The organism is Kitasatospora sp. A2-31, assembly GCF_022288725.1.
GTDB lineage: Bacteria > Actinomycetota > Actinomycetes > Streptomycetales > Streptomycetaceae > Kitasatospora.
In genome coordinates this window covers 229,015-285,536 of sequence record NZ_JAKNTA010000011.1, presented here as the reverse complement: position 1 = coordinate 285,536, position 56,522 = coordinate 229,015, and the positions used below count along the sequence as shown (strand labels likewise).

44 protein-coding genes, 11 pseudogenes and 2 riboswitches (2 of these 57 only partly in view) are annotated in these 56,522 nt (G+C 74.4%); of the genes and pseudogenes, 24 read left to right on the top strand and 31 right to left on the bottom strand.

The window, feature by feature from the left end:
* A protein-coding gene (locus tag MCM47_RS28610; protein WP_374209220.1) for a vancomycin high temperature exclusion protein crosses the window boundary here: on the top strand, positions 1–422 show its 3' portion. The gene continues 292 nt to the left of window position 1, outside the view; 422 of the gene's 714 nt are visible here — the last part of the coding sequence; its start codon lies beyond the left edge, outside the window; the stop codon is at positions 420–422.
* A 109-nt stretch (positions 423–531) separates the two neighbouring features.
* Complete coding sequence (locus MCM47_RS28605; protein ID WP_238864568.1) at positions 532–2,049, top strand: DNA polymerase IV; 1,518 nt, start codon at positions 532–534, stop codon at positions 2,047–2,049.
* Positions 2,050–2,283: 234 nt separating this feature from the next.
* Here MCM47_RS28605 and MCM47_RS28600 read toward each other — a convergent pair whose 3' ends face one another.
* Positions 2,284–3,774 (bottom strand): MFS transporter, encoded by a 1,491-nt coding sequence (locus tag MCM47_RS28600; protein ID WP_238864567.1) that lies wholly within the window; start codon positions 3,772–3,774, stop codon positions 2,284–2,286.
* Between the two features lie 151 nt (positions 3,775–3,925).
* Positions 3,926–5,041, bottom strand: coding sequence for a PRC and DUF2382 domain-containing protein (locus MCM47_RS28595; RefSeq protein WP_238864566.1), 1,116 nt, complete (start codon positions 5,039–5,041; stop codon positions 3,926–3,928).
* Positions 5,042–5,267: 226 nt separating this feature from the next.
* A riboswitch (glycine riboswitch) is annotated at positions 5,268–5,371 on the top strand.
* Positions 5,372–5,609: 238 nt separating this feature from the next.
* Here MCM47_RS28595 and gcvP point away from each other — a divergent pair.
* Positions 5,610–8,510 carry an aminomethyl-transferring glycine dehydrogenase gene (gene gcvP, locus MCM47_RS28590; RefSeq protein WP_238864565.1) on the top strand — a complete coding sequence of 967 codons (2,901 nt, stop codon included), beginning with the start codon at positions 5,610–5,612 and terminating at the stop codon, positions 8,508–8,510.
* A gap of 111 nt (positions 8,511–8,621) precedes the next feature.
* Here gcvP and MCM47_RS28585 read toward each other — a convergent pair whose 3' ends face one another.
* Both MCM47_RS28585 and MCM47_RS28580 read right to left on the bottom strand, forming a co-directional pair.
* Positions 8,622–8,813 carry a DUF5999 family protein gene (locus tag MCM47_RS28585; RefSeq protein ID WP_238864564.1) on the bottom strand — a complete coding sequence of 64 codons (192 nt, stop codon included), beginning with the start codon at positions 8,811–8,813 and terminating at the stop codon, positions 8,622–8,624.
* A 423-nt stretch (positions 8,814–9,236) separates the two neighbouring features.
* Complete coding sequence (locus tag MCM47_RS28580) at positions 9,237–9,809, bottom strand: hypothetical protein (RefSeq protein ID WP_238864563.1); 573 nt, start codon at positions 9,807–9,809, stop codon at positions 9,237–9,239.
* 364 nt (positions 9,810–10,173) lie between these two features.
* Here MCM47_RS28580 and MCM47_RS28575 point away from each other — a divergent pair, with 364 nt between their 5' ends.
* Positions 10,174–11,679, top strand: a complete 1,506-nt coding sequence (locus MCM47_RS28575; RefSeq protein WP_238864562.1) for a glutamate--cysteine ligase — start codon at positions 10,174–10,176, stop codon at positions 11,677–11,679.
* A 137-nt stretch (positions 11,680–11,816) separates the two neighbouring features.
* Positions 11,817–12,083: pseudogene (locus MCM47_RS28570) on the top strand (CPBP family intramembrane glutamate endopeptidase); the annotation flags it as partial.
* 34 nt (positions 12,084–12,117) lie between these two features.
* On the opposite strand, the gene MCM47_RS28565 reads toward MCM47_RS28570, so the two are convergent.
* From MCM47_RS28565 to MCM47_RS28540, 6 genes are all read right to left on the bottom strand, one after another.
* Positions 12,118–12,279 carry a hypothetical protein gene (locus tag MCM47_RS28565; protein ID WP_238864561.1) on the bottom strand — a complete coding sequence of 54 codons (162 nt, stop codon included), beginning with the start codon at positions 12,277–12,279 and terminating at the stop codon, positions 12,118–12,120.
* A gap of 41 nt (positions 12,280–12,320) precedes the next feature.
* Positions 12,321–13,421, bottom strand: coding sequence for an MFS transporter (locus MCM47_RS28560; RefSeq protein WP_238864560.1), 1,101 nt, complete (start codon positions 13,419–13,421; stop codon positions 12,321–12,323).
* Between the two features lie 382 nt (positions 13,422–13,803).
* Positions 13,804–14,400 carry a dienelactone hydrolase family protein gene (locus MCM47_RS28555; protein WP_238864559.1) on the bottom strand — a complete coding sequence of 199 codons (597 nt, stop codon included), beginning with the start codon at positions 14,398–14,400 and terminating at the stop codon, positions 13,804–13,806.
* 253 nt (positions 14,401–14,653) lie between these two features.
* Positions 14,654–16,066, bottom strand: a complete 1,413-nt coding sequence (locus MCM47_RS28550; protein ID WP_238864558.1) for a sugar porter family MFS transporter — start codon at positions 16,064–16,066, stop codon at positions 14,654–14,656.
* 116 nt (positions 16,067–16,182) lie between these two features.
* Complete coding sequence (locus MCM47_RS28545) at positions 16,183–16,839, bottom strand: FMN-binding negative transcriptional regulator (protein WP_238864557.1); 657 nt, start codon at positions 16,837–16,839, stop codon at positions 16,183–16,185.
* A 12-nt stretch (positions 16,840–16,851) separates the two neighbouring features.
* Positions 16,852–17,514 (bottom strand): pyridoxamine 5'-phosphate oxidase family protein, encoded by a 663-nt coding sequence (locus MCM47_RS28540; protein WP_238864556.1) that lies wholly within the window; start codon positions 17,512–17,514, stop codon positions 16,852–16,854.
* Positions 17,515–17,548: 34 nt separating this feature from the next.
* On the opposite strand from MCM47_RS28540, the gene MCM47_RS28535 reads away from it, so the two are divergent.
* Positions 17,549–18,886 carry an aminotransferase class I/II-fold pyridoxal phosphate-dependent enzyme gene (locus MCM47_RS28535; RefSeq protein WP_238864555.1) on the top strand — a complete coding sequence of 446 codons (1,338 nt, stop codon included), beginning with the start codon at positions 17,549–17,551 and terminating at the stop codon, positions 18,884–18,886.
* 156 nt (positions 18,887–19,042) lie between these two features.
* Complete coding sequence (locus MCM47_RS28530) at positions 19,043–19,720, top strand: hypothetical protein (protein ID WP_238864554.1); 678 nt, start codon at positions 19,043–19,045, stop codon at positions 19,718–19,720.
* On the opposite strand, the pseudogene MCM47_RS28525 reads toward MCM47_RS28530, so the two are convergent.
* Positions 19,647–20,158, bottom strand: a pseudogene (locus MCM47_RS28525) (FAD-dependent oxidoreductase); the annotation flags it as partial. The gene MCM47_RS28530 and the pseudogene MCM47_RS28525 overlap by 74 nt on opposite strands.
* A gap of 17 nt (positions 20,159–20,175) precedes the next feature.
* Here MCM47_RS28525 and MCM47_RS28520 point away from each other — a divergent pair.
* The 3 genes and pseudogenes from MCM47_RS28520 to purB form a co-directional block, all read left to right on the top strand.
* A pseudogene (locus MCM47_RS28520) lies at positions 20,176–20,436 on the top strand (DUF3037 domain-containing protein); the annotation flags it as partial.
* A 133-nt stretch (positions 20,437–20,569) separates the two neighbouring features.
* Entirely contained in the window at positions 20,570–21,025 is a 456-nt protein-coding gene (locus tag MCM47_RS28515) for a MarR family winged helix-turn-helix transcriptional regulator (protein ID WP_238864553.1), read from the top strand.
* Positions 21,026–21,234: 209 nt separating this feature from the next.
* A pseudogene (gene purB, locus MCM47_RS28510) lies at positions 21,235–22,702 on the top strand (adenylosuccinate lyase).
* Between the two features lie 102 nt (positions 22,703–22,804).
* Here the strand turns inward: purB and MCM47_RS28505 are convergent.
* Positions 22,805–24,310 carry an MFS transporter gene (locus MCM47_RS28505; protein ID WP_238864552.1) on the bottom strand — a complete coding sequence of 502 codons (1,506 nt, stop codon included), beginning with the start codon at positions 24,308–24,310 and terminating at the stop codon, positions 22,805–22,807.
* A gap of 310 nt (positions 24,311–24,620) precedes the next feature.
* Positions 24,621–24,778, top strand: a riboswitch (cyclic di-AMP (ydaO/yuaA leader).
* Between the two features lie 5 nt (positions 24,779–24,783).
* Between MCM47_RS28505 and MCM47_RS41950 the strand changes: the two genes are divergently transcribed.
* Complete coding sequence (locus MCM47_RS41950) at positions 24,784–25,818, top strand: LysM peptidoglycan-binding domain-containing M23 family metallopeptidase (RefSeq protein ID WP_255752900.1); 1,035 nt, start codon at positions 24,784–24,786, stop codon at positions 25,816–25,818.
* Between the two features lie 276 nt (positions 25,819–26,094).
* On the opposite strand, the gene MCM47_RS28490 is transcribed toward MCM47_RS41950, so the two are convergent.
* From MCM47_RS28490 to MCM47_RS28475, 4 genes are all read right to left on the bottom strand, one after another.
* The gene (locus tag MCM47_RS28490; RefSeq protein WP_238864551.1) at positions 26,095–26,814 is read right to left on the bottom strand and encodes a DUF2470 domain-containing protein; all 720 of its coding nucleotides are present in this window, start codon (positions 26,812–26,814) and stop codon (positions 26,095–26,097) included.
* 167 nt (positions 26,815–26,981) lie between these two features.
* Positions 26,982–27,395: a RidA family protein gene (locus MCM47_RS28485; RefSeq protein WP_238864550.1), complete on the bottom strand. Its 414-nt coding sequence runs from the start codon at positions 27,393–27,395 to the stop codon at positions 26,982–26,984.
* A gap of 82 nt (positions 27,396–27,477) precedes the next feature.
* Positions 27,478–28,230 carry an IclR family transcriptional regulator gene (locus tag MCM47_RS28480; protein WP_238864549.1) on the bottom strand — a complete coding sequence of 251 codons (753 nt, stop codon included), beginning with the start codon at positions 28,228–28,230 and terminating at the stop codon, positions 27,478–27,480.
* Positions 28,227–29,366 (bottom strand): sugar kinase, encoded by a 1,140-nt coding sequence (locus MCM47_RS28475; protein WP_238864548.1) that lies wholly within the window; start codon positions 29,364–29,366, stop codon positions 28,227–28,229. The genes MCM47_RS28480 and MCM47_RS28475 overlap by 4 nt, the downstream gene beginning before the upstream one ends.
* A gap of 456 nt (positions 29,367–29,822) precedes the next feature.
* On the opposite strand from MCM47_RS28475, the gene MCM47_RS28470 reads away from it, so the two are divergent.
* The 4 genes and pseudogenes from MCM47_RS28470 to MCM47_RS28455 form a co-directional block, all read left to right on the top strand.
* Positions 29,823–31,433 carry an amidohydrolase family protein gene (locus MCM47_RS28470; RefSeq protein ID WP_238864547.1) on the top strand — a complete coding sequence of 537 codons (1,611 nt, stop codon included), beginning with the start codon at positions 29,823–29,825 and terminating at the stop codon, positions 31,431–31,433.
* Between the two features lie 15 nt (positions 31,434–31,448).
* Entirely contained in the window at positions 31,449–32,075 is a 627-nt protein-coding gene (locus MCM47_RS28465; RefSeq protein ID WP_238864546.1) for a bifunctional 4-hydroxy-2-oxoglutarate aldolase/2-dehydro-3-deoxy-phosphogluconate aldolase, read from the top strand.
* A gap of 153 nt (positions 32,076–32,228) precedes the next feature.
* A complete protein-coding gene (locus MCM47_RS28460) occupies positions 32,229–33,809 on the top strand; it encodes an alpha-amylase family glycosyl hydrolase (protein WP_238864545.1) in 1,581 nt (526 codons plus the stop codon).
* A gap of 215 nt (positions 33,810–34,024) precedes the next feature.
* Positions 34,025–34,858 (top strand): annotated as a pseudogene (locus tag MCM47_RS28455) (hypothetical protein); the annotation flags it as partial.
* A gap of 24 nt (positions 34,859–34,882) precedes the next feature.
* On the opposite strand, the pseudogene MCM47_RS28450 reads toward MCM47_RS28455, so the two are convergent.
* Positions 34,883–35,368: pseudogene (locus tag MCM47_RS28450) on the bottom strand (CoA transferase); the annotation flags it as partial.
* On the opposite strand from MCM47_RS28450, the gene MCM47_RS28445 reads away from it, so the two are divergent.
* On the top strand, positions 35,352–35,744 hold the full coding sequence (locus tag MCM47_RS28445) for a hypothetical protein (protein WP_238864544.1): 393 nt from the start codon (positions 35,352–35,354) through the stop codon (positions 35,742–35,744). The pseudogene MCM47_RS28450 and the gene MCM47_RS28445 sit on opposite strands and share 17 nt — an antisense overlap.
* A gap of 147 nt (positions 35,745–35,891) precedes the next feature.
* Here MCM47_RS28445 and MCM47_RS28440 read toward each other — a convergent pair whose 3' ends face one another.
* Both MCM47_RS28440 and MCM47_RS28435 read right to left on the bottom strand, forming a co-directional pair.
* Entirely contained in the window at positions 35,892–36,554 is a 663-nt protein-coding gene (locus MCM47_RS28440) for an IucA/IucC family C-terminal-domain containing protein (protein WP_238864543.1), read from the bottom strand.
* A 362-nt stretch (positions 36,555–36,916) separates the two neighbouring features.
* Positions 36,917–37,396, bottom strand: coding sequence for a helix-hairpin-helix domain-containing protein (locus tag MCM47_RS28435; protein ID WP_308222487.1), 480 nt, complete (start codon positions 37,394–37,396; stop codon positions 36,917–36,919).
* A 386-nt stretch (positions 37,397–37,782) separates the two neighbouring features.
* Between MCM47_RS28435 and MCM47_RS28430 the strand changes: the two are divergent.
* From MCM47_RS28430 to MCM47_RS28420, 3 genes and pseudogenes are all read left to right on the top strand, one after another.
* Positions 37,783–39,021: pseudogene (locus MCM47_RS28430) on the top strand (MFS transporter); the annotation flags it as partial.
* A gap of 262 nt (positions 39,022–39,283) precedes the next feature.
* Positions 39,284–39,835 carry an NUDIX hydrolase gene (locus tag MCM47_RS28425; protein WP_308222486.1) on the top strand — a complete coding sequence of 184 codons (552 nt, stop codon included), beginning with the start codon at positions 39,284–39,286 and terminating at the stop codon, positions 39,833–39,835.
* A complete protein-coding gene (locus MCM47_RS28420) occupies positions 39,829–40,347 on the top strand; it encodes a GNAT family N-acetyltransferase (RefSeq protein WP_238864542.1) in 519 nt (172 codons plus the stop codon). The genes MCM47_RS28425 and MCM47_RS28420 overlap by 7 nt, the downstream gene beginning before the upstream one ends.
* A 764-nt stretch (positions 40,348–41,111) precedes the next feature.
* On the opposite strand, the gene MCM47_RS28410 is transcribed toward MCM47_RS28420, so the two are convergent.
* The 3 genes and pseudogenes from MCM47_RS28410 to MCM47_RS28405 form a co-directional block, all read right to left on the bottom strand.
* Entirely contained in the window at positions 41,112–41,537 is a 426-nt protein-coding gene (locus tag MCM47_RS28410) for a DUF6629 family protein (RefSeq protein ID WP_238864541.1), read from the bottom strand.
* A gap of 97 nt (positions 41,538–41,634) precedes the next feature.
* Positions 41,635–41,865 (bottom strand): annotated as a pseudogene (locus MCM47_RS43455) (DUF6629 family protein); the annotation flags it as partial.
* Positions 41,866–42,250: 385 nt separating this feature from the next.
* Positions 42,251–43,102 (bottom strand): annotated as a pseudogene (locus MCM47_RS28405) (DMT family transporter); the annotation flags it as partial.
* 306 nt (positions 43,103–43,408) lie between these two features.
* On the opposite strand from MCM47_RS28405, the gene MCM47_RS28400 reads away from it, so the two are divergent.
* Positions 43,409–43,672 (top strand): dsRBD fold-containing protein, encoded by a 264-nt coding sequence (locus MCM47_RS28400; RefSeq protein WP_238864540.1) that lies wholly within the window; start codon positions 43,409–43,411, stop codon positions 43,670–43,672.
* A gap of 158 nt (positions 43,673–43,830) precedes the next feature.
* Here MCM47_RS28400 and MCM47_RS28395 read toward each other — a convergent pair whose 3' ends face one another.
* Positions 43,831–44,304: a carboxymuconolactone decarboxylase family protein gene (locus tag MCM47_RS28395; protein ID WP_238864539.1), complete on the bottom strand. Its 474-nt coding sequence runs from the start codon at positions 44,302–44,304 to the stop codon at positions 43,831–43,833.
* A gap of 145 nt (positions 44,305–44,449) precedes the next feature.
* Entirely contained in the window at positions 44,450–45,385 is a 936-nt protein-coding gene (locus MCM47_RS28390; RefSeq protein ID WP_238864538.1) for an alpha/beta fold hydrolase, read from the bottom strand.
* 203 nt (positions 45,386–45,588) lie between these two features.
* Between MCM47_RS28390 and MCM47_RS28385 the strand changes: the two genes are divergently transcribed.
* Positions 45,589–46,023 carry a MarR family transcriptional regulator gene (locus MCM47_RS28385; RefSeq protein ID WP_238864591.1) on the top strand — a complete coding sequence of 145 codons (435 nt, stop codon included), beginning with the start codon at positions 45,589–45,591 and terminating at the stop codon, positions 46,021–46,023.
* 66 nt (positions 46,024–46,089) lie between these two features.
* Here the strand turns inward: MCM47_RS28385 and MCM47_RS28380 are convergent, their stop codons facing one another.
* Positions 46,090–47,166: an AEC family transporter gene (locus MCM47_RS28380; protein ID WP_238864537.1), complete on the bottom strand. Its 1,077-nt coding sequence runs from the start codon at positions 47,164–47,166 to the stop codon at positions 46,090–46,092.
* 200 nt (positions 47,167–47,366) lie between these two features.
* Between MCM47_RS28380 and MCM47_RS28375 the strand changes: the two genes are divergently transcribed.
* Positions 47,367–47,816 carry an HD domain-containing protein gene (locus MCM47_RS28375; protein ID WP_238864536.1) on the top strand — a complete coding sequence of 150 codons (450 nt, stop codon included), beginning with the start codon at positions 47,367–47,369 and terminating at the stop codon, positions 47,814–47,816.
* Positions 47,817–48,061: 245 nt separating this feature from the next.
* Here the strand turns inward: MCM47_RS28375 and MCM47_RS28370 are convergent, their stop codons facing one another.
* From MCM47_RS28370 to MCM47_RS44115, 6 genes and pseudogenes are all read right to left on the bottom strand, one after another.
* Positions 48,062–48,436: a transglycosylase SLT domain-containing protein gene (locus tag MCM47_RS28370; RefSeq protein ID WP_238864535.1), complete on the bottom strand. Its 375-nt coding sequence runs from the start codon at positions 48,434–48,436 to the stop codon at positions 48,062–48,064.
* A gap of 647 nt (positions 48,437–49,083) precedes the next feature.
* Complete coding sequence (locus tag MCM47_RS42685; RefSeq protein WP_305068031.1) at positions 49,084–50,385, bottom strand: carboxyl transferase domain-containing protein; 1,302 nt, start codon at positions 50,383–50,385, stop codon at positions 49,084–49,086.
* 414 nt (positions 50,386–50,799) lie between these two features.
* Positions 50,800–51,204, bottom strand: coding sequence for a CbiX/SirB N-terminal domain-containing protein (locus MCM47_RS28355; RefSeq protein ID WP_238864534.1), 405 nt, complete (start codon positions 51,202–51,204; stop codon positions 50,800–50,802).
* Positions 51,205–51,376: 172 nt separating this feature from the next.
* A pseudogene (locus MCM47_RS28350) lies at positions 51,377–51,706 on the bottom strand (sirohydrochlorin chelatase); the annotation flags it as partial.
* Between the two features lie 62 nt (positions 51,707–51,768).
* A complete protein-coding gene (locus tag MCM47_RS44120; RefSeq protein WP_374209219.1) occupies positions 51,769–52,302 on the bottom strand; it encodes a winged helix-turn-helix domain-containing protein in 534 nt (177 codons plus the stop codon).
* Positions 52,303–52,309: 7 nt separating this feature from the next.
* Positions 52,310–52,942 (bottom strand): annotated as a pseudogene (locus MCM47_RS44115) (uroporphyrinogen-III synthase); the annotation flags it as partial.
* 192 nt (positions 52,943–53,134) lie between these two features.
* Here MCM47_RS44115 and MCM47_RS28340 point away from each other — a divergent pair.
* Both MCM47_RS28340 and MCM47_RS28335 read left to right on the top strand, forming a co-directional pair.
* Positions 53,135–55,369, top strand: coding sequence for a molybdopterin oxidoreductase family protein (locus MCM47_RS28340; protein WP_238864533.1), 2,235 nt, complete (start codon positions 53,135–53,137; stop codon positions 55,367–55,369).
* Positions 55,366–56,522, top strand: the 5' portion of a protein-coding gene (locus MCM47_RS28335) for an FAD-dependent oxidoreductase (protein WP_308222484.1). The gene runs 52 nt beyond the window's last position; 1,157 of the gene's 1,209 nt are visible here — the first part of the coding sequence; it begins with the start codon at positions 55,366–55,368; its stop codon lies off the right edge, out of view. Before MCM47_RS28340 ends, MCM47_RS28335 begins: the two co-directional genes overlap by 4 nt.

Here is a 56,522-nt window from a genome sequence, read left to right as displayed (position 1 = left end):
TCCTGGTCACCGGTGACAACGGGCGCGACAGCTACGACGAGACCGATGCGATGCGGGCCTACCTGATCGAGCACGGCGTGCCGCAGATCCGGGTGGTGGGTGACTACGCGGGCTTCGACACCTGGGACTCCTGCACCCGGGCGCACCGGATCTTCGGCGTGGACCGGGCGGTCCTGGTGAGCCAGGACTTCCACGTCCGCCGGGCGCTGGCGCTCTGCGAGGCGGCCGGCATCGACTCGTACGCGGTGGGCGTGCCCGAGTGGCGCGACGCCACCTGGCTCTACGGCGGGGCGCGCGAGATCCCCGGCGCGGGCAAGGCGGCGCTGAACGTGCTGATGCGGCCGGATCCGGTCTTCCTCGGGCCCAAGGAGGAGGGCATCCCCCGCGCGCTGGCCGACGCGGCCGCCTCGGCCCGGCCGTAGCGCCCACTGCCCGGTCGGCTCGGGCGGTGGGCGCCGGCGGTGGGCGCGGCGCAGCGACCGCGGGCCGCGGTTCGCACGGACTGTCGGACCCGTGCGGCATGATCGGCAGGTGCGGTCGCTGCCGAGCATCATCCACCTCGACATGGACGCCTTCTTCGCGGCGGTGGAGCAGGCGGCCAAGCCGAGCCTGCGCGGGAAGCCGGTGATCGTCGGCGGTCTGGGCGGGCGCGGGGTCGTCTCGACGGCCTCGTACGAGGCGCGGCGGTTCGGGGTGCACTCGGCGATGCCGATGGCGCAGGCGCGCCGGCTCTGCCCGAACGCGGCCTTCCTGGCCGGGCGGTTCGAGGCCTACCGGCAGGTCAGCGAGATCGTGATGGGCCTGCTGCGGGAGCTGTCACCGCTGGTCCAGCCGCTCAGCCTGGACGAGGCCTTCGTCGACCTCGAGGCGGGCCCGTACGGGCCGGTGCTGGCGGAGGCGGACCTCGCGACGGCGGAGCGGCTGGTGGTGGCCCTCGCGGAGGACCTGCGGGCCGACATCGAGCGGCGCACCGGGCTGACCGCCTCGGTCGGGGCCGCCGGGTCCAAGCTGATGGCCAAGATCGCCTCCGAGCAGGCCAAGCCGGACGGGCTGGTGCTGATCGAGCCGGGTGAGGAGCGGGCGGTCCTCGGGCCGATGCCGGTGCGGGCCCTGCCGGGCATCGGCCCGGCCACCGAGCAGGTGCTGCGCCGTGCGGGGCTGAACACGGTGGCCGACCTCGCGGAGGCGGGGGAGGCCGAGCTGGTGCAGCTGCTCGGGCGGTCGCACGGCGTCGGCGTCCACCAGATGTCGATAGGGCTGGACGACCGGCCCGTGGTGGCCGACCAGGACGCGAAGTCGGTCTCGGTGGAGGACACCTTCGAGGTGGACCTCGCCGACCGTGAGCGGGTGCTGCGCGAGGTGGACGTGCTGGCCGCGCGGTGCGTGCGGCGGCTGCGGGCGGCCGGCCGGTCGGGGCGGACGGTGGTGCTGAAGGTCCGGCGCTTCGACTTCTCCACGCTGACCCGTTCGGAGACGCTGCGCGGTCCGACGGACGACGAGGCGGTGATCACGGAGACCGCGCGCCGGCTGGCCTCCCAGGTGGACATCACGGGCGGGGTGCGGCTGCTCGGCGTCGGGGTCTCCCAGCTGGCCGACTACACCCAGGAGGACCTCTTCGCCCAGGCGGAGCGGGAGGAAGCGGCGGCCGAGCAGCACCCGGCGCCGACCGGGGAGGACCACGGGCCGGTGGAGGAGGAGGCCGTGGTGCGGCACTGGTTGCCCGGGCAGGACGTGCACCACGACGAGTTCGGCCCCGGCTGGGTGCAGGGCAGCGGCGTCGGGCGGGTGACGGTGCGGTTCGAGACGCCGTGGAGCGGGCCCGGGCGGGTGCGGACCTTCGCGGTGGACGATCCGGCGCTGGAGCCGGCCCGGCCGCTGCCCCTGCGCCGGGACGCGGGCCGGGGCGAGCACGGGGACGCCTGGGCGGGTGACGGCGGCGCGGGTGACGCCCCGGCCGGTGACGCCCGGGCCGGTGACGGTGGGGCGGGTGACGCCCGGGCCGGTGACGGTGGGCCCGAGGACGGTGGGGCCGCCGAGCCCGGGGAGTAGTCCGGGCGAGCGGGATCCGCCGGTGCGGATCCGGCCGGGCAGGACCCGGCCGGACAGGACCCCGCCGGGCAGGATCCGGCAGGGGAGGGCTGAGGACACGAAGCGGCCCCACCCGGCAGGGGGGCCGGGTGGGGCCGTTTGCAGTGCCGGCCTCGGCGGTCGTGATGCCCTCGTCGACCGCTCGGGGACCGGTTCCCCCGCGCCCTGTCCCTGAGCGCGGGGGTGGACGCCTCGTCAGGCGTCGGTCTTGGCCAGCGCGGGGCTGGAACCGAGGTCCGCCGTCTTGTGGGCGGCGGTGACGGTGGCGCCGGGCTTGATCGTGCGGATCATGAACGGCACGGCGCCGGCGACCACGCAGACCGCGGCGGCGACCCAGAACGCGTGCTTGTAGGCGTCCAGGGTGGGCAGCGTGACGGGGATCGGGAGCTTCAGGGTGTCACCGGTCAGGATGGCGGCCATGACCGCGGTGCCGATCGCGCCGCCGACCGTGCGGAGCACGGCGTTCATGCCGTTGGCGATGCCGCTCTGCTCGACGGGCACCGCGCCGTTGATGTAGGCCGGCATGGCGGAGAAGGCGAGGCCGATACCCAGGCCGAAGATCGCCGACGCGGTGTAGATGTCGCCCTCGTGACTGTGCCGCAGGGCCAGGTAGGCCATGGCGACGGCGCCGAGCACGCCACCGAGGACCAGCGGAAGGCGCGGGCCGCGACGGGCGATCAGCAGGGCGCCCAGCGGGGCGGCGACCATCGAGCCGATCGCGGACGGCAGCAGCATCACACCGGCGTGCAGCACGGTGGCGGTGAAGCCGTAGTGGGTGAGCTTCTCCGGGGTCTGGGCGAAGTTGCTGATCACCATGAACGAGCCGTACATGCCGAAGCCGATCAGCAGGCCGGCGAGGTTGGTGAAGGCGACGGCCGGGCGGGACATCATCTTCATGTCCACCAGGGGGTGCTTCACCTTGACCTCGATGACGCCCCAGACGAGGGCCACCACGGCGGCGACGGCGAACAGGCCGAGCGTGCGGGTGGAGGTCCAGCCCCAGTTGTTGCCCTGGCTGACCGCGACCAGCAGGGCGGAGAGCCAGCCGGCCAGGGTGATCGCGCCGAGCGGGTCGGCGCCGCCGTCCTTGTCGGTGACCGGGTCGGTGGGCACCCGCAGGGCGACCAGGGCGACCGCGATCAGGCCGAAGACCAGGCCCATCCAGAAGATGGACTTGTAGCTCCAGTGCTCCAGCAGGAGACCGGTGGCGACCAGGCCGAGGCCGCTGCCGACGCCCATCGAGGCGCTGATGGCGGCGACGCCGCCGGTGACCTTCTGCTTCGGCAGCTCGTCGCGGACGATGCTGATGGCCAGCGGGAGCACGCCACCGCCGGCGCCCTGGAGGACGCGGGCGACGACCAGCCAGGTGAAGGAGTGGGTGCTGACGGCCAGCGCGGAGCCGGCCACGAGGCCGGTCAGCGAGATCAGCAGCATCGGCTTGCGGCCGCGCAGATCGCCGAACCGGCCCAGCAGGGGGGTGAGCACGGCGGCGGAGAGCAGGTTGGCCGTCATCAGCCAGGTGATGCTGGAGCCGGAGACGCTGAGCTCCTTGGCCAGCGAGGGCAGGATCGGGACGACCGCGGTCTGCACCACGCTGAACGACAGCATCGCCAGAATCAGGGCCGGCAGGACCCGGGCGCTGCTCTGCTTCTCGGCCGCGGTGGTGGGCTGGGGTGCCTCACTCACGGTTGCTTCCTCCCGTACATAGTGAATGAACTGAAGCAACCATGCCGCGAGATACTTCATTGTGTCAAATATCGATCGGTGAAGCTTTGGCAAAGCCGAAGGACCCCGGGGCGGGCCCGGGGTCCTTCGGGCGGGGAGGGGAGGAGAGAGGTCAGGCGAGCGGCCTGAGGGGGGCCGGGTGGGAGGGTGCGTCGGCAGACGAGGGGCCCGAGCGGTCGGCGGCGGGGACGGTGTCGTCGTGCACCTCGACCTGCTCGCGGCGCAGCTCGTCCCGGACCACCTCCTCGGCGGTGTACCGCTCGACCACCAGGCGCACCCGCTCGACCGGGGCCAGGTACTTGCGGACCACCGGCCGCTCCTCGCGGAGGGTCACCTCCTCCACCGCCTCGGCGAGCTCCTTGTCGCTGAGCGCGGCCCGCTCCGCGTCGCCGACCGGCATCCGCTCGACCCGGACCCGCTCGCGCACCACCGGGACCCGGCGCTCCACCGGTTCGCTGGTGACGTACTTGCGCAGCTTCGCGGTGCCGAGCACGTGCCACTCGGTGGTGATGTCCAGCCGCTCCTCGCGGCAGGTGATCTCCAACGGGGCGGCGGGGGCCGTCGTGTCCGGGGTCGTCGTCGCCGCGGCGGGCACCGCCGGGGCGGTCGGGACCGAGACCTGCGGACGCGGCTCGGGTGCCGCCGGTGTCGTCGGTGCCGCCGTGGAGGAGGCCGGTGCGGTGCTGTCGAGGGTGCGCACGTGGGCCTCCGTGACGGGTTGGGACGGCTTGCCGAGGTCGGCCGCCGGGGTGGTGTGGTGGGCGGGGGCGGCCGTGTCGTCGGGGTGGAAGGCGGCCGGCTTGGCGGCGGCCGCGGCGGTGCCGGCGGCCGCGGCCGGGCCGGCGGGCACGGTGCCGAAGTCCAGGTCGGCGGGCTGCGAGCCGGAGCCCGTCCCGTTCGGGGCGCCGCCGTCAACCGCGGTGTCCAGCCCGTAGTAGCGGTAGAGCTGGAGCTCCTGGGCGGGGGACAGGTGCTGGCCCACGCCGAAGTCCGGTGACTCCTTCACCAGCGACTTGTCGTACGGCACCCTCAGTTCGTCGCCGGAGAACTCGCTCGTGGTCAGGGGGACGAAGGCGTCCCGGCCGAAGATGCCGGTCCGGACGGCGGCCCACTCGGGCTGTCCGGTGGCGTCGTCCAGGTACACCTCGTCGACCGTGCCGATCTTGTCTCCGTTGCGGTCGACCGCCTTGTGGCCGATGAGGTCCCGGGGGTCGATATCGGTCTGCACTCTTTCCTCCAGTGCGCTGCGCCTGCGGAACCCCCGCAGGCCGGCGGCCGGCCCGCCCGTCCGACACCGCCACTTCACACCAAAAGCCATGAACCGGACGCCCGCGAGCGGGAAGCCGCCGGACGGGCCCCGCACTGCTCCGTACGGGCCATCCGTGCGGCGGGGCCGAGTGACCTGACGCACCCGTGATCGAGCCGCCTCCCGCTGGTACCCTGGGCGCGACCGCCGAGCCCGCTCGGGAGAGTCCCCGACGTCGGAAAACGCTGGTCGGGGCGCCGAAGGAGCAACTCCTCCCCGGAATCTCTCAGGCATCCGTACCGTGTGGGATAGGTCACTCTGGAAAGCAGGGCAGGACCGCCGGCGAGGGAGCCGACGGCGACCACCCTCACCGACGGTGCAAGCCGACGGGTCGCCCCCGCGCCCCGTGCGGGCGAAGCTCTCAGGTCCCGATGACAGAGGGGGAGGCCTGTCGGGTTCGCCCGTCGGGCCGAACCGCTGTTGTCCGCAGCGGCGAAGCCGCCCGGCGTTGCGTACCCCCGCCGGTCCGTGACCAGGAGGCCTCGACCACATGAACGCCCAGCCGAACGCGGGACGCCCCACCGGCGCCTCGACCCTCACCGAACTTGAGCTGGCCAGCCCCTTCGAGAACCGCCACATCGGCCCCGACGCCGCCGCGCAGGAGAAGATGCTGGCGCAGGTCGGCTACGGCTCGCTGGACGAGCTCGCCACCGCCGCCGTGCCCGAGGCGATCCGCTCCATCACCGGGCTGGACCTGCCCGCCGGCCGCAGCGAGGCCCAGGTCCTGGCCGAGCTGCGCCAGCTGGCCGGCCGCAACCGGGTGCTCCAGCCGATGATCGGTCTGGGGTACTACGGCACCTTCACCCCGCCGGTGATCCTGCGCAACGTCCTCGAGAACCCGGCCTGGTACACCGCGTACACGCCGTACCAGCCGGAGATCTCGCAGGGCCGCCTGGAGGCGCTCCTCAACTTCCAGACCCTGGTCTCCGACCTGACCGGCCTGCCCACCTCCGGCTCCTCGCTGCTGGACGAGGGCACCGCGGCCGCCGAGGCGATGGCCCTGGCCCGCCGCGTCACCAAGGTCAAGGGCGGCGTCTTCCTGGTCGACGCCGAGACCCTGCCGCAGACCATCGCGGTGATAAACACCCGCGCCGTGCCGACCGGTGTCGAGGTCGTCGTCGCCGACCTCTCCGAGGGCATCCCGGCCGAGGTCGCCGAGCGCGGCGTCTTCGGCGTGCTGCTGCAGTACCCGGGCGCCACCGGTGTGGTCCGCGACCTCACCGCCGTCATCGAGCAGGCGCACGGCCTCGGCGCGATCGTCGCCGTCGCCGCCGACCTGCTCGCGCTGACGCTGCTGAAGTCCCCGGGCGCCCTGGGTGCCGACATCGCCTGCGGCACCTCGCAGCGCTTCGGTGTGCCGATGGGCTTCGGCGGCCCGCACGCCGGCTACCTCTCGGTGCGCGCCGAGTACGCCCGCTCGCTGCCGGGCCGCCTGGTCGGCGTGTCGGTCGACGCCGACGGCAACCGCGCCTACCGCCTGGCGCTGCAGACCCGTGAGCAGCACATCCGTCGGGAGAAGGCCACCAGCAACATCTGCACCGCCCAGGTGCTGCTGGCCGTGATGGCCTCGATGTACGCGGTCTACCACGGCCCGGACGGCCTCGCCGACATCGCCCGCCGCACCCACCGCTACGCCGCCGCCCTCGCCGAGGGCCTGCGGGCCGGCGGCGTCGAGCTGCTGCACGGCGAGTTCTTCGACACCGTGACCGCGGTCGTCCCCGGCCGCGCCGCCGAGATCGCCGCCGCCGCGCGCGCCAACGGCATCAACGTGTACCAGGACGGCGAGGACCGGATCTCGGTCTCCACCGACGAGACCACCACCCGCGAGCACCTGGCGGGCGTCTGGGCCGCGTTCGGCGTCGAGGGCGTGGAGGTCGCGGAGGGCGCCGACGCGCTGCCGACCGCGCTGCTGCGCGAGGACGAGTACCTGACGCACCCGGTCTTCCACAGCCACCGCTCCGAGACCGCCATGCTGCGCTACCTGCGCCGCCTGTCGGACCGCGACTACGCGCTGGACCGCGGCATGATCCCGCTGGGCTCCTGCACCATGAAGCTCAACGCGACCACCGAGATGGAGCCGGTGACCTGGCCGGAGTTCGGCCAGCTGCACCCGTTCGCGCCGATCGACCAGGCGCAGGGCTTCCTGACCCTGATCCGCCAGCTGGAGCAGCAGCTGGTCGAGGTGACCGGCTACGACGCCGTCTCGATCCAGCCGAACGCCGGCTCCCAGGGCGAGCTGGCCGGCCTGCTGGCCGTCCGCGCCTACCACCACGCCAACGGGGACACCCAGCGCGACGTCTGCCTGATCCCGTCCTCCGCGCACGGCACCAACGCCGCCTCCGCGGTGATGGCGGGCATGCGCGTGGTCGTGGTCAAGACCCTGGTCGACGGCGACGTCGACGTCGAGGACCTCAAGGCCAAGATCGAGCAGCACCGGGACAGCCTCTCGGTCCTGATGGTCACCTACCCGTCCACCCATGGCGTGTACGAGACCCAGATCACCGAGATCTGCGGCCTGGTGCACGAGGCCGGCGGCCAGGTGTACGTCGACGGCGCCAACCTCAACGCCCTGGTCGGCCTGGCCAAGCCGGGCAAGTTCGGCGCGGACGTCTCGCACCTGAACCTGCACAAGACCTTCTGCATCCCGCACGGCGGCGGCGGCCCGGGCGTCGGCCCCGTCGCGGTGCGCGCGCACCTCGCGCCGTACCTGCCCAACCACCCGCTGCAGGAGGAGGCCGGCCCGGCCACCGGCGTCGGCCCGATCTCGGCCGCGCCGTGGGGCTCGGCGGCGATCCTGCCGATCTCCTGGGCGTACGTCCGGCTGATGGGCGGCGAGGGCCTCAAGCGCGCCACCCAGGTGGCGGTGCTGAACGCCAACTACATCGCCAAGCGCCTGGCCCCGCACTTCCCGGTGCTCTACACCGGCCCCGGCGGCCTGGTCGCGCACGAGTGCATCATCGACCTGCGCCCGCTCACCAAGGAGACCGGCGTGACGGTGGACGACATCGCCAAGCGCCTGATCGACTACGGCTTCCACGCGCCGACGATGTCGTTCCCGGTGGCCGGCACCCTGATGATCGAGCCGACCGAGTCCGAGGACCTGCACGAGATCGACCGGTTCTGCGACGCGATGATCGAGATCCGCGCCGAGATCGACAAGGTCGGCTCGGGCGAGTGGGCGGCGGACGACAACCCGCTGCGCAACGCCCCGCACACCGCCGCCGCGCTGGCCGGCGACTGGGCGCACGGCTACGGCCGCCAGGAGGCCGTCTTCCCGGCGGGGGTGAACCCGGCGGACAAGTACTGGCCGCCGGTCAGCCGGATCGACGGCGCGTACGGCGACCGCAACCTGGTCTGCTCCTGCCCGCCGCTGGACGAGTACGGCGTCTGACGCAGGACGGCGTCCGGTCCCGGACGGAAGACGGCAGGGCCCCGGCGGAACCATCCGCCGGGGCCCAGCCCGTTGCTCCGTTCGTGTGGCGGCTGCCCCCGCCGACGGCGGTCAGACCGCGTGGGCGACGGGGCGGCGCGGGGCGATCACCCGGCCGTCGGGCAGCAGTTCTCCCGTGTCCTCGAACATCAGGACGCCGTTGCAGAGCAGGCTCCAGCCCTGCTCCGGGTGGCAGGCCACCGGCACGGCCGCCTCGCGGTCCTCGGACTCGGCCGTCGGGCACTCAGGACGGTGCTGGCACATACGCGTACCCTCGCTTCGCTCTGCGATCCTCCCCGTGATGCGGCGCCCTCGGGTGGCCGTCGGGAGCCGCCGCGGTAGTCGGATCCTGTCCGGCGCCGGAGCAGGTGTGGACCGGCGCTCAAGTGGGTAGGACAGGTGGTCCTTCCACGCTGGTTCCCAGTGTCGGCATCCCGGGACGCTCGCGCAGCAATTCGGTGACATGGGCCACAACCGGCAGGCAGAGATCACCCGTTCAGGTGGCTTCAGGCGGAAATCGCGCCTGGACGGGCCATCCGGCGGCTGGCCCGGGAGGGCCATGCCCGATGGCCCGTCCGGGTGAGGCGGGCGATGTGGGTGGCGGGGGTGGCGGGGAGGGGGGGGGGGGTGGGGGGCGCCGGGGGGGGGGGGACGCCCGGGTGGGCCCGGCGGTGGCGGGGTGCCGGCTCAGGGGGAGCCGAGCAGCAGCGGCCGGCCGAGCGGCGCCCGGGCCAGCACCGGGAGCAGGTCGCCGGCCGGGTAGGCGCGGTGTGCGGTGACCCCGAGCGGGGCCGGTGCGAGCGGGATCAGCAGGTCCCCCTCCGGCCCGCCGTCAGGGGCGTGCAGCCACAGTGCCGTCGCGTACTGCCCCGGGAAGGTCAGCAGCCGGGGCTGCCGGCGGGCCCGGGAGGTCTGGGCGAGCTGCCAGGCCTGGCGCAGCGCCCGCACCGTGGAGTCCAGGTACGGGCCGGCGGTGAAGTGGGAGAAGGTGTGGCCCTCGACGCCCTGCACCACCTCGGCCGCGGCGGCCACCTCCGCCCCGTCCTTGATCAGGAAACGCCAGCCCGTGCGCCGTGCGGCGGCGAGCTCGGGGCGCGGCCCGTCCAGGACGTGGACCGCGAGCGGATGCGCGGGCAGCAGCGGGCCGGCCGGATGGCGCAGCGCGGCGGCGGCGGGCTGGCGCAGCGCGGTCTCCGAGTCGAGCGCGGCGAGGACCGCGCGCAGGGCGCTGGGCGGGGGCTGGGGGGTCTGCAGAGTCATGGCGGGGTCGCCTCTCCGTGCGAGATCGGCGTGCGAGTGCGGCATACCGGCGGGGCGCGGTGTGCGTCGGTGACGGGACCTGGCCGTGTCCGGTTGTGCATGATCGCGGTGCGGGTGCGGCCGCTTCCGTCGACGAGGGCCTCGGAGCGGGAGCGGGCCGGCCTGGGGCAGTGCGAATTCAATCGAACAGGTGCACAGGGTGACCTGTTTATCACAGGCCGTGGCGCCGAGCAAGTCGGCAGATGTGCTGAAAGACCGTCAGTTTCCTTGCTTTGCAAGCCGTTCGAAGCAATCGGGTATCGATCTTCGGGGTGGGCATGATGCTTGCACGGTCGCTCGGCCGGGCGGCTCAGAGGAGGGGATCATGGGCGAGAAGGTCGTGGCGACGCGGGCGGACCTGTCGGACCGGCAGCTCTACCGCCGCAAGCTCCAGTCCTGTCTCGACGCACTCGGACGGATGCTCCGGGAGGAGCGCTTCGACCGCCCCAGGGCGGTGATGGGTCTGGAGATCGAGCTCAACCTGGCCGACGAGCAGGGCCTGCCGGTGATGAACAACGCCCAGGTGCTCAGTGCGATCGGCTCGAGCGACTTCCAGACCGAGCTGGGCCAGTTCAACATCGAGGTCAACATCGCGCCGCACCGGCTCTGCGGCCACGTCTTCGAGGAACTGCGCGAGGAGATCGACACCGGTCTGCGCTACGCCGACCGCAGGGCCGCCGAGGCCGGGGCGCGGATCGTGATGGTGGGCATCCTGCCGACCCTGGAGCACGACCACACCGGGCTGGACGCGATGTCCCAAAACCAGCGCTACAGCCTGCTCAGCGACCAGATCCTGGCCGCCCGCGGCGAGGACATCACGCTGGACATCGAGGGTGTCGAGCACCTCCAGCTGGAGTCGATCACCATGGTCGCCGAGGCCGCCGCGACCTCGCTGCAACTGCACCTGCAGGTCACCCCCGAGCGGTTCTCCTCGGTCTGGAACGCCGCCCAGGCGATCTGCGGCGCGCAGCTGGCGCTGGGCGCCAACTCGCCCTTCCTGTTCGGGCGCGAGCTGTGGCGGGAGACCAGGCCGGTGCTGTTCCAGCAGGCCTGTGACACCCGTTCGGCGGAGCTCAAGGCGCAGGGCGTGCGCCCGATCACCTGGTTCGGCGAGCGCTGGGTCGACTCGGCGTACGACCTGTTCGAGGAGAACCTGAAGTACTTCCCGGCGCTGCTGCCGATCTGCGACGACGAGGACCCGCTCAAGGTGCTGGCCTCCGGCGGCGTGCCGCGGCTCGCCGAGATGCGGCTGCACAACGGCACGATCTACCGGTGGAACCGGCCGGTGTACGACGTCAGCGGCGGGGTGCCGCACCTGCGGGTGGAGAACCGGGCGCTGCCGGCCGGGCCGACCGTCGCCGACACGCTGGCCAACGCGGCCTTCTACTACGGGCTGGTCCGGGTGCTGGCCGAGCAGTCCCGCCCGATCTGGACCAGGATGCCGTTCGAGCGGGCCGACGAGAACTTCCGGCAGGCCGCGCGCTACGGCATCGACGCCGTCCTGCAGTGGCCGCGGCACGGCCGGGCCGGTCGCGGCGGAGGACTGGCCACCGTCCCCGCCGTCGACCTGGTGCTCAACGAGCTGCTCCCGCTGGCCCACCAGGGGCTGGACGAGTGGGGCGTCGAGCCGGCGGACCGGGACCGCTACCTTGGCATCATCGAGCAGCGCTGCCTGCGCCGGGTCAACGGCGCCTCCTGGCAGAGCGCCACCTTCCACCGGCTACGCGAGCAGTTCGGGATGGACCGGCCGGCCGCGCTGGCGGCGATGACCCGCCGGTACGTCGAGTACATGCGGGCCGGGGAGCCCGTCCACACCTGGCCGGTCGGCTAGGTTCTCCGGTATCGCGAGCCCGTGGGTCCGCCCCGGCCGGTGGGTTCCTGACCCGGCCCCGACGCCCTCCTGTGGAAGGATGACCGCTCCGGCGGTCGGCCGACGGCCGGAGCGATGCCGGACCGCTGGAGCACGCCGTGACCACCGCCTCGACCGAACAACCGGAGACCGCGAAGCCGACGCGCCGGCTGCTCGGTGTGGAGCTGCTGACCGTTCTCGGCCTCTCGCTCGGGGCCAGCGGCATCGGTGCGCTGATCAGCTTCACCGGCTCGCTCACCGAGACGCTGAAACTCGGCCAGCAGGTCGCGACCCTGAACGCCTCGCGCGCCCCCGGCCGCCCCTGGCTGGACCTCGCCTGGCAGCTCTACTACGTCGCCCGCGGGCTGATGCCGGTCGTCCTGGTCAGAACGCCATCCTGGAGGAGGTCGTCGTCCTCGGCTACCTGCTCCCCTCCTCCCAGGTGGTCGCCCAGACCAGCTCGTAGCTCCCGGTGAGCTCGCGCAGCCACCGGCCGTGCCGCGCGGAGAGCAGGACGGTGTAGCCGAGCAGGGTGTGGGTGTCGAAGTCGCCCTCCGGGCCGGGGCAGACCGGGTTGAGCACGCCGTCGACGTCCAGGAACAGCAGTGGCTTCGGCCGCCGGGTCAGGGGTGCGCGCCGGCGGCGGGCACGACCGGTTCGGCCGCCTCGCCGGACCGGGCGGCGGGGGCGGCGGGGGTGCGCCGGGCGAGCCGGCGGACCTGCGGCTCCAGCAGCACGGCGGCGCTGAGCACCAGGGAGATCGCCGCACACGCCCAGAGCGCGCCGGAGAGGCCGAGGGCGTCGGCGGCCGGCCCTGCCAGCGCGGTGCCGAGCGGTGCCAGGGAGAGCGAGCCGAGCTCGTCGTAGGCGGCGACCCGGGAGAACGCCTCGGCCGGGATCTCCTGCTGGAGCGCGATCATCCAGTTGACGCCGAAGACGGTGACCCCGACGCCGGAGAGGAACATCGCCGCCGCCAGGACCGGCAGCGGGGCAGCCACCGCGAGGGCGAGCGCCGGTACGCCGAACAGGAAGACGCCCCAGTTGCCGACCAGCAGGATCCGGCGCGGATGCCAGCGGACCATCAGCAGACCGGTGGAGACCAGACCGGTCCCGTAGGCCGCCATCGCCAGCCCCCACGCCCGCGCCCCGCCGAGGTGCTGCCTGGCGACGATCGGCCCGTAGACCGCCTCGACGGCGCTGACGCAGGCCACCAGCACGGAGAACTGGAGCACGATCACCCAGAGCCAGCGGCGGGAGGCGAACTCCTGCCAGCCCTCGCGCAGGTCGCGCAGCATGCCGCCGCCCCGGGCGGTGGTGAGCGGCTGGGTCTCCAGGAAGAACCGCAGGACGGCGGCGACCAGGAAGCAGCCGGCGTCCACGGCGAGCACCCAGCCGGGGCCGATCGCGGCGGTCAGTGCGCCGCCGAGCGCGGCGCCGCCGATCTGGGCGCCGTTGAGGCCCATCCGGAACACCGAGAAGGCGCGTGCGGCGTGTTCGGGGGCGACGCTCTCCATGATCATGCCGCCGGCGGCGGGGGAGTAGAAGGCGTAGCCGGCGCCGCCGGCGGCGGAGAGCAGCAACAGCTGCCAGAGTTCGGCCCCACCGGTGAGGACGAGGGCGGCGAGGGCCGCCTGGGCGACGGCGCTGAACAGGTTGGCGGCGACCATGATGTGGTGGCGCGGCATCCGGTCGGCGAGGGCGCCGCCGAGCACCAGCAGCAGCACCGTGGGCAGCAGCCGGGCGGCCGTGCGGCCGTGACGTAGCCGACGTCCGCGGTGGAACCGCCACCCTCCAGGACGGCGAACGCGGTGGCGATGGGGGCGCCCGCGTTGCCGAGCCCGCTGATCACGGTGGCGGCGGTCTGGATGCGGAAGTTGCGGCCGGCCCAGGCGAACCGGGGGGCGTGCGGGGGTGGGGGTGGGCTCTGCACCCCGTGACTATGCCGGGGCGGATGCACCGTGTCCATCCGATAACCGGACGATCTGGTGGTGGGCTGGTGAGCCGGTGGGTCCCGGTGCAGTGTGGCCCCGGTGCGGCGTGGCGGTGTTGTGGTGTGGCAGCGCTCGGGCGGGAGTCGGGGAGCCCGGTCGTGCCGGTGCGGCGGGGTCAGCCGAGGTGGCCCCGGAGGAAGCTGAGGGTGCGCTGCCAGGCGATCCCGGCCTGCAGCGCGTCATAGGTGCCGAGCAGGTTCTCGTCGTTCATGAAGGCGTGCCCGGCCGGGTAGAAGTGGACCTCGGGCCGGACGTCGGTGGCCTCACCGATCCGGATCGCGGCCTCGTCCACGTCGGCCATCCGGATCGAGCGGTCGTGCTCGCCGAAGTGGCCGAGGACGTGGGCGGTGAGGCCCCGGTAGTCGAAGTCCGGGTCGGGCGGCAGCCCGTAGAACGGGACCACCGCGGCCACCCGGTCGCCCTCGGCGGCGGCCAGCAGCAGGGCGAAGCCGCCGCCCATGCAGAAGCCGACCACCCCGACCGCGTCGCCCACCACGCCGTCCAGGCCGAGCAGGAAGTCCACCGCGCCACGCAGGTCCGCCACGGCCCGCTCGACCGGCAGCTCGCGCTTGAGCCGGGCGGCCTCGGCGCTGTCGTGGGTGGTGGCGCCGCCGAAGAGGTCGGGTGCGAGGACGGTGAAGCCCTCGGCGGCGAAGCGGTCGGCCATCGAGGCGACGTGCGAGGTGAGCCCCCACCACTCCTGCACGACCACCAGACCGGGCCCGACGCCCTGCGGCGGGCGGGCCAGGTAGCCGTGGGCCTCGCGGCCGTTTGCTCGGGAAGGTGACGTTCTGCCGGGAGCCGCCCTGGTCAGGCATGGCTTCCTCTCGGGAGCCGCCCTGGTCAGGCATGGCTTCCTCTCGGTGGGACGGGCCGCGCGCGGCGGCGGGGTCGGCGGTGGTGCAGCGGGTGGGCCGGCGGTCCGGCCGTCGGTACGGCCGAGGGCCCGTCGGCCGGCGGGTGGATCAGCCCATCTCCTCCAGGGCCCGGCCCTTGGTCTCCTTGATGCAGAAGGCCACGAAGGGGATGGAGAGCAGTGCGAAGACCGTGTAGATGACGTACGTCGCCGACAGGTTCCAGTCGGCGAGGTCGGGGAAGCTGACGGTGATCGCCCAGTTGGCGATCCACTGGGCCGAGGCGGCGACGGACAGCGCGAGTGCCCGGATCCGGTTGGGGAACATCTCGCCGAGCAGCACCCAGACCACCACGCCCCAGGAGAACGCGAAGCAGAACACGAAGACGTGCGCCGCGACCAGCGCGACGGTGGCGTACGTGTCGTCCAGGGTGGCGGTGTCGCCGGTGCCCACCCGGAAGGAGAAGGCCCAGGCCGCGGTGGCGAGGGACGCCGCCATGCCGGCCGAGCCGGCCAGCGCCAGCGGCTTGCGGCCGATCCGGTCGACCAGCACCATCGCGACCACCGTGCCGATCACGTTGACGATCGAGGTGGAGAGGCTGATCAGCAGCGAGTTGGACTCGTTGATGCCGACGGACTGCCAGAGGAAGGACGAGTAGTAGAAGATCACGTTGATGCCGACGAACTGCTGGAACACCGAGGCGCCGATGCCGATCCAGACGATCGGCAGCAGGCCGAAGCGCCCGCCCGTGAGGTCCCGGGCGCGGGGCTTGTGGGTGGACTCCAGCACCGCGCGGATCTCGGCCACCCGGGTGTCGAGGTCGACCCCCTCGCCCTCCACCTCCACCAGCACCTTGCGGGCCTGGGCCTCGCGGTGGTCGGCGATCAGGAAGCGCGGGGACTCCGGGATCGCCAGCGCCATCAACCCGTAGACGAGGGCGGGCACGGTTTCGACGCCGAGCATCCACTGCCAGGCCTGGATGCCGCCGAGGTGGCCGGTGGACTCGCCGCCGGCGGCCTGGTTGAGCGCCCAGTTGGCGAGCTGGGAGACGGTGATGCCGAGCACGATCGCCATCTGCTGGAACGAGGCGAGCCGCCCCCGGTAGGCGGTGGGCGCCACCTCGGCGATGTAGGTCGGGGCGATGACGGAGGCGATGCCGATCGCGACACCGCCCATCACCCGCCACAGCGCCAGCACTTGGACGGTGGGCGGGAACATCGAGCCGATGCCGCTGATCGCGAAGAGGGTGGCGGCCAGCAGCATCGTCCGGACCCGGCCGAGGTGGTCGGCGAGCCGGCCGGCGGCCACCGCGCCGGCCGCCGAGCCGAGCAGCGCGATCGCCACCACGAAGGCCGTCTCGCCGTTGCCGACGCCGAAGTGCTTCTGGATGCCCGTCACCGCACCGTTGATCACCGCGCTGTCGTAGCCGAACAGGAAGCCGCCCATCGCGGCGGCCGCCGAGATGAACACGACGTGCCCGAGGTGCGCCTCGCCGGAGACCGGATGACTGCGGGTTGTCGACACGGACGCTCCCCGGGTGGACGGGCCCGTCGGCGCGGCCGAGTGGGCAGGATTCGTCTCACATTCGATCAGTGTCGGCCCGGATCCGCCCGATTTCCGGCTGTTCGGGTGACCGCGTGTCAGGGGCGCGGCGCGCCCGCACGCCCGGAAGTGCGCCCCGCGCGCCGGGCGTTGCGGCGGAGCACCTGGCCGCGGACGGCGGCGTCGAGGCCCTGGCCGCGGTCGGCCAGCCGCTGGGCGAGGGCGTGCTGCTCGTCGGCGGGCTTCTTGTCGTCGTACTTGAACTTGGCGCGCACCTCGCGGACCGTCAGCCGCAGTCCGCACAGGCCCGGCAGCTGCCGGCCGAGCGGGCCCTCGCCGGGGACGACGCGGACGTCCGGGGTCTCCGGCTGGAAGTGCGCGAGTTGCCGGTTGAGGATCTCCGCCTTGCCTGCCGCGTCCTCGACCGGCTCGGCCGTGCAGTGGAAGTGCACCGAGGCGTAGAAGCTGGTCGGGGTGCCGGGCTCCCCGCGCCAGTGGCCGGGGGCGAACGCGTAGTCGTCGGTGACCGCGAGGGTGACCGCCGGGTCGGCGCGGACCGCGGCGAGCAGCGGGTTGGGTGCGGCGAGGTGGAGCAGGATCTCGCCGCGCCCGGCGTCCAGCAGGAAGTGCGTCGGGACCAGCACCGGGCCCTCGCCGGGCGGGCCGTTGGCGGCGAGCAGGCCGAAGTCGCGGCCCTCGGCGAGCCATGCCCGCCACTCGTCCTCGTCACCGCGGTCCCAGGATCGGATCAGCATCGCGTGCGCCGGTCAGCCGACGAGGTCGCGCAGGTGCGCCGGGAGCGGGACGGTGGTCGAGGCGTGCGGTGTGGGCGTGCCCAGCACGGTGGACACCGGCACCACACCGGCCCAGAACGGGAGGTCGAGGTCCGCCTCGTCGTCGTCGGCGTCGTCGTCACGGGTCTTGGCGGACACCTCGTCCAGGACCAGGCGGATGACGGCGGTGGCGGCGAGCTCCTTGGCGTTGGCCGGACGGACCTCCGCGGAGCGGCCGGGGACGGCCTGGTCCACCAGCGCGTCCAGCGCGACCGACAGCTCCGCGGGGTCGGTGACCTGGTGGGCCGTGCCGTGGGCGACCACCGAGCGGAAGTTGACCGAGTGGTTGAACGCCGACTTGGTGAGCACCAGCCCGTCGACGAGCGTGACGGTGACGCAGACCGGCAGGCCCTGCTCGCCCTTGGCGCCGCGCATGGGGCGGCTGCCCGTGGAGCCGTGGATGTAGAGGCGGTCGCCGACGCGTGCGTAGATGGTCGGCAGCACGACCGGAGCGCCGTCGGCTATGAAACCGAGGTGGCAGAGCCAGGTGCTGTCCAGGACGGCGTGGATCGCCTCCTGCTCCCAGGTCGCACGCTCCTTGTACCGGGTGGGGGTGGTCCGCGGGGTGCGGGCGTAGGACGCGGCGCCGTCTGACATGACAACCTCTATGTACTAGTGCATAATCTCGTTTGTGCTAGGAGACTATCCGATCAAGGGGCGGCGCGCCAGCGATATCGCGGCCGACGTCGAGCAGGGTGTCAGCAGCGGCCGGCTCGCGCCGGGCACCGCACTGCCCCCGCTGCGCGAACTCGCCGCCGAGCTCGGGGTCAACCCCAACACGGTCGCCGCCGCCTACCGGCTGCTCCGCGACCGCGGCGTGATCGAGACCGCCGGTCGCAAGGGCAGCCGGATCCGCTCCCGGCCCGCCCACACCCCGCGCGACCAGATCCGGCTGCCCGTCCCGCCGAACGCCCGCGACCTCTCCCACGGCAACCCCGACCCGGGCCTGCTGCCCGACCTCACCCCGGCCCTCGCGGTCGCCGCCGAGGCCGCCCGCCGCGACCCGGTGCGCTACGGGCATCCGTCCGCCGACCCCGGGCTGCTCGCCCTGGCCGCGGAGGGCTTCCGGTCCGACGGCCTGCCGGACGCCCCGATCGCCGTCGCCTCCGGCTCGCTCGACACCATCGAACGGATCCTGCTCGCCTGGCTGCGCCCCGGCGACGCCGTCGCGGTGGAGGACCCGGGCTGGGGGAGCCTGCTGGACCTGCTGCCGGCCCTCGGCCTGCGCGCGGCGCCGGTGCGCCTGGACGACGCCGGGCCGCTTCCCGAGTCGCTCGACGAGGCGCTGGCCCGCGGCGCCCGCGCGGTCGTGGTCACCAGCCGGGCGCAGAACCCGACCGGCGCCGCGCTCAGCGCCGAGCGCGCGCAGGAGCTGCGCGCCGTACTGGCCGGCCACCCCGACGTGCTGCTGATCGAGGACGACCACGGCCACGGCATCGTCGACCAGCCGTACCACCCGCTGGTCGGCGCCGGGCCGGCGCGCTGGGCGGTGGTGCGCTCGGCGGCCAAGGCGTACGGGCCGGACCTGCGGCTGTCGGTGGCGGTCGGCGACCCGGACACGGTGGGCCGGGTGCTCGGGCGGCAGCGGCTCGGCGCGGGCTGGGTCAGCCACCTGCTCCAGCGCACCGTCGCGGAGCTGTGGCGCACCGACGCGGCGCCGGCCGCGCAGGTGGCGGCCGCCTACCGGGAGCGGCGGGACGCCCTGCTGGGCGAGCTGGGCGCGCGCGGGATCGAGGCGCACGGCGCGAGCGGGCTGAACGTGTGGGTGCCGGTGCCGGACGAGACCACGGCGCTCTCCGCGCTGGTGCAGCGCGGTTGGGTGGCGGCGCCCGGGGCGCGCTACCGGCTGCAGTCGCCGCCCGGGATGCGGATCACCGTCTCCGAGCTCGACCCCGCCGATGCGCGGCGGCTGGCCGGCGACCTGGCGGCCGTCCTGGGAACGGACGGTGCCGTCTCGCGACTGATCTGAACCGCCCGGTAACACATCGAGAAACCTGCTGCAGATACCTAGCGGTAACAACCGCGGGCATGTCATCTTCATCGCGCCACCGGCCGGCGGCCCACCCTCACCTACGCGTCTCCCCCGTCCCCACACACGGGTGGGACCGACAGCAGGAGTTCCGCCGTGCCCGAAAGAAGTTCGAGCATCACCCGCAGAACCACCCGCTTCACCCGGCGACTGCTCGCCGCCGCCCTCGCCCTCCCGCTGAGCGCCCTCGGCCTGGTGGTCGGTGCCGCCGCCCCGGCCCGCGCCATCGGTGCCGCCGCCCCGGCCCGCGCCACCGCCGGGACGGGAACGACCGCCAGCGTCACCCTGGGCGACAGCTACATCTCCGGCGAGGCCGGGCGCTGGAAGGGCAACTCCCTTGCCACCGGCGGAAGCCGGGCCGGTACCGACCGGTCCTGGACGGGCAGCGGATACGACCCGGCGCGGATCTACGGCAGCACCTACGCGAGCGGGTGCGACCGCTCGGACGTCGCCGAGGTGCGCAGCGCCCCGACCGTCGCGCAGACCCGGATCAACCTGGCCTGCTCCGGCGCCGTCGCCGCCAACGTCTACCGCGCCGCCAACGGCGGCCAGTCGTTCAAGGGCGAGGCCCCGCAGGCCGACCAGCTCGCCGCCGTGGCGGCCCAGTACGACGTCAAGGCGATCACGCTCTCGATCGGCGGCAACGACCTCGGATTCTCCGACGTCATCGAGACCTGCGGAGAGCGGCGATCACGTTGTTCGCCACCACCCTGCCCTGGCGGGCGGAGGCGGTCCAGATCAGGGTGCGGCAGGGGAGGACCCGGCCGTCGGTGAACTTGCCCTCGATGCCGCGCCCGCGCAGCACCTCCAGCGCGGCGGTGCCGAGCGCGTCGCCCAGCTCGGGCATGAGCTTGGGGGCGATGTCGATCAGGTGCCACTTGATCTGCCGGGCGTCCAGGCGGGGGTAGCGCAGGGCGGCCGCCGAGGTCAGCCGCTGCAGGCAGGCCGCCGTCTCGGTGCCCGCGTAGCCGCCGCCGACCACCACGAACTGCAGCCGGGACTCGCGCTCCCGCTGGTCCAAGGTGGCCGAGGCGAGGTCGAGTTGGGCGATCACGTGGTCACGGACGTACGTCGCCTCGGCCAGCGTCTTCATGCCGCGCGCGTCAGGCCGGGGATGTCGAAGGTGCGGGTGACGCTGCCGGGCGCGAGCACCAGGTAGTCGTAGCGCTGCGCGACCACCTCGTCGGTGATCTTGCGGACCACGCAGACCTTGCGCTACTGTCCGCCACACCCACCTCGACCAGGCCCGGCTGCTGGCGCTGGATCCGGTGGCGGACGTCGCCGGGGTGCGGCGGGCCCTGCAGGGGATCGAGGCGGTCTGTGCGGGTGGTGCGGCGGCCGGTCCGGCGGCGGGGGACAGTCCCGGGCAGCGCTTCCGCTGGCTGACGGCGCCGCGCAGCGCGGTGGTCCAGCCGGGGCCGGTGCACACCGGGCTGACCGCAGACCCGGAGACGGAGTTGCGCCGGCTCTTCGACCAACTGGTGCTCTGAGCCGGCGGCTGGTCGTCCCGCGGTCCTCGCCGGGGTGGGACGGGCGGCCGGGGTGGGACGGGCCGGGCCGGGGGCGGACCGTTGCCGTGGTCAAAGCTTGAGTTGCTGAAGCACTCCGCCGTACCCTTGCCCCATGGGTTCGACAGCGACGACGACCGTACCGACCAACGCCGAGTTGATGGAGGCGCTGGCCGCCGTGGGCGCCGCCTACTTCCATGACTTCGCCGCGGCGGCGGCCCGCCACGGGCTCTCCTCCTCGCAGGCGAAGGCGCTCGGTGCGGTACGGGAGCCGGTGCCGATGCGGGCGCTGGCCGGCCGGCTGGGCTGCGACGCCTCGAACGTGACCGGCATCGTCGACCGGCTGGAGTCGCTGGGCCTGGCCAACCGCGAGGCGGCGGCGGGCGACCGGCGGGTGAAGATCGTCGTGATCACCGAGCAGGGCCGGGAGATCCTCAACCTGATCCGCGGCGAGATGGCCCGCACCCACCAGGCCTTCGCGGAGATGAGCGACGAGCAGCGGGTGGCGCTGCACTCCATCTGTGCCCAGGTGCTCCCGGTGCTCGCCGGCCGCTCCGCCGGCGCGCAGTAGCGGGGCGGCGGAGCGGCCTGACGCGGGAGCGTCGCCACGACGGAGCGCCCCGGCGAGGTGGCGCTGCAACGAGGTGCCGCTGCAACGAGGTGGCGCTGCAACGAAACGAGGGGAGCGCCGCGCGTTGCGGGCTGCGCCCGCGGCGGCACCGGTGGTAGCGGCCGGTCCGGCGCCGGTCCGGCTGACCTCGGCTGTTAGGCTTGCGAAGCGTGAGCGCGAAGCCCCAGATCCCCAATGTCCTGGCCTCCCGGTACGCCTCGGCGACCCTGGCCCAGCTCTGGTCCCCCGAGCACAAGGTGGTCCTCGAGCGCCACCTGTGGCTCGCCGTCCTGAAGGCCCAGCAGGACCTCGGCGTGGAGGTGCCCGAGGGCGCCGTCGCCGACTACGAGCGGGTGATCGACCAGGTCGACCTCGGCTCGATCGCCGCGCGTGAGCGGATCACCCGCCACGACGTGAAGGCCCGGATCGAGGAGTTCAGCGAGCTCGCCGGCCACGAGCAGATCCACAAGGGCATGACCTCTCGGGACCTCACCGAGAACGTCGAGCAGCTGCAGATCCGCCAGTCGCTGGAGCACGTGCGCGACCGCACGGTCGCCGTGCTCGTCCGCCTGGCCCGCCTCGCCGCCCAGCACTCCGAGCTGGTCATGGCCGGCCGCTCGCACAACGTCGCCGCGCAGGCCACAACCCTGGGCAAGCGGTTCGCGACCGTCGCCGACGAGCTGCTGGTCGCCTTCAACCGCCTGGAGGAGCTGATCGCCCGCTACCCGCTGCGCGGGATCAAGGGCCCGGTCGGCACCGCCCAGGACATGCTGGACCTGCTCGGCGGCGACACCGAGAAGCTCGCCGAGCTGGAGCGCCGGGTCGCCGGCCACCTCGGCTTCGAGAACGTGCTCACCAGCGTCGGCCAGGTCTACCCGCGCTCGCTGGACTTCGAGGTGCGGCCAGGTCTACCCGCGCTCGCTGGACTTCGAGGTGCTCACCGCGCTCGTCCAGCTGGCCGCCGCGCCGTCCAGCCTGGCCAAGACCATCCGCCTGATGGCCGGCCACGAGCTGGTCACCGAGGGCTTCAAGGAGGGCCAGGTCGGCTCCTCCGCGATGCCGCACAAGATGAACACCCGCTCCTGCGAGCGCGTCAACGGCCTCGCCGTCATCCTGCGCGGCTACGCCTCGATGACCGCCGAGCTCGGCGGCGACCAGTGGAACGAGGGCGACGTCTCCTGCTCGGTGGTGCGCCGGGTCGCGCTGCCGGACGCGTTCTTCGCCTTCGACGGCCTGCTGGAGACCTTCCTGACCGTCCTCGACGAGTTCGGCGCCTTCCCCGCCGTGATCGAGGCCGAGCTGGACCGCTACCTGCCGTTCCTCGCCACCACCAAGGTGCTGATGGGCGCGGTGCGCGCGGGCGTGGGCCGGGAGACCGGGCACGAGGTCATCAAGGAGCACGCCGTCGCCTCGGCGCTCGCGATGCGGGCCGGCGCGCGGGAGAACGAGCTGCTGGACCGGCTGGCCGCCGACGAGCGGATCCCGCTGGACCGCGGCGCGCTGGACGCGCTGCTCGCCGACCGGCTTGCCTTCACCGGCGCGGCCGGCGCCCAGGTCGCCGAGGTGGTCCGCCGGGTCGAGGCCGTCGCAGCCGCCCACCCGGAGGCCGCCAAGTACGCTCCGGGCGACATCCTCTGACGGCTGGTCACTCACGGCAGTCTCGGCGAGGGCTCCGTCACCGTTCGGGTGGCCGGGCCCTCGCCGTTCTCGCTGTCCCCGGGCGGGCCCTGGGTGTGCCTCCTAGGAGGCGCCGGCGGCCGGGTGGCCGGGATCGAGCGGTGGGGCGTTGGTGCCGCAGTTGTAGCGGCAGTCCGGCTCGGCCACCGGGTGGTCCTGGGGCGCGAGCGCGAGCACGTTGCCCCGGACGGTGGTGAACGCGATCAGGGCGCCCGTGACCAGCAGCCCCGCGCAGATCAGCATCGCGGTGTGGAAGGCGGCGTCCACCGACGAGGGCACCCGGTACGCGTCGCCGCTGAGGCCGGCCAGTGCGGGCAGCGCGGCGACCGCGAGCAGGCCGGCGGCGCGGGCGGCGGCGTTGTTGACCCCGCTGGCGATGCCCGCGTGCCGGACGTCCACCGCGGCCAGCACCGTCGCGGTGAGCGGTGCGACCAGCAGCACCATGCCGCAGCCCATCACGGTGACGGCGGGCAGCACGTCCGTCCAGTACGAGGCTCCGGGCCCGATCCGAAGCATCAGCAGGACCCCGGCCGCACAGAGCAGCGGGCCGACGGTCAGCGGCAGGTGGGGGCCGATCCGCTTGCCGAGCCGGCCGGCCCGGGCGGAGAGCGTGAGCATCAGGACGGTGATCGGGACCAGCGCCAGCCCGGAGACCAGCGGCGAGAAGCCGGCGACGATCTGCAACTGCACGACCAGCAGGAAGAACACCCCGCTGAAGGCGGCGTAGACGCAGAGGGTGACGAGGTTCACCGAGGTGAACAGCCGGGAGGAGAAGAGGTCGAGCGGCAGCATCGGCTCCGGGGTGCGGCGCTCGACCAGGACGAAGGCCGTGCCGAGCAGCAGGCCGGCCACGGCGGTGATCCAGACGCCGGCGGACAGCCCCTCACCGGCCGCGGTCAGCGCGTAGGTGAGCGAGCCGAGGGCCAGGGCGGCCAGCACCGCACCGAGCACGTCGAACCGCCCGGTCGCGCTCTCGTCCCGGCTCTCCGGCACGTGACGGGTGGCCACCGCGACCACCAGGACGGCCAGCGGGACGTTCAGCAGGAAGATCCACCGCCACCCCGGGCCGTCCACCAGCCAGCCGCCGACGAAGGGGCCGACGGCGGCCGCCACCCCGCCGAGGCCGGACCAGAGGCCGACCGCCGCCGAGCGGTCGTCCGGGTGGAAGACGGCCTGGAGCATCGCCAGCGACCCGGGCGTGAGCAGTGCTCCGCCGACGCCCTGCACCGCGCGGGCGGCGATCAGCACTTCGATGGTGGGTGCGGCGGCGCAGGCCGCCGAGGCGGCGGCGAACCAGACCACGCCGAGCAGGAAGATCCGGCGCCGGCCGTAGCGGTCGCCGAGTGCGCCGCCGAGCAGGATCAGGCCGGCCAGGGTGAGCAGATAGGCGTTCAGCGTCCACTGCAGGGCGGCGAGCGGCGCGCCGAGGTCCTCGCCGATCCGGGGCAGGGCGACGTTCACCACGGTGCCGTCGAGCATCGCCATGCTGGAGCCGAGCACCGTCGCCAGTAGTACCCAGCGCCCCTGCGCGGTGCTCAGGCGCAGGGTGCCGGCCTCGGAAGTGGCCACGGCCCGATGGTCCGCCCCCGGGGCCCTAGTGACAAGGGTCACCGGGGGTGTGTCGGCGGCTGGCTTTCCGTGAGTGATCGTGTGCGGACGGCCAGCGAAATGGGCGGAGTGTTGCGGATCAGTGGCGCGCCGTTAATGGATTGTGCACGTACTGTGCAGCGGATCATCCGGAGCGTCACGGTGCTGTCGGCGGAATTCCCCGATTCGGGAGATCGACATTGCTTCGCTCGAACGGATGGGTTTTAGTTCAGCGACCGCCCGGCGTCAGCCCGGGTGGCCACCGGGTGGAACGCCTAGTCCTGCCGCTGCCCGGTGGTTCGAACTGAACTCTGTACGGCAGGAGCGGGGGACCCACAGGTAAGTCGCCGGACCGGAATTCGCGGTCCGGCTTGGGGTGAAGCCGCCTATGCGGCCGGGCAACTCCAGCCCGAACCCGACAGCTCACCTCGCAGGCGTCGGAGAGGAACTCCCCCATGCCCGCACAGGCCCGTCGTATCGCCCTGCCCCGCGCCGCCCGCATCGGTATCGCCACCGCCGTCACCGGCGCCGCGTTCGCCCTCCCGCTGGTGACCACCATCAGCGCCCAGGCCCACACCGCCCCGGCCGCGAAGCCGCAGCAGACCGCCACCTGGACCGGCGCCACCAGCGTCGACGCCGCCCCGGCCGCTGCCGCGCAGCCGGCCGCCGAGGCCGCCGCCCCGGCCGCCCCGGCCGCCGCCCCGGTCGAGGAGAGCTACAAGGTCGTCAGCGGTGACACCCTGTCGAAGATCGCCGACGCCAAGGACGTCCAGGGTGGTTGGAAGGCGCTGTACGAGCACAACCGCTCGGTCGTCGGCTCCAACCCGAACCTGATCTTCCCGGGCCAGAAGCTGGCCCTGGGCACCAAGGCCGCCGCTCCGGCCGAGGCCGCCAAGCCGGCCGCCCCTGCCGCCAAGCCGCAGGTCTCGCACGACTCCGCCAAGCCGGCCGCCCCGGCGCAGGCGCCGAAGCCGGTCCAGGCCGCGAAGCCGGCCGCCCCCGCCGCGAAGCCGGCCGCCCCCGCCGCCAAGCCGGCGCAGGCCCCGGCCGCCACCCCGGCCCCGGCCGCCGTGGCCTCCACCTCCGGTTACGTCGCCCCGCTGGCCAACCCGAAGCTCGGCACCGCCTACGGCGTCGCCGGCTCGATGTGGGCCTCCGGCCACCACACCGGCGCCGACTTCGTCGCGGCCACCGGCACCCCGCTGCGCGCCGTCGCGGCCGGCACCGTGGTCAAGGCCGGCAACGGCGGCGCCTACGGCAACGAGGTCGAGATCAAGCTCGCCGACGGCAAGTACGCCCAGTACGCGCACCTGTCCTCGATCGGCGTGAAGGTCGGCCAGGCCGTCACCGTCGGCCAGCAGATCGGCCTCTCCGGTGCGACCGGCAACGTGACCGGCCCGCACCTGCACTTCGAGATCCGCACCGGCTCGGAGTACGGCTCGGACATCGACCCGATCGCCTACCTGCGGGCGCACGGCGTCGCCATCTGACCCGGTCCACGACCGAGTTGAGACCACCGCCAGGTGCGGGGCGAACGAACTCCCGGGATGGTCATGTCGGGTGACCGCTCGACCGGGTGATCGCCGCACCAGTGGCGGACCTACGGGCGCGGGACACGCCCAGGCCGGCCCGGCTCACGAGACCTCCCTCGTGAGCCGGGCCGGCCGCTTGCGTTTCCGTGCCGTTTCCGTGCCGCTTCCGTGGGCCCGGTGTGGCCCGGCGTCCGATCGCGTGGCCTGCCGGGCCGGCCCCTCCGTCGGCTCCGGTCACGCCCGGCGGGCGGGCAGGCCGGTCTGTGCGGCGGTCAGCAGCCGGTGCATCTGCTCGCCGAACTCCTCGGTGTCGCCGGCCGGTTCGGGGAAGACCAGGCGGACGTCGCGGTGGCCGTGCGGGTGGTCCAGGCGCAGCACCAGGCCATGGCGGTCGAGGGCGAGCGGGCGGATCTCCGGCCGCCGGGCGAGGAGTTGGGGGTCGAGCAGCCGGGTGAGCGCGGCGAGCGCGTCGGGGTGGTCGTCGGCGAGGTGGGTGAGCAGGCCGGCCTCGTAGCGGGCGAGCGGGTCGGGGGCGGCGAGGGCGAGCTCGGCACCGGTGAGCGCGCTGGTGCCGTACGGGGTGGCGAGGACGGCGTGGGCGACGTCCAGGTGCAGGTGGACGCTGAGGCCGTCGTCGGCCAGGTGGGCGAGCCTGAGCCGGCCGGCCAGGGTGAGCCGGCCGCGGACGCGGTCGCGGACGGCGACCGGGGCGATGTCGGTGACGTCCAGGACGACGGCCAGACCCTCGGTCCCGCCGGTCGCGGCGAGGGTGAGCCCGGAGTCGAGCGGGGCGCTCAGCCGGAGCCGGGAGCCGTGGAGCGAGACCGGGGTGTCGAGGTCGTGGTGCTCGCCGCGGGCCCGGACCACCACCGAGGAGGTGGCGCTGAGCAGGCTGCAGACCCGCTCGGCTGCGGTGGGCTCGGGGGCCTCGGCGTCGGCGGGGGTGGGGCTCACGGCGACCTCCAATTGATTAGGTTAGCCTTACCTAATCATCTTGGTTGCTGGGGAGGCAAGGCCGCCCGCCCGGGGTGCGCACGCCCGGCCGGTGTGCGGGGTCCGGACGGTGGCCGTCCGGACCTCGCGGTTCGGGCCGTGCCGGCTCCGGTCCGCCCGGCGGTGGATCAGCCGATCACGGCCTGGGCGTCGATCTCGACCAGCATCGGCTCCTGCGGCAGTTCGACGAAGACGGTGGTGCGGCAGGGCTTCACGCCGCCGGGCTCGATGTTCTCCTCGATGAACTCGGCGTAGGCCTCGTTCATCAGCGGGAAGTCCGCCCGCTTGGTGAGGTAGACGCGGAACATCACCACGTCCTCGATGGTGGCGCCGCCGGCCTCGACGATCGCCTTGACGTTCTCCAGCGTGCGCCGGGTCTGCGCCTTCACGTCGCCGTGGTGGAGGTACTCGCCGGTGGCCGGGTCCTGCGGCCCCTGGCCGGAGACCTGCAGGAGGGGGCCCTTGCGGACGCCCTGGGAGAACATCCAGGCCGGCGCGGGGGCGCCGTCGGTACGGATCTCGGTCTTCTGGTCGCCGCTCATGGCTTCCTTCGTGTCGCGGACGGGCGGTCGGGGGCAGGTGGCAGGGGTGTGGTGATCCCGTGAGGCCCGAGGGCCCGGGCGGTCAGCCCTCCCGGGGCGGCCGGCCGCAGTCGGCGGAGACCGCGCCGGCGGTGGCGAGCAGTCGGGGCAGCAGCTCCAGGACCTGTTCGTAGGGGAGGACCACGTCCGGCACGGAGATCGAGACGGCGGCGACGACCCGTCCGCCGGCGTCCCGGACCGGCGCGGCCACGCAGTTGATGAAGGCCTCGTGCTCGGCGTGGTCCTGCGCCCAGCCCTGGGCGGCGACCTTCTCCAGTTCCGCCAGCAGCGCCTCCGGGTCGGTGAGCGTGCGCGGCGTGTGCGGGGTGAAGTCGATGCCGGCCACCACCCGGCGGCGCTCGGCCAGCGGAAGGTCGGCCAGCAGCACCTTGGCGACGGCCGCGCTGTGCAGGACGGCGCGCAGCCCGATCCGCGAGTACATCCGCACCGGGTGGCGCGAGTCGTACTTGTCGATGTAGACCACCTCGCCGCCCTCGTAGGCGGCCAGGTGTACGGTCTGGCCGGTGGCGGCGTTCAGCTCGGCCAGGTGCGGGGCGGCGATCCGGCGGATGCCGCGCTGTTCCAGGGCGAGGCCGGCGAGCGCGAACAGACCGGCGCCGAGGTGGTAGCGGTAGGCCTGGTCACGGTGGACGAAACGTTCCGCTTCGAGGCTCTGGAGCAGTCGTAGGACCGTGGTCTTGTGCACGCCGAGCACCTCGGCGAGCTGGTCCAGCGAGCGCTCGCCCTCGCCGAGTTCGGTGAGGATGCGCAGGGCGCGGGTGACGGTCTGACTCATCGGCGGCCTCCCTGGGCCGGGGAGGTGGTCGGTCGGGGGCCGGTGGTCGCGCCACCGGGCGGGGGCAGGGCGGGGCAGGTGATGCCGTCCGCCGAGACCGCGGTCGCCGCCCACTCCTGCGGGGAGGCGTCCAGCAGGGCGGCGACCACCGGCCCGGGCGGCAGTTCGGGCTGATCCCCGTGGGCGGTCAGGGCGCAGGCGGCGCTGAGGTGGCCGAGCCGCAGCCGGCGGCGCTGGTCCAGGCCGCGCAGGGTGGCCGCCAGGTAGCCGGCCGCGAAGGCGTCGCCGGCGCCGGTCGCCTCGACCACCTGGACGGCGAGGGCCGGCTCGGTGACGGCCGTGCCGTCCCGGTCCAGGGCGGTGGCGGTCCGGGCGGCGTCCTTGACCACGACGGTGGCGACGGAGGGGAAGAGGCGGCGCAGCGCGTGTGCGTCGCCGGTGCCGAACGCCTCCTCGGCCTCGTCGGCGCCGAGCAGCAGCAGGTCGCAGGCGTTCAGCAGCGGCGGCAGCACGGCCGGGTCCCGCTCGCGCCAGAGGGCGGGGCGCCAGTTGAGGTCGAAGCTGACGAGGCGGCCCGGTCGGCGGTCGGCCAGCAGGGCGCGCAGCAGCGCGAGGCAGTCGTCGGAGAGGGCGGCGGTGATCCCGGAGAGGTGCAGCAGCCGGGCGCCGGCCAGCAGGCGTGCGGCCGCCGGGTCGTCCAGCAGCGCGGGGGAGAGTGCGGAGGCGGCGGAGCCTCGGCGGTGGTAGTGCAGCCGGCTGCGGCCCGGACCGAGGTCGTGGCGGCCTCCGGTGGAGCCGCCGACCTCCTTGAGGTAGAGGCCCGTCGGGCGGTTGCGGTCCACGGCGACCGCCGAGACGTCCACCCCGCGGGCGGCCAGCTCGGCGAGCAGGCGGCGGCCGAAGCCGTCGTCACCCACCCGGCTGATCCAGGCGCTCGGCACGCCGAGCGCGGCCAGCGCACCCGCCACGTTGGACTCGGCGCCGCCGACGGAGAGGCGGAAGCCCTCCACCGACTCCAGCGGGCCCGGCCGGTCCGGCAGCAGCGCGGCCATCGACTCGCCCACGCAGACCGCCGCCGGTCCGCGGGGCGGCGGTGGGGCGGCGCCCGGGCCCTCGGGGGACTCCTGTCGGGGCATCTGCGGGCTCCTCGTCTGCGGCTGCCGTTCCGTCGGCCTCCGGATCGGTGGCGGTTCCGTCGGCGGTTGCGGGGTCCGGCGGTTCCGTCGGCCGGCGGTTCCGTATCGGGTTCCGTTGACCTTCGTCCGGCGCCGATGCTAGAACCGTGCTGTCAGCATGCGCAACCAGCGTTGCACATGTTGCAATCCGCTGAGGGAGGGTGACCGTGGATCAGACCTTCGCAAGCGCCGGCACCGGACCGGGCATCGACGCCGACAAGGTGGCGGCGCTCGCCGACGAGGTGCTCGACTGGCGGTTCAAGGCGCTTCCGGCCGCGGCCCGGGGGCTGAGCGTTCGTGACTACCTCGCCACCGCGCCCACCCTCGCCGGTTTCGGCACGCCGCTGCTCACCCTCGACGGCGCCGCCGTCGAGCACAACGTGCGAAGGTCATCGGGCTGGTCAGGACCTTCTTCTGATGGCCGGCGGCCCGCTGGTCTTCAAGGGTGCCACCGTCGTCGACGGCACCGGCGCCGACCGGTACCGCGCCGACGTCCGGATCGAGGGCGGGCTGATCACCGCGATCGGCCGAGGACTCGGGGCGGCGTCCGCGGTGGACGCCGACGGGCTGGTGCTGGCCCCCGGGTTCATCGACATGCACGCCCACTCCGACCTCGCCCTGCTGCTCGAACCCGAGCACCCGGCCAAGGTCACCCAGGGCGTCACCTGCGAAGTCCTCGGCCAGGACGGCCTGTCGTACGCGCCCGTGGACGACACCACGCTGCTCGCGCTGCGCCGCCAGCTCGCCGGCTGGAACGGCGATCCGCAGGGCTTCGACTGGGACTGGCGCACCGTCGGCGGCTACCTGGACCGCCTCGACCGGGCGGGGGCCGGCGTCAACGCGTGCTACCTCGTCCCGCACGGCTCGCTGCGGATGCTCGCCATGGGCTGGGCGAACCGGCCGCCGACTCCGGCCGAACTCGACCGGATGCGCACGCTGTTGGCCGAGGGGCTGGAACAGGGCGCGGTCGGGCTCTCCAGCGGCCTCAGCTACTCGCCGGGCATGTACGCCGACACCGCCGAACTGGTGGAGCTGTGCCGGGTGGTCGCCCGCCACGGCGGCTTCCACGCCCCGCACCAACGCTCCTACGGAGAAGGCGCTTTGGCGGGCTACGCCGAGATGGTCGAGATCGCCCGCCGCTCGGGCTGCCCGCTGCACCTCACCCACGCCACCATGAACTTCGGCGTCAACCGGGGCCGGGCCGGCGAACTTCTGGACCTGGTGGACCGGGCACTCGCCGACGGCGTCGACCTCACCCTGGACAGTTACCCCTACCTGCCCGGCTCCACCACGCTGGCCGCGCTGCTGCCGAGTTGGGCCACCGAGGGCGGACCGCAGGCGACCCTGGCCAGGCTGGCCGAGGCGGACGCGTGCGAGCGGATCCGCCACGAGGTGGAGGAGAAGGGCAGCGACGGCTGCCACGGCGTGGTCACCGACTGGGCGACCGTCCAGCTCTCCGGCGTCCGTGACCCCGCCCTGGCGGGCCTGGTGGGGAGGACGGTCGCAGACATCGCCGCCGAACAGGGGCGCAGCGGCACCGAGGTCTTCCTCGACCTGCTGCGCCGCGACGAGCTGGCCACCGGCATCCTCCAGCACGTCGGCCACGAGGAGAACGTCCGGGCGATCATGCGCCACCGCGCGCACACCGTCGGCAGCGACGGCCTCCTGGTGGGCGCCCGCCCGCACCCGCGCGCCTGGGGCACCTTCCCCCGGTACCTGGCCCGGTACAGCCGTGAGTTGGGCGTCCTCACGCTGGAGGAGACGATCGCGCGGATGACCGGACGCCCCGCCGCCCGGCTCCGGCTCGACCGCCGCGGGCGGATCGCCCCCGGCCACCACGCCGACCTCGTGCTCCTCGACCCCGGGAAGGTCCAGGACACCGCCACCTTCGACCGTCCGCGGCAGCCCGCCGCCGGCATCGAGCACGTCTACGTCAACGGCACCGCCGTCGTCCGGCAGGGCCGCACCACGGGCGCCCGCCCGGGGCGGGCCCTGCGCCGAACCGACCGAGGAACGCTCGCCGCATGAAACCCCACGCCCGCCGTGCTCGCCCGCGCCCGCGCCGTGCTGGCCGCCTCGCCCGTCATCGCCGTGGTCCGCGCCCCACGGATACCGGATGCCGCCGCACTCTGCGCCGCGCTCTCCGAGGGCGGTATCCACCTGACCGAATTCACCTTCACCACGGCGGATGTGACGACACATCTGCGACGCGCCGCCCGGGTGGGCTGGCGGGTCGGGATCGGCACCGTGCTGACCGCGGAGCAGGCCGACCGGGCGATCGGCGCGGGCGCCTGGTTCCTGGTCACGCCCGGACTCCGGCCGGAGGTGGCGCGGCGTGCGCATGCCGAGCGGGTGCCGGTGGTGCTCGGTGCGCTGACACCGACCGAGGTGCTCCAGGCCCGGGAGCTCGGCGCGGCCGCGGTCAAGATCTTCCCGGCCCGGGCGTTCGGCCCCGGCTACTTCAAGGACCTGCGCGGCCCCTTCCCGGACATCCCGCTGGTCGCCTCCGGCGGCGTGAACGCGGGCAACGCCGGCGAGTTCCTGGCCCAGGGCGCGCTCGCGGTCTGCGCGGGCTCGGAGGTGGTGGCGCCGGAGGCGGTGGCGGCCGGGGACTGGGCGGAGATCACCCGCCGGGCCAAGGCGTTCACCGAGGCCTGCGCGGGCCGGTAGAGGCAGCGGCGGCCGGGTCGCAACGCGCCCGGCGAACGTGCCGCCGCCCCGGCCCGGCGCCACGCCGGGGGCTGGTGCGGGCTGTCGGGACGGCCGGGATTGGACGAGAATCGGTAGACCCGGCCCCCGGCACCCGGCAGGAGGATCCACCCCATGACCTCGACCCGCCCCGGCCCCGACTGGCTGGCCGACGCCGTCCTCTACCAGATCTACCCGCAGACCTTCGCCGACTCCGACGGCGACGGCATCGGCGACTTCGCCGGTGCCACCGAGCGCCTCGACCACCTCGCCTGGCTCGGCGTCGACACGGTCTGGCTCACTCCCTGCTTCGACTCGCCGTTCCGCGACGCCGGGTACGACGTGAGCGACTACCTCACCCCGGCCCCGCGCTACGGCACCTCCGACGACCTGGCGGCGCTGGTCGAGGCCGCCCGCCGCCGGGGCATCCGGATCCTGCTCGACCTGGTCGCCGGCCACACCTCCGACCGGCACCCGTGGTTCCTGGCCGCCGCCGAGGACCCGTCCGACCACCGCTACATCTGGTCCGACCACCGGGTGGACGGCTTCGTCGCCTCGCCCGGCAGCCGGCCGGGCTGGTACCGGCCGAACTTCTTCGACTGCCAGCCCGCGCTGAACTTCGGCTATGCGCGCAGCCGTTCCGACGAGCCGTGGCGCCAGCCGGTCGACGCCGACGGTCCGCGCGCCAACCGCCGGGCGCTGCGCGAGATCATGGCGCACTGGCTCGGCCTGGGCGTGGCCGGATTCCGCGTCGACATGGCCTCCTCGCTGGTCAAGGACGACCCCGGGTTCACCGAGACCGCCAAGCTCTGGACCGAGCTGCGCGACTGGCTCGACCGCGCTCACCCGCAGGCCGCCCTGTTCGCCGAGTGGGGCGACCCGGCCGCCGCCGTCGGGGCCGGCTTCCACGCCGACTTCTTCCTCCAGTTCGGCGGAGCCGACCGCGGCCTCCCGCTGCGCTCGCTCTGGAACAACAACGCCGGCACGGTGGAGGAGTTCTGGCAGCAGGGCCCCTGCTACTTCGAGGCCGAGGGCCGCGGCACCCCGCAGGTGTTCCTGGACGCCTGGCGCTCCGCCGCCGAACTCACCGAGGGTGCCGGGTACATCGCCCTCCCCACGGCCAACCACGACTTCTCGCGGCTCGCCACCGGTCCGCGCACCGGCGCCCAACTCGCCCCGGCCTTCGCCTTCCTGCTCACCTGGCCCACCCTGCCGGCGGTCTACTACGGCGACGAGATCGGCATGCGGTACCTGCCGGGGCTTCCGGACGTCGAGGGCAGTGTGCTCGGCCCGCGGTACAACCGGGCGGGCTCCCGCACCCCGATGCAGTGGGAGCCGGGGCGGAACGCCGGCTTCTCGACGGCCCCCGCCGACCGCCTCTACCTGCCCGTCGACCCCGATCCGCACCGGCCCGACGTGGCCACCCAGCGGGCCGACCCCACCTCGCTGCTGCACACCGTCCGGCGGCTGATCGCGCTGCGCCGGGCCCACCCGGGGCTGGGCGCGGCGGGTGAGGTGGACGTCCGGCACGCCGGGTACCCCCTGGTGTACACCCGGGCCGGGCGGTACCTGGTGGCCGTCAACCCGCGGCGGGAACCGGGCGAGGTGCCGCTCGGCAGGGTCGGGGTGCGGCCGCTGGACGTCCACGGGGTGCGGGTGACCGACGGGCGGCTGCGGGCGGACGGCTTCTCGTACGGGGTGTTCGAGCTGGTGTGAGCGCTGGGGCGGCTGCGGGTGTCCGGTGACGTCGCCGGACACCCGCAGCCGCGTCGCGCGCGGGCGCGGCCCGGTGCGGGCACGGCCCGGTGCGGGCGTGGCCTCCGAAGCACTTCGGGTTGGTTGTAGACTGCATCCGAATAGTTGCATTTACCACCTTTTGCTGGCTCGCGCCGGGCCCGCATCCCGAACCCCCGGAGGACCGGACGAACGCCATGAGCACACCCCAGAACACCGCAACGCCCACCGCATGGCCCACGCTCAAGCACCTCGCCGTCCACCTGCTCACCCCGCTGCTGATGTGCCTCGGCATGGCGCTCGCCTACCAGGGCGCGTTCCACCAGCCCGAGCCGAACCACCTGAAGGTCGCGGTCGTCGGCGACTCCGCACAGGCCCGGGGCCTCGCCGACGCCGTCGGGGCCAAGGCCGGCCCGGCCCTCGACGTCAGCACCCTGCCGGACCGCGCGGCCGCCGAACAGCGGCTGCACGACCGCGACCTGGTCGGTGCGTTCCTCCCGGACGCCCGACGGCCCGAACTGCTCGTCGCCAAGGCCGGCTCCGACACCTCCGCGATGGCGGCGGAAGCGGTGTTCCGGAACGTCACGGACAAGCAGGGCGTGCCGCTCACCGTCACCGACCTGGCCGCCCCGGCCGAGGGCGACCCGACCGGCCAGGGCCTGTTCTTCCTGCTGGTCGCGCTCAGCATCGGCTCCTACGCGAGCGTCGCGGTGATCGGCGCGGCCGGCGCGGCGCTGAGCATGCGGATCCGGGCGCTGGTCGGCCTGGCGGTCTCGCTCGTGGTGAGCCTCATCGGCATCGTCACCGCGGGACCGGTCTTCCACGTCGTCGACCACGACCTGGCGGCCGTCTGGGCGCTGGGCTGGCTCTACTCGGCCGGCGTCGTCGCGGTCGGCATCGGCCTGCACACCTTCCTCCGGAGGTGGACCACGCTGGTGATGATGGTGCTGTTCGTGATGCTGAACTTCACCACCTCCGGCGGCGTCTACCGGCCCGACCTGCAGAACGGCTTCTTCGGCACCCTGCACTCCGTTGCCGCTGTCCCCGGTGTCGGGGGCGTCCAGCCAGTCCCGGAGCTCCTCGGTGTGCTCGCCGAGCCGCGGTGGACGGCGTGCGTAGCGCGGCGGCGTCCGGGAGAGGTTGATCGGATTGGCGACCCGCCACCGCCGGTCGTCGGCCAGCTCCGGTGCGCCCAGTCCACGGCAGAGCGCGGCGAACTGGCGGTCGTTGCCCACCGCCACGACCAGCGGCCGGTCGGCGGCCGCGAACACCTCGTACGGCGCGATCGACGGGTGGCGGTTGCCGAGGATGCCCGGGACGGCGCCGGCGAGGGTGTAGCCGGCAGACTGGTTCACCATGCTGGACAGCAGGGTGGAGAGGAGATCGACCTCGACCACCTGTCCCTCGCCGGTGGCCTCGCGGTCGCGCAGCGCGGCCAGCACCCCGACGGCGGCGTGCAGGCCGGTCAGCACGTCCACCACGGCGACCCCCGTCTTCACCGGTTCGCCCGGTGCGGCGCCGGTGATGCTCATCAGGCCGCCCCGCCACCGCCTCGCCGGACTGCTCGGTACGGCCTCGGCCGGCATCGCCCGCGCCCACGACGGCACCCTCTTCTTCGCCTACGCCACGGGCACCGCCGATCTCACCGGCATCTGGCGGCTCTGCCCCGGCGGCACGCCGGAGCGCATCTCCGCCTTCCCGGTGGACAGCCTGCCCAACGGCCTCGCCCTCGACGAGCGGGCCGGCCTGCTCTACTCCGCGGATTCGGCGCTCGGCCTGGTCCGCACGGTGCCGGTGGCCGGCGGGGACCCGGTGGTCTGGTCGGACGACGCACTGCTGAGGCCCGCCCCCGGAGCGTTCGGCGCCAACGGCCTGGCCTGGACGACTTCGGCTTCATCGGCCGCGGCGACCGGCTGATCGCGGCGCTCAACACGCCCAATGAGGCCGTCTACCTCGACGAGCACGGCAGCCGCCACACGGTCCTCACCGCGCAGGACGGCCTCTCCAACCCCACCGCGGTGGCCGTCCGAGGGGACACCGTCTACGTCCCGAGCGCGGCCTACTTCACCCGGACAAACCGCCGGTGTGCAGCGCCCCGGTGCCGGCCAGGGGCGGCCGGCCCAGCAACCGTGCGACGAGCGCCTCGGCCCGGCCGGGGGCGGCGTGCGGGCGCAGCATCCGCAGCGTGCCCGCCAGCGCCGAGGCGGCGTTGCCGTCGAGCAGCCGCTCCGAGACCGGGACCGCGGCCCGGACGGCGGTGGCCAGCGGCGCCAACTGCCCCTGGACCAGTACCCGGTGGAGCCGGTCGGCCAGTTCGGGTAGGTCGGGCAGGGGCTCGGAGCCGGCCTCGCCGGGAGAGGTGCCCGAGCTCGCGGGCTGCGGCCGGTGGGGCGCCCACAGGTCGATCGGGCCCTGCTCGGGGACGCGCAGGTGGGCCCGGTCGGGGTCCAGCTCGGGGACGGTGCCGAGCAGGACGGCGGCGCCGAGGCTGACCGAGCAGAACCGGGCGGCGAGTCCGAGGTGCAGGATCGACGCCGCGACCCGGGGCTCGGCGGTGCCGAGCCGGCGCGCGACCTCCCGGATCCGCGCGGCCAGCAGGGAGTCCGGCCCGGTCGCGTACAGCTCGCGCAGTGGACGGTACCCCGGCGGTGGGGTGTCGTCGGGTGCGGGGGCGGTGTGCAGTACGAAGTACGGCCCGGCGACGGCGAGTCGGCGGTAGTCGGGCATCGGGCCGTCCTCCGGGGGCGTGGCGGGCGGCCCGGCGCCGTCGGGCGAGGCCGTTGTCGGTACGGAGGAACGGTAGCGGGTGGCCGGAGCCCGGGAGTGCCGACGGTCGTGGTGGTCCGGACGTGCGGAACCTGCGAGGCGGGGGGTGGCCTCCGGACGTCACGTCCTCCGGCCTGTAGTTCGATCGTCGACCTAGGTACCAGCGGCAGACCCTGATCCGTCTCGATCTGTCGCCACTGCCTCCTGCGGTCGAACTTCCTCGTCTACCTCGCAGGTCCACTTCCATGATGCGCCTGTTGCGGTCGTTGCACCAGGGTTCTGCCCCGCGAATCCGGGCGAACCGGAGGTTTCGGTCCGCGCGGTCAGCGAAGCGCGTCCTTGCGCAGGAACTTCTTCAGCCGCTGCCAGGTCCAGGTGTTGATCACGTCCTCGGTGGGGCGTCGAGCAGGGTCCGGCCGCCGGACTGCCGCATCAGCTCGATGCCGTGCAGGATCTTCTCTCCGCTGCGCTCGCCGAACCCGGCCACCTCGCTCAGGCGGTCGGACGCTGGGGACGGCCATCATCTCCCGGACGCCGGGCGGGACCTTGGCGCGCAGCGTCTCCAGCGCGGACATCCGGCCGGTGGCGAGGTACTCGGCGATCTTCTCGGCGGTGGACTTGCCGACGCCGGGGATCTGTTGGAGCCCCTTGGTGTCCAACCGTGCGACGTCCTCCGGGTGGCCGCCCACCGCGCGGGCCGCCTTCTCGTAGGAGCGGGCCCGGAAGGCGTCCCCTCCGGTGATCGAGATCAGGTCGGCGTACTCCTGGAGCAGCTCCTGGACCTGGTCGTTGAGCCGGGTCATGGGGTCAGTCTAGGTTCGGCGGCCGGATCGGGCCGGGCGGGCGGAGCCGGCCGGGCGGTCGGTGGGACGGTCGGTGGGACGGGTGGTGCGGGCGGGTCTGGTGATGCGGGCGGGCCCCCCGCGGGCTGCCGGTGGTGAAGGGCGACGCCCGGCGGCTGGAGACGGCGCTGGCCGGGCTGGTGGACCACGCCGTCCGGCGGAGTCCGGCCGGCGGCCTGACCGTGGTGCTGGCGCTGACGGTCGCCCTGGACTGACGCCGGGCCGGGCGGCGCGCCCGCGGACCGCGTCCGGACCGCCCCGGGGAACCGCAAAGACTTCTTCGCAAAATTCCTTTGCGAAGAAGTCTTTGCGGTTCTAGGCTGCAGCCATGACCGAAGAGAAGCGTCGTCCTCGCCACCACCGGCAGCGCCACCATGACCGGCCTCGTCGCGTTCGTCGAGATGACGCCGTACGTCCTGGTCAAGGCCCTGACCGGGCCACTGATCGACCGGTTGGGTCCGCGCCTCGTCTCCTGGACGACGGACGCGGTCAGTGCCGTCGCCGCGGGTCTGATCCCGCTGCTGCACGGCCTCGGCGCACTGCCGTTCTGGCTGCTCCTGGTCATGGTCGGTGTGGTCGGCGGGGTTCGCGGCCCGGGGGACCTCGCCAAGGAGGTGATGGTCCCGGAGGCGGCCGACCGCGCCCGGATACCGCTGGAGCGGGCCACCGGGCTCGCCGGCGTCACCGAGCGGCTGGCCTCGACGATCGGCCCGGCGGTCGGTGGTGGTCTCATCGCACTGCTCGGCCCGATGGCGGGCCTGACCGTCAACGCCGCCGCGTTCGCCCTCGGTTCGCTGGTGATCGCGCTCGCCCTGCCTGCGGGCATGGGCCGCGCGGCCGCCGAGCCCGGGGCCGGCGGGGAGGGCGCGACCGCAGAGAAGGAGGTCGGCTACTGGCAGATGTTCCGGGAGGGGTTCACCTTCCTGCGCAGCGAGCCGCTGATGCTCACCGTGATCGTGATGATCGGCATCACCAACCTGCTCGACGCCGGGTTCATGACGGTGCTGGTCCCGCTCTGGGCCAAGGAGTCCGGCGGCGGCCCGGCGGCCATCGGGCTCTCCGGCAGCGCCTGGGGGATCGCCGCGGTCACGGGCAGTCTGGTGGCGGCGGTCGTCGCCCACCGCCTGCCGCGCCGGACGGTCTTCTTCGCCGGCTTCCTGCTCTGTGGCGCTCCGCGCTTCCTGGTCCTCGCGCTCGATGCGCCGATGGGTGTGGTGCTCGCCGTGTTCGCGGTGGGCGGCTTCGGGGCCGGGTTCCTCAACCCGATCCTCGGCGCGATCACCTTCGAGCGCGTCCCGCGCCACCTGCTGGGCCGGGTCGGCGCCCTGGGCGACTCGCTGGCCTGGGCTGGCATACCCCTCGGCGGCCTGCTCGCCGGCAGCGCCGCCGCGCTCACCGGCCTGCTGCCGGTACTGCTCGCCTTCGGCAGCCTCTACCTGGCCACCACCACCTTGGCGGGCCTGCGCCCGGAGTGGCGGGAGATGGACCGCTCGCGCGGTCGGGGCGCGGTGCCCGGATCGGTTCCGAGGACCACGGCCGGCGCCGAACCGGCGGCCGCCGAACCGGCGGGGGCTGCGGCCCGGTGACGCCGGCGCCCGTGCGGCGTCGCGCGTCCGGGCCAGCTCGCTGCGTGCCGGCCGGCCCGGCCCCGTGACCGGCCCGGGTGACCGAGCCGCGTGATCCGGCCAGGTGACCGACCGCCCGACCGAGCCGGAGGAGCCGGGTAGCCGGGCGAGCCGAGACCCGGATCGGCCGAACGCACCGGCGGACGAACCGCCGGTGCGGGCGATAGCGTGGCCCTCGGCCGTACAGGCGCGCTGTGGCGCACGCCCGACGAGGAGACCGAGCATGAGCTGGTTGCCGCCGGAACAGTACGTGCAGACCATCGAGAACGCGACCGTCTTCGGCTGCTTCTACTTCACGGATACTCACGGCCGTCCGCTCGGGATGCGCTCGCGCCAAGACCCCGGGTTCTGGGGCTGGCCCGGCGGGAACGTCGAGCACGGCGAACATCCGCTGGAGACCGCGGTCCGGGAGTGCCGCGAGGAGACCGGCATCGACCTGGAGAGTGCCGCCCCCGGCCTGCTGGCGAGCCCCCGGCTCCTTGCCGTCGTGTTCAACGGGCCGGATGCGTCCTGGCCGCTGGCCAAGGTCGGATTCGTCTTCGACGGCGGCGAGCTGACGGACGACCAACTCGCAGGCATCGTCCTCGACCCCGAGGAGCACACCGAGTGGCAGGTCCGGCGCGTGGCCGGATGGCTCGACCTGATGGGGCGGCGGAGTTCGCCCGCCTGCAGCAGGTCGACGCGGCCCGCAGGACCGGCGCTGCGGTCTACCTTCCCTAGGCGGTCGGCGGGGTGGACTCCGGGGACAGGTGAGGGGAGACTCGCGGCGTGGTGACGCTTCAGGTGCTGACGACGGACGACTGGCCGTTGTGGCGGGCGCTGCGCCTGGCCGCACTGGCCGATGCGCCGCACGCGTTCAAGGTGCGGTCGGCGGACTGGGACCGTGGTGAGGAGCAGCGCTGGCGGGCCCGGCTGGAGCTGCCCGGGGCGTACCACCTCGCCGCACAGGTGGGCGGGCGCGGCGTCGGCATGGTCAGCGGCCTTCCCGGCACCGCCGACGGGAGCGGGCGGACGGGCCGGACCGCGGAGCTGCGATCGCTCTGGGTCAGCCCCGAGGTCCGCGGCCGTCGGGTGGGCGACCGGTTGATCACGGCGGTCGAGGACTGGGCGCGGACGTCCCGCGCGGAGCTGCTGAAGCTTGCCGTGCTCCCGGGGAACGAACCGGCCCTGGCGCTCTACCGGCGCCACGGCTTCGTGGCGTCGGCGGAGCCCGGAGCTCTTCTGCCGGGTGGCGCAGGCCGCGAGCTCGTGATGGTGAAGGCGTTGGCTGCGAGCAAGTGTTCCTGACGGGCCGGGCAGCCTGGGCGGGCCGGCCGTGGCGATCACCGGCCGGGCTCGCGGGAGTGGCGCTCGGCCTCGGCGTGCCACCACCCGGGCGGGGCCGTTCCGGTGATCGTCGAGGTCGGCTGGTCGGGGTGCAGCCCGAGGCGGCGGAGGAGCGGTCCGTGGAGGTGGACGTGGAACCAGCCGTGCCATCGGCCGTCCGGGCCGACGCCGCACGTCAGGCCGGAGCGGATCTCGTCGGCGGTGAAGGGGGTCCAGTCGATCCCCCGCTCCCGTAGTCAGGCACGCGCGGCGGCTACGGGCCGGAGGCGGCCGGAGACGTTCTCGTAGTGCGCGACGAGGATCCACTCGGACTCGGGTGCGGTCATGCGGTGATACCAGTCGCTCGGCCCAGATCCTCGGCCCGGTAAATGATCTCCGTGGGCAGCTGGATCGGGTTAGCCTCGCGGAATGACTCGGAGCGGTCGGTACCGGTGGCGTACCCGTTTGCGCAGGCATCTGCCCTGGTTCCTCGTCGAGCGAGGCCTGGCCGACAAGGGCAGCCGGGATTGCGGAGCCCATGAGTGGTACAACCACGACGGCGCTGTGGCGCGTTGCTACCACTGCGAGGTCGGAGAACGTCCCTGGGTTGCACCGTTCGGCAACGCCTGACCTCACTGGGTGGTTCACAAGGCAATCCTTCGGAATCAGCCTCTTCCCGGGTTTGGCTTCGCCCCGACTCACCCATCCGCGACTGGACCCCTCACCCGGCCGGGACTGCTGACAAGCTAGGACCTGCCCCGACCGCCCGCTCCGCCGGAGGGCGTGCGCTGGCCGGCCGGCCTCCGGGGGGAACGGCGGCCGTCGGGCGGGCTGCCGTCGAGTGGGCGGTCGTCAGGCTCATTGGCGGTCCAACGGAGCAGGAGCACGCTGGCCAGAGCGGCGAGCGCGCACCAGGTGGAGACGAAGGCCAGCCGCCACAGCAACGCGCAGACGGCGGCGCCCACGCCGGTGAGCAGGCCGAGGTGCCGCAGCCGGCGGTCGCCGCTGAGGAGGAGCGAGCCGACGGTGGCGAGCAGGTAGCCGGTCAGCAGGAATCCCGGGTGCGGGAGGCCGACGGCGTAGGCGAGGGTGTGGCCGTGTTCGGCGGCCCCGACCGGATGGCTGGCGACGGCCACGGCGAGCGGTACGGCGACGAGGACGCCGAGGAGCACGAAGGGCAGGAGGCGCCGTCGGCGGGCCGGTTCGCGCCGGTTCGCGTGCCGCGCACCGGACCCCGGCGGGGACGAGCGCGGGCAGCAGCGGCAGGGCGATCACCGCCCATGCGGTGCGGGCCCACCCGGCCGCGGCTGCGGGCAGGTCGCCCTCGGTGCCGAACCAGACCGCGGCCTCGATCAGCTGGTGGACGCCGAGCACCAGGGGGAGCGAGGCGAGGAGCAGGCGCTCCGGTCGCCCGGCGCGGTACGCGCGGGCCAGACAGATCAGGCCGACCCCCGCGACCGCGCCGCCGGCCGCCAGGTCCGCCTGCGCGCTCCAGCACATGCCGTCGCCCGTCCCGGGACTACCGGGGGCTCCCGCCGGTGCCGCGCGGATCGTTGCCCTCGCGGCGGTCCGGTCCGTGGTCGCCGGGTGCGTGGTCGCCGGGCGTGCGGCCGTCGGAGCCGCGGCGGTCGGTTGTCGGACTGCCGTCGACGGGGCCGCCGGTGGGAGGGCTGCCGGGGGAGTCCTGGTGCGGCAGGCCCGGCCCCGGAGCTGGGTCGGCGGTGGGATCCGAACCGGTACCGGAACCTGCGTCCGAACCGGTACCGGAACCTGCGTCCGAACCGGGACCGGCACCTGCGTCCGAACTGCCACCGGCGTCGGAGGCGGCTTCAGCCGAGGTCCGGCCCCCGCCCTCGGGGAGGTCGCCGACGCTCTCCAGCAGGTCGCCGGTGGAGCCGGGCATCGCGGGGTGGCGACCGATCACGATCACGCCGACGACGATGGCGATCAGCCCGGCGATCTCCCAGGCCAGGGCGCCGGGCGTGACCCGCAGGCGGTCGCCGAGGAAGCCGACCGCACAGACGATCCCGGTGATCGGCTGCGCGGCGGTCAGCGCGGGCAGCGACATCCGCAACGGTGCGGCCTCGAACGCACTCTGTACCAACAGCAGTCCGACCACGCCGGCCGCCACCACCGCGTACGGCTGCCAGGTGCCCAGCACGGCTCGCACGCCGTCGTGATCGAGACGCTGGGTGGTGGTGCGGGTGAGGGCGTCCTGGAGGCCGTAGAGCAGGCCCGCGGCCAGGGCGAGCAGCGTGGCCTCCTCGAAGAGGGGAAGCCGGCGGGCGAGCGAGACCAGGAGCAGGGTCAGCCCGGTGACCGTTCCGACCACCAGCCAGTGCCGTAGTTCACCGGCCGGTGGACCGCCGCCGGTGGGCCGTCCGGCCACGATGAAGGCCGTGACGCCGAGGGCGAGGAGCAGCACCCCGATCCAGCCGGAGCGCCCGAGGGACTGGCGGGTCAGGACCCGGGACAGGGCCATGGCGAAGAGCAGGTTCGTCGCGAGCAGCGGTTCTACCAGCGAGACCTCGCCCTGGTTGAGTGCGAGCGCGGAGAGGATGAGCCCGCTGACCATGAAGCCGGTGCCGAGCAGCCACTCGGGCATCCGCAGCAGGTCGAGCAGCAGTCGCCAGTGCAGCAGGTCGCCACGCGGGGCACGTTGTGCCGCGTGCTGCTGGAGGACGAACCCGAGGCCCAGGCAGCAGGCGGCGCTCAGTGCGAGGAGGAAGACCACCACGGAGGGACCACCCCAATGTCGCTGCCCGCGCCGCACCGGCGGTCTGTGGTTCGACGGCGGTCGCGGCGCGCTCTCGTCAGCGTACCGCCGGGGCGGCCGGGCGACCCCCGGGAGCCGCCGGGGGTGGGCGTGGCGTCCGGGCTCGCGGGCGTGCCCCCGCCCGTGGCCCCGGCCGTGCCCGCCGCCCGCGACCCCGCTTGCCGCCGTGGGCGGAGCGGGCGCACGCTGGTGTGAGCGGCCGCCACGGCGTCAGCATCCGTGCCGGTCAGAGCAGGCACGACGGGGGCGGGCGCCAGGAGGTGTGGCATGCACAACCAATGGGATGTGGAGCTGAGCTTCGACGAGGACGGCGTGCACACGGCGTGCGACGCGAGGCTGACCGGGGCCAGGGCACCGGGCCTCAGCGCGCACGGGGAGTCCGTCAAGAGTGCGGACGACCGCCCGCTCGCGCGGATCGGCGAGGAGATGGCGGCCTCCCGTGCACTCGAGGAACTGGCCCACAAACTCCGGGCGCAGGCCACCGGGGAGATCGAGGACGAGGGCCACCGGCCCGGCTACCTGATCTACTGACACGTGCCGACGGGCGACCGCGTAGCCGCCGACGTCCGTGAACCGGCCGACGGGGCTGACCGAGCAACGGGGCCGGGCGCGCACTGCGCCCGGCCCCCACCGGATCCGTCCGATCACCCGATCACCCGATCACCCGATCAAGCGATCAGCCCGGTCGATCAGCCGAACTGTCCGGGCTGGTAGTCACCGGCGGGCGTCTGGAGCATGACGTTGCCGCGGTTGAAGGCGTTGATCACGGTGATGACACCCACCAGGGCGCCGAGCTGCTCCTCGTCGTAGTGCTTGGCCGCGTTGGCCCACACCTCGTCCGGGACACCCCCGGCGGCATCGGCGATGCGAGTGGCCTCCTCCGCCAGCTCCAGCGCCGCGCGCTCGGCGTCGGTGAACACCGTGGCCTCGCGCCAGGCCGCGACCAGATTGAGGCGCTCGGGGCTCTCGCCGGCGTGCACGGCGTCCTTGAAGTGCATGTCGGTGCAGAAGCCACAGCCGTTGATCTGGCTGGCCCGGAGCTTGACGAGCTCCTGGGTCGAGGCCGGCAGTGTCGAGTCGGCGAGCACCTTGCCCGCGGCGATGATGTGCTTGAAGACCTTGCCGAGGACCGGGTTGGTGAAGGGGTTGAGGCGTGCTTCCATGATGGGCTCCGTTGCCGTCGTCCTGCGGTTCCACATCCATGACGGGCCGGCCCGCCGGTTTGTGACACGGAGACGACGTGACGGGCGTCACTCCTCTGTGGCCCGTCGGCCCCGACGCCGCACCGATCCCCCCGCGAGGCCCCCGCTATGCGCGGACGGCGAGGAATTCGGTGAGGCGGCGGTTGAGTTCGGCCGGGTGGGCGGTCGGAAGGTTGTGGTGGGAGGCGTCGGGGAGCACGTCCACGGTGGCCTCGGGCAGGGCCTTCCGCGCCAGGTCGGCGACGCGCCGGGCGTCGTGCGTGCGGCTCCGGGCGGCGAACAGGGCCAGCGTCGGCGCGGTGTGGGCGCGCAGCCGTTCGGGGGTCGGCCGAGGGCCGGTGACCGGACGGGCCGAGGGGAAGCCGGCGAAGCCGAGTGCGTACAGCTCGCGCCAGCCGGTTTCGGCGTCGGTGCCGGAACCGGTGCCCCCCGCCTCCCAGGCGAGGAGGGAGCGGGCCTTGCCGGCCGTCCGGGGCGGCAGGAAGAGCGGTAGGGCGCGCAGCAGGTAGCCGGGGCGGAAGCCGGCGAAGCACTGGGTCGGGTCGAGCAGGACCAGTCGGCCGATCCGGGTCGGCGCGTGCAGCGCGTACTCCAGGGCGATCCACCCGCCGTAGGAGTGGCCGCAGAGGTCCACCTGGGCGACGCCGAGCCCGTCCAGCACGGCGTCGAGCCAGGTCATCAGGCCGGCCACGCCGCCCAGGGGGGCGGTGAGGGTGCTGCGGCCGGGATCGCCGATCAGGTCGACGGCGAGGACGCGGTGGCCGGCCGTGGTGAGCGCCTCGACGTTGGCGAACCAGCCGGTCGAGGTGGCGCCGCCGCCGTGCAGCAGGACCAGCGGTCGGCCGTCACGCGGGCCGCAGGCGTTGACCCGCGTGGTGCCGTGCGGTGTCCGGACGGTGATCCCCTCGACGGGGACGGGCCAGTGGCTCAGGATCTCGTCGTAGGCGGCGAGGAACGTGGCCAGCGCCGGCGAGGCCTGTGCGGTGGCCGGCTCCGGTGAGCTTGACGAGGCGTGGACGGATCCGGTGGTGCGTGCTGACATCATGCCCTCCGACGGATGGCGAATTCACTCGCTGGCCAATAATCTCGCTGAGCGAGAGAATAGTGGCACAGGCGTGCCGAGGAAAGGACGACAGGGTGGGTGCACAGGTCGACGGGCGGTCGGACGGACAGCCCGAGGCGCGGCAGGGAGGCAGTGCCGTCGGGCAGCCGGAGGAGGAGCGGGCGGGCGGTGCCGCCGAGCCCATGCAGCTGGTGCATCTGCTGCGCGGCCTGACCGTCGAACTGGACCTGTTCGGTGCGGAATTCGCCGCCCGGCAGGGACTCCACCCGACCGACCTGCGGGCGCTGATCCACCTGTTGGACGCCGCGCGGGCCGGCACGGTCGTGACGCCCGGTCGGCTCGGTGCGGCGCTGCGGCTCAACTCGGCGGGCACCACGGGCCTGGTCGACCGGCTGGAGCGGCTCGGCCTGATCCGCCGCGAGCGCGACCCGGAGGACCGGCGGAAGGTCCGGCTGCTGGTCGAGGACCGGGCGATGGAGCTGGGGCAGGACTTCTTCGGCGGCCTGATTGGGGACCTCGTGGCGGCCATGGGGCGGTTCGACGCCGGAGAGCTGGCGACGGCGCAGCGGTTCCTGCAGGCCATGGCCGCCGTGGTCGCCGCGGCCCGGGAGGAGTGACCCGGCAGTCGCCGTGGGCCGCGGGACCGGCCGCGCCGCGAGGGGCGGCGGGCGCGGGCGGCCGGCTCAGTGGCCCGGCGAGAGCGCCCAGGTGACGGCGGAGAGGGTGGCCATCGAAACGACGGTCGAACAGAGCACCGAGTCCCGGGCGAGGGTGGTGGCGTGGCCGTACTCGCGGGCGTAGACGAAGACGTTCTGGGCGGTCGGCAGTGCCGAGAACAGCACCACGGTGAGCAACTGGTGCGCCGGCAGGTGGAGCAGGAAGGCGCCCGTGGCGAACGCGCCGAGCGGCTGTATCAGCGTCTTGATCGCGACCGCCGCGCCGACCTCCGCGTAGCGCCCCGGCCGGCCCGCCCGCCCGCGGTCGTCGAGCCGCCGGCCGGTGCCTCGGAGGCCGGTGCCTGGCAGGCCGGTGCCTCGCAGGTCGGTGCCGGCAGCGTCGGTGCCCCGATGGTTCGTGCCTCGATGGTCCGCGTCACCGGCGTCGGTGCCGGGGCGGTCGGCCGGCGGGCGGTGCAGTGACATGCCGAGAGCCACCAGGGCGGTCGGCACGCCGGCGCCGCCGAGCAGCTCGCCGGAGCGGTTCAGCTCGGCCGGCAGGTGCCAGCCGCCGGCCGACACCGCTGCGCCCAGCGCGACCGCGAGCAGGATGGGATTGCGCAGCGGCAGGGTGAGCGCCGCCCGGCGGCCCGCGCGCCCGGTGTCCAGCACGGTCAGCACGGCGGGCGTCACCAGGAGGGTCTGGAACAGGACCACCGGTGCGGCGAAGGAGGCGTCACCCAGGATCTGCAGGGCGACCGGGATGCCGAGGTTGGCCGAGTTGACGTAGCCGGCCGCCATGCCGCCGATCGCCCGCTCGGCCGGTGGCCGGCCGAAGAAGCGGTGTGCGACCAGCGCGCCGATGCCCACGGCGAGCGCCGTTCCGGCGGCGAAGGCCAGCATCGACGGGTTGGCGAACTGGTCCAGCGGCGTACGGCCGATCATCAGGAACAACGCGGCCGGCATCGCCACGTGGAAGACGAATCGGCTCAGCACCGCCTCGGCCTGCGGCCCGAGCAGTCCGCTGCGGCCGACCAGGTAGCCGATCCCGGTGAGGACCCAGATCGGGGCGAAGCCGGAGAGCAGCGGAGGCAGGCTGGGCATGGTTCCTCGGGGGCTCGGCCGCGCCGGGCCGCGGTGCCGGCGCCCGGACGGTGGCGGCGACCCCGGTTCGACGGGGGCGGGGCGGCCGACCTGGGTTCGGCGGGGTCGGGGCGGCGGGTCGGTCGGCGGAGTGGCCGCCGAGCCGGGGGTCGCCCGGCCACGCCGAAGTCAACCAGACGCCCCGCGGCTACCATGGCCCGGTGGACTATCTGAGCCTGGCCGAGGTGGAGACGATTGCACGCCGAGCGCACGAGGGGCAGGTCGACAAGAACGGTCGCCCCTACTCCGAGCACCTCGCCGCGGTGGCGCACGGTGTGGCCGCTCGTGGCGGGAGCGACGAGCAGGTCGCGGCCGGCTGGCTGCACGACGCGATCGAGGACGATGCACTGACCCGGGAGTGGCTGGCCGAGGCCGCGCTCTCCGAAGCCACCAAGGCGATCGTCGATGCGCTCACCAAGCGCCCCGGCGAGCCGTTGGAGGGCTACACCGCCCGGATCCTGGCGACCCCGGGCGCCCTGCTGGTCAAGCAGGCGGATCTGGCCCACAACGCGAACCCGGCGCGGCTGGCTTCGCTGGACGACGCGACCGCCGCCCGCCTCGCCGAGAAGTACCGCCGGACGCGCGAACTGCTCGGCCTGGCCGAGGACTGACGGGACGCCGGTCGACCGGTCCCCGGCTGTGCGTCGTGTCCGGGCGGCGGGGCCGGACGGGCGAGAGGGCCCGTGCACGCGGATCGCGCGTGCACGGGCCCTCTCGGTCACCCCGGTGGTCCCTGTCCGATCCCCGGGGTGAGGGGGGACAGCGGCTCGGAAGCTGGGTGAGGTGGAGCCGGGCGGCTCACATGCCGGTGGTTCGGTACCGGCGGCTCACTTCCGGTGACTCGTGTACCAGCGGCTTAGTACCAGTGGTGGGTCTGCCAGAAGGCCCAGGCGGCGTTCGGGCTGCCGTAGCGGGTGTTCATGTAGTCCAGCGCCCACTTGATCTGGGTGGCCGGGTTGGTCTTCCAGTCCGCACCGGCGGAGGCCATCTTGGAGCCCGGCAGCGCCTGCGCCAGACCGTACGCGCCCGAGCTCGGGTTGGTCGCGGTCACGTTCCAGCTGGACTCGTGGCTGATGATCTGGCTGAACGAGGCGAGCTGGTTGGCCGGCACGATCTGCGCGGCGATGGTCTTCGGGGAGACGGTCGCGGCGGAGGCGGTGGAGGGCAGCAGACCGGCACCCACGGCGGTCAGACCGGCAGCGCCGGCAAGAATCGCGGCAGAAGTACGCATACGGAGCTTGAAAGCGGGCATGAAGAACTGGACCTCAATCAGGTTGGGCCGGTGTCACGCCCCGCCTCGACCGGTGGCCGGACAGGGGCGAAACGGTCGCGGGGCGTGACTCGGCAACAAGCCGTCCTCCGGCGGGACAGGAGCCGGGGCGGCTGACGACTGAGCCATTGTTGCCAGACCGGATCGGCCGCCGCCAAGACCCCCTGGCTACGACCCGCCGTCGTAGCGCCGGGATCTGCCGTGGAATCGAAGGCCCTGCCCAAGGGGCCCTCGCCGTGCCCGCTGACCTGCGGGAACGCCCTTCCCCGGGTCGGCGCGTCCGCGTCGCTCGGCACTCACTACCGGTCGTCGTGCCGCTCAATCGCGTGTGAGCGCACTCACCGAGCGGCTGCCCCGCACCGTCACCGACGGGACGCCGGGCACCACTGCGCGTACAGACGATCTGAGAGCGGCGCCACAGCTACGGCCGGGACCGCGGCCGCCCTCGCAGGGGGAGCCGCCGCAGTCGGGGCCGGCGGGGGTCGATGAGGGCGTCGATGCGGGTGTCGGGTGTCACTGCCGTGGGGTGTCACTGCCGTGGGGGCGGTCCACCGCACCGGCGTCGAAGGGGAGGGCGGTCCACGGCGGTGCGGTCCGGGCGGTGGACGTCAGCCGGCGAGCACGTCCCCGAGCCGGCGGTGGCGGAGCGCGCGGGCGGCGAGCCGGTCCGCCTCCGATGTCGAGGCGAGTGCCTTGAGCGCGGTGCCGAGGGCGAGGCCGAGCCGCTCGCAGAAGGCGGCCGGCTCCTCGGCGGCGTCTGGCAGCTCGGGGACGACCGCGTCGACCAGGCCGACCTCCGCCAGGTCGTACGCGCCGATGCCCTGCCTGCGGGCGAGCTCGGCGGCGTGCGCGCCGTCGCGGTGGACGATCGCCGAGGCGCCCTCGGGCGGGAGCGGGGCCAACCAGGAGTGTTCGGCGGCGAGTACCCGGTCGGCCGGGAGGAGGGCGAGCGCACCGCCGCCCGAGCCCTGGCCGAGCAGCACCGCGAGGACGGGTGTGCGCAGGGCGAGCAGGGTGGTGAGGCAGTGCGCGATCTCGATCGCGACGCCGTCCAGCTCCGCCCGTGCGGAGAGTTCCGCGCCCGCCGTGTCCACGACCGTGACCAGCGGCAGGCCGAGCTGTTCGGCGAGCCGGGCGGTTCGGCGGACGGCGCGCAGGTCGGCGGCGGTGAAGGGGCGCTCGCGCTCCGCAACCTGCCGCTGTTGTCCCACCACCAGCGCGGCGCGGCCGTGCAGCACGACGAGTGCGCGCACCAGCGCGCCATCCCGGCCGCCCGGGGCGTCCAGCAGGAGGAGTTCCTCGGCGGTCCGGCGCAGCAGCTCGCGCGTTCCCGGGCGGTCGGGGCGGCGGGTGCGGCGCACCGACTCCCAGGCGTCGGGGCGGTCGGCCGGCCACCGTCCGCCTGTGGTGCCGGTCCGGGGCGAGTCGGCGGTGCCGGTCCACCGTCCGTCGGCGGTGCCGGCCGCCGGCCCCGCGGCCAGGCCCAGGACGGCGAGCGCGCGCCGCAGCACCTCGCGCAGGTCCTGCGGCGCGACCACCGCGTCCACCAGGCCGTTGCCGGCCAGGGTCTCGGCGCGCTGCACGTCCGGGGGCAGTTCGACACCGCGCAGTTCCTCGTACACCCGGGGGCCGAGGAAGCCGAGCCGGGCGCCCGGCTCGGCGAACACCAGGTGCCCGAGGGTGCCCCAGGAGGCGAACACGCCGCCCATCGTCGGGTTGCGCAGATAGGTGAGGTAGGGGAGGCCGGCCGCCCGGTGCGCCTGCACGGCGGCGGTGATCCGGAGCATGCAGAGGAAGGCCGCCGAACCCTCCTGCATCCGCGTGCCGCCCGACACCGGCAGGGCCACCAGGGGCAGCCGCTCGGCGGTGGCCCGCTCCACGGCCCGGGTGATCCGTTCGGCGGTGGCCAACCCCGATCGACCCGCCGAGGAACCCGAACTCGGACGCCACCAGCGCCACCGCCCGGCCGCCGATCAGTGCGGTCCCGGTGATCACGGCCTCGTCCGCCCCGGTGCGCTCCTGCGCCCGGGCCAGGGCCGCGCGGTAGCCGGCGTCGGCGGGCTCGCGGCCGATGGGCTCGTCCCAGGTCAGGAACGAACCGGGGTCCACCAGCAGTCCGAGGAGTTGGCGCGCCGTCAGAGAACTTCCCGTACCCACGCCCACCCCGCACCCGAGCCGCCCGCACCGACAAGATCCACCCTACGCAGCGGGTGCCGGCGCGTCCCGGTCCGACGTGCGGATGTGACCGGGTCGACAGCCCTCCGCGGACCCGCCGCGCCCGTGCAGACCCGCCGGCCTCGGAAGTCCCGTCGGCCCGCAGACCGTCAGAGCGCGCGGGCCGGGGCGGGCCGTCCGAGCCGGCCGGACCGGGCCGCCGGCCCGCCGTGCGCGCGGTCGCGGAGGTCGGCACAGGCGTCGTCGTAGCGGGCGCCGACCAGGCGGGCGAGGGCGTCGTGGGTACCCAGCGGCGCGCTGGTCCAGTCGGCGGGGGTGTCGGCCGCCCGGTCGGCGAAGAAGCCGGGGCCGAGGAGGTAGGTGGCGACGGCGACCCGGCGGTGGCCCGCGGCGTGCAGGGCCTCGACCGCCTCGCGCGGGGTCGGCCGGGCGGCGGAGAGGTAGGCCGGGACGACCGGTCGGCCGTCGGCCAGCCGGGCCGCGAGCAGCCGGGCCGTCCGGCGGGTGTCGGCGGCGGCCGCCGGGTCCGAGGAGCCGGCCGCGGCGAGCACCACCGGACCGGCGCCCGGGGCGCGTCCGCTCTCGGCGAGCCGGTCCGCGAGGACGGTGGCCAGCAGCGGGTCGGGGCCCAGTGCGGGGGCGAGCCGGACGTGCCGCAGGCGGGTTGGCGGCCAGTGCGTCGGGGAGGTCCACCCGCAGGTGGTAGCCGGTCCCGAGCAGCAGCGGCACGAGGACGGCAGGCTCGTCGCCGGCGAGTCCGGCCAGGGCCGCGGGCAGGGAGGGCGCGGCGAGGTCCAGGAAACAGCAGCGGACGTCGAGTTCGGGCCGCTGTGCGCGGACGAGGTCGAGCAGCGTCCGGGTCGCGGCGACGCCGGCGGGGTTCCGGCTGCCGTGGGCGACGGCGAGCAGCACCGGCCGGTCGCCGCCCCGGGCCGGGGCCCCCGGCCGCGGCGCCGTGACACCCACCGGCGGACGGTCCTGCAGGCCCGGGTCCGCAGGACCGTCCGCCGGGCCCGACACCACCTCGCCCACCGTCGTCGCCACTGCGCCCGCCATCGCGGCCCCGCCCGCCGCTGCGCCGCCCGCCATCGCGGCCACGCCCGCCGCTGCGCCGCCCGTCAACTCGCCGCCAGGCGGTAGCCGCGCTTGGGCACCACCGTGCGGATCAGTGCGCCGTGCGGCCCGAGCGCCGCCCGCAGCCGGCCGACGGCCGCCTCGACGGCGTGCTCGTCGGCGGCCGCGTCGGCCCAGGCGGTGCGGAGGAGTTCGGCGCGGCTGAGCACCCGGCCGGGCTGCGCGGCGAGGGCCCGCAGGACGGCGGCGCCGCGCGGGCTGAGCCAGTGGCTCTGGCCGTCGACCAGGACGGCGTTGCCCTGGAGGGTGAGCACCCGCCCGGCGAGCGCGACCTCCTGGCGGCCGCGGCCGGGCAGGGTCTCGGCGAGCAACCGGACCAGCGAGCCGAGCCGGCCGCGCTCCGGGAAGACGGCCGACAGGCCGAGTTCGGCGAACGGCCGGGCGCACAGCGCGCCGACGCAGACCGGCAGGACGTCGGCGCGCAGTGCGTCGAGCAGCGGTTCGCGCAGGCCCTCGGCGGTGGCGATCTCGACGAAGGCGGTTGGCGATCTCGACGAAGGCGGTGACCGCCGGGGCACTGGTGAAGGTGAGCGCGTGCACCTGACGCCGGACGGTCTGCTCGACCAGCCGGCGCACCGGGGCCGGGTCGTCCGGCGGCTCCCAGCGGTAGACCGGGACGGAGATCACCTCGGCGCCGCGTTCGCGCAGCGCCGCCGCGAACGCGTCCAGCCGGATGCCGTGCTCCTGGACCGCGATCCGGCGGCCGGCCAGCGGGCGGGCGAGCAGCCAGGTGAGCAGTTCGTCGGTGGCCTCGGAGCCGGGGGAGAAGCGCTCGCCGAGACCGCTGGCCCGCACCGCGCCGGTGGCCTTGGGGCCCCGGCTGAGCACCACCGCGTCCCGGCAGGCGTCGGCGAGGGCGGCGCCCCGGCCCCAGCCCTCGGCCGCGCTCATCCAGCCGCGCCAGCCGACGCCGGTGGTGGCGACCACGTAGTCGAGCGGTGCGGCCAGACAGCGCTCGGTGGCCTGACGCAGGGCCAGGTCGTCCGCGAGCGGGGTGATCCGCAGCACCGGCGCCTCGACCACCTGGGCGCCGCGCCGGGCGAGCAGCGCGACCAGTTCGTCGCGCCGCCGAGCGGCGGTGACACCGATGGTGAAGCCGGTGAGCGGCCCCGGCTGCGCACTGGGACGCGGGACGGCGAGGGCGGGGGAGGGAGCCATGGCGGCAAGGGTGCTTCGGCGGCGTTACCTGCGGATTGCCCCGCCGTCACCTGCGTGTTAGCGAACCGGGCCGGCCGGTTACGGCTGATGTCCGACCGCGCACCCCGTGTCGGCCGCGGCGTGAGCGAGGCGTACCGCGCCCGAAACACGGGGGATCCGGCGGCGAAACGACCTCCGTCGAGATTCTTCGGCATGACGACGACCACCGACACCCACTGCCCGTACTGCTCGCTGCAGTGCGGCATGCGGCTGCGCACCGGGGGCGACCCGGCCCGGGCCGGTGCGGCCGGGGCACCCGCCGAAGTGCTGGAGCGGCCCGGGTTCCCGGTGAACCGCGGTGCGCTCTGCGGCAAGGGCCGTTCGGCGCCCGCGCTGCTGGCGCCGGGCGCCCGGCTGACCGGCCCGCTGCTGCGCGACCGCCCGGGCGGCCCGCTGCGGTCGGCGGGGTGGACGGAGGCGCTGGACCGGGTGGCCGCGGGCCTGGCCGAGGTCCGCGAGCGGCACGGGGCGGACGCCGTCGGGGTGTTCGGCGGCGGCGGGCTGACCAACGAGAAGGCGTATCTGCTGGGCAAGTTCGCCCGAGTGGTACTGCGCACCGCGAACATCGACTACAACGGCCGGTTCTGCATGTCCTCGGCGGCCGCCGCGCACCGCAGGGCGTTCGGGCTGGACCGCGGGCTGCCGTTCCCGCTGGCGGACATCCCGCACACCGGGTGCCTGATCCTGGTCGGTGGCAACCCCGCCGAGACGATGCCGCCGGCGCTCCGCTACTTCCGCGAACTCCGCGAGAACGGCGGAACGTTGATCGTGGTCGACCCGCGCCGGACGCGGACCGCGGCGGAGGCCGACCTGCACCTGCAGCCACGGCCCGGCGGCGACCTCGCGCTGGCGCTCGGCCTGCTCCACCTGGTGATCGCCGACGGCCGGGTGGACGAGGAGTTCGTCGCCGCCCGCACCACCGGCTTCGACCGGGCCCGGGCCGCCGCGATGGCGCACTGGCCGGACCGGGTGGAGCGGATCACCGGCGTCCCGGTCGCCCGACTGCGGACCGCGGCCGAGCTGTTCGGCCGGGCCGAGACCGGCATGGTGCTGACCGCGCGCGGCCCGGAGCAGCAGAGCAAGGGCACGGACACGGTCGGCGCGTGGATCGACCTCTGCCTGGCCACCGGGAAGGCCGGCCGGCCCTACTCGGGGTACGGCTGCCTGACCGGCCAGGGCAACGGCCAGGGCGGCCGGGAGCACGGCCAGAAGGCCGACCAGCTTCCCGGCTACCGCTCGATCGAGGACCCGCAGGCCAGGGCGCACGTGGCCGGCGTCTGGGGCGTCGACCCGGACGAGCTGCCCGGCGCCGGCCGCTCGGCCTACGAGCTGCTGGACGGGCTCGGCCGGCCGGGCGGGGTCCGCGCTCTGCTGCTGGCGGGCTCCAACCCGGTGGTCTCCGCGCCGAACGCCGCGCACGTCACGGCCCGGTTGCGCGAGCTGGACCTGCTGGTCGTCGCCGACCCGGTGCTGTCCGAGACGGCCCGGCTGGCGGACGTCGTCCTGCCGGTCACCCAGTGGGCCGAGGAGGAGGGCACCACGACCAACCTGGAGGGCAGGGTGATCCTGCGCCGCCGCGCGCTGGACCCGCCCGAGGGCGTGCGCAGCGAGCTCCGGGTGCTGCGCGGACTCGCCGCCCGGCTGGGCGTGCGGAGGGGCTTCCCGGAGGAGGCCGAGGAGGTCTTCGACGAGCTGCGCCGCGCGTCGGCCGGCGGGGACGCCGACTACTCCGGCATCAGCTACCGGCGGATCGCGGCCGAGGACGGCGTCTTCTGGCCCTGCCCCGACGACGCGCACCCGGGCACCCCGCGGCTCTTCCTGGAGCGCTTCGCCACCCCGGACGGCCGGGCCCGCTTCGCCGGCGTCACCCACCGCCCGGCCGGCGAGGAGCCTGACCGCGACTACCCGCTCCACCTGACCACCGGCCGGGTGCTCGCCCAGTACCAGAGCGGCGCGCAGACCCGCCGGGTGCCGGAGCTGAACGCGGCCGCGCCCGGACCCTTCGTCGAGCTGCACCCGCGGCTGGCTGCCCGGCTGGCCGTCGCGGAGGGCGACCTGGTCGCGGTGACCAGCCGGCGCGGCCGCGCGGTGGCGCCGGCCCGGATCACCGACGCCATCCGCCCGGACACCGTCTTCATGCCGTTCCACTGGCCCGGCGCGGGGCGGGCCAACACCCTGACCAACCCGGCCCTGGACCCGGTCTCGCGGATGCCAGAGTTCAAGCTCTGCGCCGTCCGCGTGGAGCCGGCCCGGGAGGCGGCTCAGGGCCCCGCCCCGGACGCGGCTCAGGCCCCGGCCCGGGGCGCGGCTCAGGCCCCGGCCTGGGGCGCGGCCCGGGGTACAGCCCAGGGCCCGACCCGGGAGACGGCCCAGGAGGTGGCACCGTGAGGAACCCACGGGACCGGCGGATCGCGGTGGTCGGCGGCGGGATGGCCGCCGCCCGCTTCGCGGAGCGTTACACCGCGCTGGGCGGCACCGGCCGGGTCACCGTGTACGGCGCCGAGCCCCGTGCCCCCTACAACCGGGCGCTGCTCGCCGACGTGCTCACCGGCCGCTACGACGCCGAGTCGATCGCGCTGCCGCTGGGCGGCGCCGAGCCGCGGCCCGGCTGCGAGGTGGTGGCCCTGGACCCGGCCGCCCGCACGCTCGGTCTCGCCGACGGCACCGTGGTGCCGTGGGACGAGCTGGTGCTCGCCACCGGTGCCAACCCGGTGCTGCCGCCGATCCGGGGCCTGCGGCGGGCGGACGGCGGCCGCCTCACCGAGGGCGTTCACACCCTGCGCACCCTGGAGGACTGCGGCCGGCTCGCCGAGGACGCCGTGGGCGCCCGCCGGGCCGTCGTGATCGGCGGCGGGGTCCTCGGGGTGAGCGCCGCCCGGGCCCTGACCGCGCTCGGCGTGCCCACCGAGATCGTCCACCAGGGTCCGTACCTGATCGAGCGCCAACTCGACGCGCAGGCCGGTGAGGTGCTTCGCGGCCTGCTCCTGGAGGTCGGTGTGGAGACCTACCCCGGCAACCGGGCCCGCGCCATGCGCGGCGAGGACCGGGTGACCGGAGTCGTGCTGGCCAACGGGTACGTCCTCGACTGCGACCTGGTGGTGCTCGCCTGCGGAACCCGGCCGCGGACCGCGCTCGCGCACACCGCCGGCCTTCCGGTCGCCACCGGCGTGCTGGTGGACGACGCGCTCGCCACCGCGGCCCCGGGCGTCCACGCGATCGGAGACTGCGCTGAGCACCGCAGCACCGTGCACGGCCTGGCACTGCCGGCCTGGGACCAGGCCGACGTGCTGGCGCAGCGCCTGTCGGGCGCCGAGCCGGACGCCCGCTACACCGGCTCCCGGCCCCCGGCCCGGCTGAGCACCGGTGGCCTGGAGTACGCGGCCTTCGGCGAGGTGGACGAGAGCCTCGACCCCGGCCTGGACGTGTTGCGGCTCACCGACGCCACCCGCGGCAGCTACAAGAAGCTCGTGCTGCGCGGGGACCGGCTGGTCGGCGCGATCCTGCTCGGCGACCTCGCCGGCGTCGACGCCCTCGCCGAGGC

Coding starts and splice junctions, on each gene's coding strand:
- gcvP (WP_238864565.1), top strand. CDS start 5,610: ATGAACGCCCAGCCGAACGCGGGACGCCCCACCGGCGCCTCGACCCTC.
- MCM47_RS28585 (WP_238864564.1), bottom strand. CDS start 8,813: ATGTGCCAGCACCGTCCTGAGTGCCCGACGGCCGAGTCCGAGGACCGC.
- MCM47_RS28580 (WP_238864563.1), bottom strand. CDS start 9,809: ATGACTCTGCAGACCCCCCAGCCCCCGCCCAGCGCCCTGCGCGCGGTC.
- MCM47_RS28575 (WP_238864562.1), top strand. CDS start 10,174: ATGGGCGAGAAGGTCGTGGCGACGCGGGCGGACCTGTCGGACCGGCAG.
- MCM47_RS28545 (WP_238864557.1), bottom strand. CDS start 16,839: ATGCTGATCCGATCCTGGGACCGCGGTGACGAGGACGAGTGGCGGGCA.
- MCM47_RS28540 (WP_238864556.1), bottom strand. CDS start 17,514: ATGTCAGACGGCGCCGCGTCCTACGCCCGCACCCCGCGGACCACCCCC.
- MCM47_RS28515 (WP_238864553.1), top strand. CDS start 20,570: ATGGGTTCGACAGCGACGACGACCGTACCGACCAACGCCGAGTTGATG.
- MCM47_RS41950 (WP_255752900.1), top strand. CDS start 24,784: ATGCCCGCACAGGCCCGTCGTATCGCCCTGCCCCGCGCCGCCCGCATC.
- MCM47_RS28485 (WP_238864550.1), bottom strand. CDS start 27,395: ATGAGCGGCGACCAGAAGACCGAGATCCGTACCGACGGCGCCCCCGCG.
- MCM47_RS28480 (WP_238864549.1), bottom strand. CDS start 28,230: ATGAGTCAGACCGTCACCCGCGCCCTGCGCATCCTCACCGAACTCGGC.
- MCM47_RS28475 (WP_238864548.1), bottom strand. CDS start 29,366: ATGCCCCGACAGGAGTCCCCCGAGGGCCCGGGCGCCGCCCCACCGCCG.
- MCM47_RS28470 (WP_238864547.1), top strand. CDS start 29,823: ATGGCCGGCGGCCCGCTGGTCTTCAAGGGTGCCACCGTCGTCGACGGC.
- MCM47_RS28460 (WP_238864545.1), top strand. CDS start 32,229: ATGACCTCGACCCGCCCCGGCCCCGACTGGCTGGCCGACGCCGTCCTC.
- MCM47_RS28445 (WP_238864544.1), top strand. CDS start 35,352: ATGCTCATCAGGCCGCCCCGCCACCGCCTCGCCGGACTGCTCGGTACG.
- MCM47_RS28440 (WP_238864543.1), bottom strand. CDS start 36,554: ATGCCCGACTACCGCCGACTCGCCGTCGCCGGGCCGTACTTCGTACTG.
- MCM47_RS28435 (WP_308222487.1), bottom strand. CDS start 37,396: ATGACCCGGCTCAACGACCAGGTCCAGGAGCTGCTCCAGGAGTACGCC.
- MCM47_RS28425 (WP_308222486.1), top strand. CDS start 39,284: ATGAGCTGGTTGCCGCCGGAACAGTACGTGCAGACCATCGAGAACGCG.
- MCM47_RS28400 (WP_238864540.1), top strand. CDS start 43,409: ATGCACAACCAATGGGATGTGGAGCTGAGCTTCGACGAGGACGGCGTG.
- MCM47_RS28395 (WP_238864539.1), bottom strand. CDS start 44,304: ATGGAAGCACGCCTCAACCCCTTCACCAACCCGGTCCTCGGCAAGGTC.
- MCM47_RS28390 (WP_238864538.1), bottom strand. CDS start 45,385: ATGTCAGCACGCACCACCGGATCCGTCCACGCCTCGTCAAGCTCACCG.
- MCM47_RS28385 (WP_238864591.1), top strand. CDS start 45,589: ATGCAGCTGGTGCATCTGCTGCGCGGCCTGACCGTCGAACTGGACCTG.
- MCM47_RS28380 (WP_238864537.1), bottom strand. CDS start 47,166: ATGCCCAGCCTGCCTCCGCTGCTCTCCGGCTTCGCCCCGATCTGGGTC.
- MCM47_RS28370 (WP_238864535.1), bottom strand. CDS start 48,436: ATGCGTACTTCTGCCGCGATTCTTGCCGGCGCTGCCGGTCTGACCGCC.
- MCM47_RS28340 (WP_238864533.1), top strand. CDS start 53,135: ATGACGACGACCACCGACACCCACTGCCCGTACTGCTCGCTGCAGTGC.